The following is a 43,217-nucleotide window of genomic DNA, read 5'->3' on the forward strand; positions in this document are numbered from 1 at the left end:
GCCATCCCTGCGTCGCGCTGCACGGACAAAGACGCCAGAGGATGCTCGGTGCTCCGTGCGCACATACCCCCACGCCCCCTCGGGCCGCTCGGGCGCCTGGCAGGCCGGTGGGGGCAATCCCCCCACCCAGCCGCCCCTACTCCCGCCGTACGTCGCGGGGCAAACGGGTGGGTGGGTGGGATAACTCCGCCGCGGAGCGGCGGGGCTGTTTGTGGGCGCACGGGGGACGGGGGGAGAGAGGCGCGCAGCCTCCGGGGGAACGGCAGAAGCCCCGCCGAGGGCGGGGCTTCCGGGAGAGGTGGCTGGGGCCGGGATCGAACCGGCGACCTATCGCTTTTCAGGCGATCGCTCGTACCAACTGAGCTACCCAGCCACGCGATCCGCGAGGAATCGCAAGCGGTCCTGACGGGATTTGAACCCGCGGCCTCCACCTTGACAGGGTGGCGAGCACTCCAAACTGCTCCACAGGACCAAGCGTGGTGCGAGCACTAGTCTCGCACACGGTAATGCGTGCCCCCAACGGGATTCGAACCCGTGCTACCGCCTTGAAAGGGCGGCGTCCTGGGCCACTAGACGATGAGGGCTAAGAGGCCCGCCGTGTGCGCCTTGCAGCGCGTCGGGGACGTGAGAAGCATATGGGATGCGGGGAGCTATCGCCAAAACGGTTTACGGGGAGGGGGTGGGAGTCGTGGGCGAGGTGGGTGCCCCGGGCCGGTTCTCCTTGGGGAGGTGGCGGCTGACCTCGGCCTTCGTCAGGCCGAGGCCGCCGAGTTTGATCTCGTCCCAGGCCTGGAGCCGCTTGCTCGTACGGTCCAGGTAGAGGACCGACGCCTCGACCGGATCGGGGTACTTGCCCTCGACCGCGCGCAGCCCGCTGCCGCCCGTCGACCCCTCGATGCGCAGCCGCGTGCCGTCGTCCAGGACGTCCATCTCCTGGTGGTGGACGTGCCCCGCGAGGGCGAGCGGCACCTCGCCGTCGGTCTCCCGCGCCGCCGTGGGGTTGTGCGCGATCGCCACGTCGACGGGCGTGCCGGCCGCCCGCTCGGCGCGCAGTGCGGAGGCCAGTCGTATGCCCGCCATGTGCTCGACCGCGTCGCCCTCGGCCCGCACCGAGCGGTCGGGGGTGTACTGCGGGTCTCCGATCCCGGCGAAGCGCAGGCCCGCGACGGTCTCGGCCCTGCCGTCGTCGAGCACGTGGACGTTCTTGAAGCGCTCCAGGTAGCCCTGTGTGGTGCGCGAGTCGTGGTTGCCGCGCACCCATACGTAGGGGGCGCCCAGGTCCTCGACCGGGTCGAGGAAGCCGTTCTCGGTGGCCGAGCCGTGGTCCATGGTGTCGCCGGAGTCGACGATGACGTCGATCTCGTACTGGCTGACGAGGGAAGAGATGATCTTCCAGCTGGCCGGGTTGAGGTGGATGTCGGAGACATGCAGGACCCGCATCGTGGTGGGGTCAGGCTGGTACGCGGGGAGCGTGGACGTCACGTCGTAGAGCTTGGTCACGTTGGTGACGAGGCGCGCCAACTCCTGTTGGTAGACGTCGAATTCGCTGACGATGCTGCGCGCGTTGCCGACGACCGAGGGGGCGCTGCTGAGCAGGCCGGAGAACTTCGGCTCCAGGACGGACTTCGGGTTCCAGGTGGCGTACGCCGCCGTGCCCGAGGCCGCGAGCAGGGTGAGGGCGAGGCCGCCCGCGGCGAGTGCGCGGCGCGGGCGGCGGTAGACGGCGAGGCCGAGCGCCGTGGCGCCCGAGACGACGGCGACGCAGGAGCGTACGGCGAGGTCGAGCGTGCCGTGTCCGACGTCGCGGGCGACCTCCTCCTGCAGGCCGGCGAGCCGCTCGGGGTGGTCGACCAGGGCCTGGGAGCGCACCGGGTCGAGGCGGTCCACGTCGACGTCCAGGCGGAGGGGGGCGGTGTGCGAGCGGAGTTCCAGGGCGCCAAGCGGGGAGACGTCGATCTTCGTGCCGCCGGACACGGACGGGCGCAGCGCCATGCGGGTGTCCATCGGGCCGACCGGCGCGCGGACGCTGCCGACGATGAGGAGGCCGAGCCAGGCGCCGAGGACGACCACGGTGATCAGGCCGAGGGCGCGGGCGTACGGGTGCGGGGGGCTGATCAGCTCGGTGGTCGGGTGGGTGCGGCGAGCGCGGTAGTGGCCTACGAGGGCGGTGCCCGCCCGTCGTACGACCTTCAGGACGACGGTGAAGTCGCGGGCCATTGGTCCCGTATGCCCAGTTGGGGCGACGGCTATGCCGGGACGGGGGCGGCGACGTGGCCGACAATGGGGGAGTGCTGGAGATGACGCGCGAGGAGTTCGAGGAACTGGTCGGCGAGGCGCTCGACCGGATTCCGCCGGAATTGACGCGGCTGATGGACAACGTGGCCGTCTTCGTCGAGGACGAGCCGCCCTCCGACGATCCCGAGCTGCTCGGGTTGTACGAGGGGACTCCGCTCACCGACCGGGGTGAGTGGTACGCGGGTGTCCTGCCGGACCGCATCACCATCTACCGCGGGCCGACGCTGCGGATGTGCGGCTCGCGCGAGGAGGCCGTCGCCGAGACGGAGATCACGGTGGTGCACGAGGTGGCGCACCATTTCGGGATCGACGACGCCCGGCTGCACGCGCTCGGGTACGGGTGAGCGAGGGCGCCCGCCCTGGTGTGCGGGGCGGGGCCGGGCGGGGGTGGACCTCCGTGTCCTCTTGCGGGCCGCGGGAGTTGGGCAGGGCGTCTGGATTCTCAGCGCCTCAGGAGGTGCTCGGCCGTGCGCCAGTTGTACGTTCCCGTCCGTTGGGCCGCGGTCGCGGTGGCCGTAGCGGCGACAGCGGGCTGCATGAGCGTCAGTGACGACGGGAAGGCCCCCGGGCCCGGCCGGTCCGCGGGGCACCGCAGCGGGGCGGCGGCGCCCGACGGAGATCCCGGGCGGCGGGGCGACGACGCCGAGGACGGGGGTGAGCACGCGCAGGGCCGCGGGAAGGGCAAGGGCAAAGGCGGCGGGAAGGGGCACGGGAAGGGCGCCTCGTCGCACTCGGGCGGGTCCGGGGCGGGGGGCGACGCGGAGCCCTCGGAGTCGTCCTCGGCGTCGTCCCCGGCGAAGGAGCCGCAGCAGGGCGGGCCGGGGAAGCCCACGCCGACGCGTGCCAAGCCCACCGCGACCCGGACGAGCGCGACGCCCGCCCCGCCGAAGCCCGACCCGACCCCGACGCCGGATCCGACGACTCCGGAGCCGTCCTCGTCGGCGCACGAGGGGTCGGGTCAGGACGCGCAGCTGGAGCGGCGGAACGCCGAGGTCACGGCGCGGGAGCCCTCGCCCGAGGCGGGTCCTCGGTAGCTCCGAGGCCCCCGGCGGGCCTCCCGAAGGGGGGCGGTTTGCCATTTGGGGTGGGGGGTGCGTATGGTGGTAGATCGTTTGATCCCATTTGCCCGGCGCCGACACAGAAGAGCGCCGCGTGGCGCGTACTCTCCCTTGCCGTGGCTGACCGCATAGAGGCGGTCCATTGCGAAATCACGGAGTTGACGGGCGCGTGCCGAGACTCCGGAAGGTTTCGCATTTCGCATGTCCATTTCTCATTCTGACCACGCCGTCCTGCCCGAGAACGAGATCGTCGTCTCCGTCGAGACGGAGATCGTCGAGTCCGTCGAGGCCGAGATCGTCGAGTCCGTCGAGACGGAGGCCGTAGCGGCCGTCGTCGAGCCGGTCGAGGTCTCCGGGGCCCAGGACGTCACCGAGGTCATCCCCGACGCCGACGTCTCCGACGCCCCCGAGGCGGACGTCTCCGACGCCGAGCCCGAGATCACGTTCACCGACCTCGGTCTGCCCGAGGGCATCGTCCGCAAGCTCGCGCAGAACGGCGTCACCACGCCCTTCCCGATCCAGGCCGCGACCATCCCGGACGCCCTGGCCGGCAAGGACATCCTCGGCCGCGGCCGCACCGGCTCCGGCAAGACCCTCTCCTTCGGCCTGCCGATGCTGGCGACGCTGGCCTCCGACGGCCGCACCGAGAAGAAGAAGCCCCGCGGCGTCATCCTGACCCCGACCCGCGAGCTCGCGATGCAGGTCGCGGACGCCCTCCAGCCCTACGGCGACGTGCTCGGCCTGAAGATGAAGGTCGTCTGCGGCGGTACGTCGATGGGCAACCAGATCTACGCCCTGGAGCGCGGCGTCGACATCCTCGTCGCCACCCCGGGCCGCCTGCGCGACCTCATCAACCGCGGCGCCTGCTCGCTGGAGAACACCCAGATCGCCGTCCTCGACGAGGCCGACCAGATGTCCGACCTGGGCTTCCTGCCCGAGGTCACCGAGCTGCTCGACCAGGTTCCCGGCGGCGGCCAGCGCATGCTGTTCTCGGCCACGATGGAGAACGAGATCTCCACGCTGGTCAAGCGCTACCTGAACAACCCGGTGACGCACGAGGTCGACAGCGCCCAGGGCAACGTCACGACCATGACGCACCACATCCTCATCGTGAAGCCCCGCGACAAGGCGCCCGTCACGGCCGCCATCGCCGCGCGCAAGGGCCGCACGATCATCTTCGTCCGCACCCAGCTGGGCGCCGACCGCATCGCCGAGCAGCTCTGCGACTCCGGCGTGAAGGCCGACGCGCTGCACGGCGGCATGACGCAGGGTGCCCGCACCCGCGTCCTTGAGGACTTCAAGAAGGGCTACGTCAACGCCCTCGTCGCCACCGACGTCGCCGCCCGCGGCATCCACGTCGACGGCATCGACCTGGTCCTGAACGTGGACCCGGCCGGCGACCACAAGGACTACCTGCACCGCTCGGGCCGTACCGCTCGCGCGGGCCGCTCCGGCACGGTCGTCTCCCTCTCCCTGCCGCACCAGCGCCGCCAGATCTTCCGCCTGATGGAGGACGCGGGCGTCGACGCCACGCGCCACATCATCAACGGCGGCGGCACCTTCGACCCGGAGGTCGCCGAGATCACCGGCGCCCGCTCCATGACCGAGGTGCAGGCCGACTCCGCGGGCAACGCCGCGACCCAGGCCGAGCGCGAGGTCAAGGACCTCACCAAGGAGCTGGAGCGCGCCACCCGCCGCGCGACCGAGCTGCGCGAGGAGGCCGAGCGCCTCACCGCGCGTGCCGCCCGCGAGCGCGGTGACGACCCGGAGGCCGCGGTCGCCGAGGCCGCCGCTGCCGCCGAGGCCGTCGTCGAGGCCGCCGTGTCGGTCCCGGAGCAGCCCGTCGCCGAGCGCCCGGCCCGCGAGGAGCGCTCCTCCTCGTACGAGAACCGCCGTCCGCAGCGCGACGACCGCGGCAACTACGAGCGGGACCGTCGCGACAACCGCGGTGGCGGCTTCAACCGTGACCGTCGTGACGACAGCCGTGGTGGCGACAGCCGTGGTGGCGGCTTCCGTCGCGATGACCGTGGTGGCGACCGTGGCGGCCGTTCTTTCGAGCGTCGTGACGACCGTGGCGGTGAGCGTGGTGGCTTCCGTCGCGACGACAACCGCGGTGGCGGCTTCAACCGTGACCGCCGTGACGACAGCCGTGGTGGCGACAGCCGTGGTGGCGGCTTCCGTCGCGACGACCGTGGTGGCGACCGTGGCGGCCGTTCTTTCGAGCGTCGTGACGACCGTGGCGGTGAGCGTGGTGGCTTCCGCCGCGACGACAACCGCGGTGGCGGCTTCAACCGCGACCGTCGCGACGACAGCCGTGGTGGCGACAGCCGTGGTGGCGGCTTCCGTCGCGACGACCGCCCCTCCGGCGGCCACCGCGGCAGCGACCGTCCGTTCAACCGTGACCGCCGCGACGACCGCCCCTCGGGCGGCTTCCGCTCCGGCGGCCACGACCGCCCGGCGTACAACCGCAACTCGGGCACCTCGGGTACCGGCACCGGCACCGGCTCCTTCGGCCGCCGTGACGACAAGCCCCGCTGGAAGCGCAACGGCTGACGCCTGCTGATCAGCTGAACCGAAGGGCCCATCCCGGGTGGGGTGGGCCCTTCGGCGTACGCGGACGGCCGTACCTCGACCGAGCGTGCCGCATGTCATGTCCCTGTCGTGGGCAACGCTCGTGCATGAAACCACCACCAGGATCCGACGAGGAACGCCTCGCCCAGCTCGGCTACACCCAGGTTCTCGCGCGGCGGATGTCCGCGTTCTCGAACTACGCCGTCTCGTTCACGATCATCTCGGTGCTGTCCGGGTGTCTCACCATGTATCTGTTCGGGATGAACACCGGCGGGCCCGCCCTGATCACCTGGGGGTGGGTCGGGGTCGGGCTGATGACGTTGTTCGTGGGGCTCGCCATGGCGGAGATCTGTTCCGCCTATCCGACCTCCGCCGGGCTGTACTTCTGGGCGCATCGGCTCGCGCCGGCGCGGACCGCGGCCGCCTGGGCCTGGTTCACGGGGTGGTTCAACGTGCTCGGGCAGGTCGCCGTCACCGCGGGGATCGACTTCGGGGCGGCGTCGTTCCTGGGGGCCTATCTGAATCTGCAGTTCGACTTCCGGGTCACCGAGGGGCGGACGATTCTGTTGTTCGCCGCGATCCTCGTGCTGCACGGGCTGCTCAACACCTTCGGCGTGCGGATCGTCGGGCTGCTCAACAGCGTGAGCGTGTGGTGGCACGTGGCCGGCGTGGCCGTGATCGTCGGTGCGCTCGCCTTCTCGCCCGACTCGCACCGGTCGGCGTCCTTCGTCTTCACCGAGTTCGTCAACAACACCGGGTGGGGGAGCGGGCTCTACGTGGCGCTCATCGGGCTGCTGATGGCCCAGTACACCTTCACCGGGTACGACGCCTCCGCCCATATGACCGAGGAGACCCACGACGCGTCCACCGCCGGGCCCAAGGGCATCGTGCGGTCCATCTGGACGTCCTGGATCGCCGGGTTCGTCCTGCTGCTCGGCTTCACGTTCGCCATCCAGTCGTACGACGGGGCCCGCGAGTCGGCGACCGGGGCGCCGCCCGCGCAGATTCTGCTCGACGCCCTCGGGGCCAGTACCGGCAAGCTGCTCCTGCTCGTCGTCATCGGGGCGCAGCTCTTCTGCGGCATGGCCTCCGTGACCGCCAACTCCCGTATGATCTATGCCTTTTCGCGGGACGGCGCGCTGCCCTTCTCGCGCGTCTGGCACACGGTCGACCCGCGCACGAGGACGCCGGTCGCGGCGGTATGGCTGGCCGCGCTCGGCGCGCTCGTCCTCGGTCTGCCGTATCTGATCAACGTCACGGCGTACGCGGCGGTGACGTCCATCGCCGTCATCGGGCTCTACATCGCGTACGTCATCCCCACGCTGCTGCGGCTGCGCAGGGGCGACGCGTTCGAGCGCGGGCCCTGGCACCTGGGCCGCTGGTCGCGTCCTGTCGGCATCGTGGCGGTGGGGTGGGTCGGCGTGATCACCGTCCTGTTCATGCTGCCGCAGGTCTCGCCGGTCACGTGGGAGACCTTCAACTACGCCCCGGTCGCGGTGCTCGTCGTGCTCGGTTTCGCGGCGGTCTGGTGGCTCGTGTCGGCCCGGCACTGGTTCCTCAATCCGGACCACGCCCGTACGCGGGCGCGTGACGCGGCGCGGGCGAACGGTTCGGAGCACCTCGACCCGCCGTGAGGTCAGCGGCTGCGTGAGGTCAGCGGCTGCTCACGCTGTCGACCTCGTACGAGGGCTGGTTCACGTGGTCCGGCTCCTCGCGCTCCCGCACCGGCTCCTCGCGCTCCAGCGCCGACTTCTCGGTGGGGCGCAGGGAGAACACGAGCACCGCCGCTCCGCCGAGGGCGATGAGCATGATCCAGACAGCGCCGACGTGCATGGCGTGGATGAACGCGTCATCGGCGGCCTGCGCGAGAGTGGGCCGGTCGATCCGGGCGGCGACGTGCCGGGCCTGTTCGGCGGAGACCTGGGCCCGGTCCCGCGCCGACTCGGGCACGCCGTCGAGCGAGGGCTCGATCGCGCGCCGGTAGACGATCGACATGATCGTGCCGCCGACCGCGATGCCGATCACGCTGCCGGTCTGGCGCACGGTGTTGGTGACGGCCGATCCGGCTCCGGCCCGCTCCAGCGGCAGGGAGCTGATCAGTGCGGCGGTCACCGGGCCGAGGACCATGCCGACGGTGAGGCCCTGGATCAGCACCAGGATCTCGATCAGGACGAGGGGGGTGTCCAGGCCGAGGAACCCGTACGCGCCCATGGTCAGCGCCGCCACGACGAGCGCCGGTGCGCTGACGAGGCGGAGCGGGAAGCGCCTCACCAGACGCGCGCCGACGGGCGCTCCGAGGGTCGCGCCGACCGCGGTCGGGAGGGACGCGAGGCCCGCTTCCATCGGCGAGTAGCCGCGCGCGCCCTGGAGGTAGAACGCGTTGTAGAAGGTCACGGCGGTCACGGCGAAGAGGAGCAGGCCGAGGGCGACGTTGCCGCCGCCGAAGGTGCGCTGCGCAAGGAGCCGGGGGTCGAAGCTGGGCATCTTGGTCCGCAGCTCGACCAGGACGAAGGCGGCCAGCAGGACGACGCCGACGGCGATCGGCGCCCACACGTCCGTACGGCCCCAGGAGGCCACCTGGCCCGCCCGGATCAGCCCGTAGGCGAGGGCGGCGAGTCCGGTGATCGAAAGCAGCATTCCGGCGCCGTCCAGCGGGCGCGGGACGGGGCTGCGGAAATTCGGGACCAGTACGGCGATTCCGATGAGCGCCACGATCACGACCGGGACATTGACCAGGAAGACCGAGCCCCACCAGAAATGATCGAGAAGGAACCCGGCGAGGACCGGGCCCGCGGCCATTCCGACACCGGCGGCCGTCGAGGAAATGGCGACCGCGGTCGACCGCGCGGGGCCGGTGAAGGTCCACATGAGGATCGCCATGTTTCCGGGCATGATGAGCGCGCTGCCCACGCCCATCGCGGCCCGCGCCGCAATCAGCTGCTCCGCGTCGCCCGCATACGCCGCCCATATCGAGGACCCGGCGAATACGACCAGTCCCGCGACGAGCACCGTACGGTGACCGAAACGGTCGCCGAGGGCGCCGGCGGTGAACATCAGCGTGGCGAAGGCCAGGGTGTAAGAGCCGGTGGCCCACTGCAGCTCGGCGGGGTCGGCGTCCAGTCCGCGGGCCGGGTCCGCGAGGGTCTCCAGGGCGGTGCTCAGGACGGTGTTGTCCAGCCAGATCAGCAGAGAGCACACCATGAGAACGGCAAGGATCAACTGCTGCTTGGACTTCGGCAACGCCGGGGCTGTGGTCATGAATTCCCTTGGGTGGGGTGGTTGGTAAGAACTGTCGAATGGACCGTAGATAATCACCGCGCCTCTGTCAATCAAAAAAGGTGACCTTTTTTGGCGGGGTATCGAGGGCATGGTATTCCGCCCCTGTCAATTACTGAGTGACCTGTAATGCGAAGGTTCTGGCAGGTCATCCAGGGCATGCCATGGCGGGGCCTGTCAATTCTCTCCCCTTGAATAAATTGCCGCCTTTGCTGAGCAGCCGATGGCATGACGGAGGGCATAACGTCGCGCGACTGTCAATTGATGAATTCGTTGCTCAGGGGTGGTGCGCGGGGCCTGGCGTGTGCCTCGGCCGACCGGCGCTTGTCCGGGCCGCGCCCCGGCCCTCGGCGGAGAGGCCCGGGTCGCCCGGTCAGGGCCGGGCGCGCCCGACTCGGATAAGCCTGTGAGGGCAGTGCGACCGTACGGCTATGCTGGGCGGGCGGGCCGCTAGCTCAATTGGCAGAGCAGCAGACTTTTAATCTGTAGGTTGTGGGTTCGAGTCCCACGCGGCCCACGAATCGACCCCTGGTCAGAGCGATCTGACCAGGGGTCGAGTCGTTTTCGGTGGCTGCAAGATCTTTAGCTGGCCCCTGCTGGCCCCTGCTGGCCTGAAGGGACAGCGATCAAGGGGCGGCGCAGGGAGCCGCACCGGCGGGGAGCTTCTCACGGCGGCCGCTGCCGCAGGACCAGCGACCGCCGCCGCATGACGCATGGGCGCAGAGCTCGTGGCCTACGCCTGCGTCAGGAGCCTGCGGAGGCATGGCGCGCAGTGGACGCGGACGAGGGGCGACGCCCCGTTCACGTCCCCCCGCAGGGCGGGTAGCGGAGGAGGTCGCGTAGCCGTCGGCCGAGCTCGGCAACGCGCATCGCCAGCACCAGCGAGCCGGGGCGGTCACCGGGCTCGTCGGCCAGGGCGTCGTGGGCGGCGTCGATGTTGCGCTGGTGCGCGTGCCACTCCAGGCTCCCCTCGCCTGCCTCGTCGGAAGCCTTCGTGGCGGCCGGCAGTCGGCGCCGGATCTCGTGCCGCAGACGGCGGTACAGGTCGGTCAACTGCTCGGGAGGCGGCAGGGTGCCACACGCGGAGAATGCGGCGGCGAAGAGGATGTCCACATATCCGCCGTCGGCGCACCATCGGCACGCACGAGGGAACCAGTGCACCTTCTCTCCAGCGCGCTGCAGATCGCGGACACCTAGGTCGACGGCGGTGTCAGAGGTCAGGATGATGCCGCAGAAGACGCAGTCCCGGCCCCGCGCTTGGCCAGTGGAGAGGACGTTGACTGCGGGCAGGACGGGCGCTGAGAGGTGGTCGGTGAGCTTCATCGCCGCGCTCCCTTGAGGGTGCCGCGGGCGATGTGCACGAGCGCGGCGACGGACGGTACGGGGCACAGGTCGCCGACGATGCGGGGTCGTACCGCCCAGTGCAGGCCGGTCGGGCCGCGGAGGTCTGAGGCGGGGACGCTCAGGAAGTGGCCGCTGCCGAGCATGGGAGCCTCATCGGGGTAGTTCCATCGCGCCGTCGGTCCCTTCTCGACCAGCGCGTAGTACGTGTTCTGCGGGGCGTTGTGAATCACCGGGCCGCCGAGCAGCTCGGCCAGGGTCCGGGTCACCACGTCGAGGGCATCGGCACCGATGCCTGCATGCACGATCCGGCCGGGCAGACATACCGAGTTGAACCTTTTGCCGAGCGGCAGCAGAGCGATGCCCCGCTCCTGCCACTCCCGGTGTGCCTGGTGTGGCTCTTGCTGGGCGCGCGCGAGCCAGTCGAACGCCGCGCTCACGGGCTGCGGGAATGCGCCTCTTCCCGAGCCCAGAGCTCGGTCCGTGCCGTCGGCCATGTCGACTCCTACGTGGTCGGCCATGCCCCGGGGCCGGTCCTGTGGTCACCGGGGCGCAGTACGACTCATGAAATCGACGCGCTACACAGAGTGACAGGGACGGGGCGTCCCACTTTCTCGACGCTATTCGCTGACGCCCAGGAAGCCGGCCAACGAGCCCAGCCCGGCCGGGTGGTTGGGCAGCGCCCACAGGTCGCGAACGATGGCCACCGCCAAGGTGTGGTGCTGCATCCACGTCGGCGCGACACGGCGTAGGGACTCCAGGGCCTTCACCGCTCCCGCCGCGTCACCGAGGTCGGTGTGAGCGCGGGCCACGTCCAGCAACAGCCACGTTCGCCATGACGGAGGGACGTCCTTGCTCAGCCGCATGCCCTTCGCGAGCGCCAGGGCCTGCTCGGGGCGCCCGTACTGAACGGCTAGCCGAACGCGTTCGATCCGTACCGAAGACGGACTGAAGACGCTGACCATGCGACTGTCACCGCCCTGCGGCAGTCTGGCCACACGCGCGGCTTCGGCCTCGGCGTTCTCCATCAACTCGGCGGCCCGCGCGTAGTCGTTGCTGCGTGCGGCCGACGTGGCGGCGGACATGGTCAACGCGCCCCAGACCTTCAAGCCGTCAGCGGTCCCCGTGTGACCGCAGTCCTTGATGCCGGCGGCGGCGTGCAGGGCGATGCTCATGGCGTCGGCGAGGCGCCCTTGTCGCTGGTACGTCCACGCAACGGAGTTGGCGATCATGGGGCGCAGCAGGGGGTCCGGGGATTGCCCCGCCGCCTCTATGGCACGCTCCAGGCTGATCAGTGCGAGGTCGGTCTTCCCCATCCGTACGGCTACGTGTCCGGCAAGCTGGAGAGCTTTGCCGAGCGCCGCGAAACCGGCGCCCCGGTCGGCGTCGTGGCCGGCGACCGTGGCCGAACGCGCATCCGCGATCATGTCGGGCAGCACCTTCATCACGGGGTCGAACTCGGCGGCGTGGTACTGCGTCCAGCCGTCCGCGATCTGCTCGCGCAGGCGGTCCAGGGAGAAGCCGGGGCCCGGTGGCTTCGGCGCGGGCCCCCAGAGCGCAGGCATGACGGCGCGCCGTACCGCCACGAAGCGGGGGCCGTCGTTCTCGCCGGTAGAGCTGACCGCGGGAGGGTCGCCGAGAAGCGTCGTCAGCTCCACGCCGAGTCCGTTGGCCAGGGCGTGCAGCGTGGGCAGCCGCGCCGAATGCTTGCGCCGCTGTTCGAGCTGGCGGATCACGTCGACGCTTACGTCGGAGCGCTCCGCCAGCTCTTCCTGGGTCAGGGAGGCCAGACGGCGCAGGCGTCGGAGGGTCCGCCCCAGATCGTCGGTTGCCACGCCGCCACGGTACGCCGCCCGGTCGCCGGGACCCGTCGTACGGCCCGAAAAGTGGCCCCGTACGCCAAGCCCGACCCCACCCGCCCACGCCCATAGCAGGCTGGCCGAAGGGCCGAAGGGCCGAGGGCGGGAAGGGCGGGGCGGTCATGGACTGGCGTGGGTTCGCGTTGCAGATGGCTTCCATGGCGCGGGGAGCTGCCCCGCGCGCTTACGCGCTCGGCGTGGGCAGCAGGATGGGGTTCCTGCCCTTCACCGACCGCCACCCGGCACTCCATCGGTGAGGAGATAGGCATCCTGATGGCCCGTCACCGCATCGCCGAGGAGGAGGCGTTCGACGTACTGCGGCGCTTCTCGCAGGAGAACAACATGAAGCTGCGGGAGGTTGCGCGGCGGGTCTGTGAGCAGGGCGGCACAGTGTGAACGAAAACCTAAAGGGCCGCCGAAGCGGACCCGAACGCACGGCTCCCCCGGCTCTCTGCTGAACCGGAGGAACCTGGCCGGGCCGGCCCTCCAGAGGATCGCTGCCGTGCCCGGACCTGCCTCCCAGGTCCCCCGCCCCGCACACCTCACACATACGTTTTTGTGCGAGAAGGGGGGGGATCAGGGCTGCCGGACCGCCGCGACCTCGAACTCGACCGTCACCTTCGAGCTGACGATCAGCGTGTCCACGGCGTTCGCGCTCGCGCCCCAGTCCTTGCGGTTGATCGTGACGCTGCCCCGGAAGCCGACCCGGAGGCGGCCCTGCGGGTCGTGCTCGCCGCCGGTCGTCTCGACGTCGAGGGTGAGCGGCTTCGTCGTACCCCTCAGGGTCAGGTCGCCTGTGACCCTGAAGCGGCTGCCGTCCACGTGCTCCACCTCGGTCGAGGTGAAGGTGATGACGGGGTGGCTGGCCGCGTCGAGGAACTTGGTGCGCAGCGGGTCGTCGCGGAACCGGTTGCGGGTCTGGAGGCTCTGTGACCGGAGCGTGAGCTGGATGCCGGACTTCGACGGGGTGTCGCCGTCGAGGTGCGCGCTGCCCTCGAACTCCTCGAATTCCCCGCGCACTTGGGGGCCCACGGAGTGCTTGCCGATGAACCCGATCCGGGTCCCTTCGGGGTCGAGGACGTACTCGCCGCTGAGCTCGCTGAGCTCGGTGATGGTTGGCATGCTTGGTCACTCCTGGTGGGAAGACGGGGTAAGCGTTCGGTGCAACCGGTCACTGAATGAGGCGTCTTGGGGAATGAGGCGTCCTGGGCTGAGTGTGCCGGGCTGAGCGTGCTGGGCCCTTCGCGTACGTGGTCCTTCGCGTACGTGCCGCGTCGGCGGACGGGGGCGACGATACCGCCGGTGACCATGCCCGTACGGGCTGCTCCAGCGCCAGACCACCCCGAGTCAAGTGGAGCCAATCCAGACGCACGGCGTACGCCCGTTGCGCACACCGTGCGCAGTGCGTACAGTGTTCGCAACGAGAGCACGCCGTACTCAGCGAGCGTGCCGCCTACGTTCCTGGGGGTCCCACGATGGAAGTACGCCGCGATCCGCGCCGCTGGCTCATCCTGATCGTGCTCTGCCTGAGCACGCTCGTCCTGGTCGTCGACAATATGGTCCTGACCGTCTCGGTCCCGCCCATCGCCGAGGATCTGGGCGCGGACGCCCAGGACATCCAGTGGATCATCGAGTCGTACATCCTTGTCTTCGCCGGACTGCTCCTCACCGCGGGCAGCCTCTCCGACCGGTTCGGACGGCGGCGCGTGATGATCGTGGGGCTCGCCCTCTTCGGTGCGGCGTCCCTCCTGGCCACCGTCGCCCAGAACCCCGAACAGCTCATCGCGGGGCGGGTGTTGATGGGCGTCGGCGGCGCCCTGATCATGCCGAGCACCCTGTCGATCCTCATCACCGTCTTCGACGACGAGGAGCGCCGCAAGGCCATCGGCGCCTGGAGCGCGGTGGCCGTGGTCGGCCTGGTCGGCGGGCCCGTGCTCGGCGGCGTCCTGATCGCCCACTTCTGGTGGGGCGCGGTCTTCCTGATGAACGTCCCGATCGCCGGCCTCGCCATCGTCGCCGCCCTCGTCCTGATGCCCGAGTCCAAGGGCCCCGCCCGCAAGGCCGACCCGCTCGGCATGGTCCTCTCGATGGCCGGCATGACCGCGCTCGTCTGGACGATCATCGAGTCCGCCAAGACCGGCCTGGACGACACGGGTACGCAGCTCTCGCTCGGCGTCGCGGTCGTCGCCCTGGTCGCCTTCGGGATCTGGGAGACCCGCACCGACGCGCCGATGGTGCCGCTCTCGCTCTTCCGTGATCGCGTCTTCAGCGGCGCCAGCTTCTCCCTCGTCCTGCTGACCTTCGCCAACGGCGGCCTGATGCTGGTGCTCACCCAGTACCTGCAGTTCGTCCTCGGCTACTCGCCCGCGAAGACCGGCATCGCCTTCGCCCCGATGGCCGTCGCCACGCTCCTCTTCAACGGCGTCGGCGCCACCCTCGGCAACAAGGTCGGCAACCGCCCCATGACCGCCGCGGGCCTCACCGTCATCGCCGCGGGCTTCGGCGCCCTCGCCTCCCTCCCCTCGGACGCCGGGTTCGGGATGCTCGCCGCGGCCATGGTCCTGATCGGCATCGGCGGCGGGCTCGCGATGCCCGCCGCGACCGCCGCCCTGATGAGCGCCGTGCCCGCCGAGCACGCCGGGGTCGGCTCGGCCCTCAACGACACCGTCCAGCAGGCGGGCGCGGCCCTCGGCGTCGCCGTCCTCGGCACGGTCCTCTCGAGCACCTACACCGGCGCCCTGCCCGCCGACGCATCGGCGCAGGCCGGCCACTCGGTGCAGGACGCGCTCGCCCTGGCCGCCACCACCGGCGACAACGCCCTCGCCACGGCCGCCCGCGAGGCCTTCACCGAGGCGATGTCCGCCAGCTTCTGGGCCGGCGCCGCGGGCGTCCTGGCCGCCGCCGTCCTCGCTCTCGTCCTCATCCGGGACGACAAGACCACCGCGCAGGAGCAGGCCCCCGCCGACGACGAGGCCGCCCGCGGCAGCGAGTTGACCCCGGCCGCCTGAGCCAAGGCGCCTGAGCCCCGGGCCTGACCCCCGTCCCCCCGCCCCGGCCCGCCCCCGCAACAACCCCGTACGCCCCCACGGCGCCCCGCCCGGCTTCGGCCCCGCGGGGCGCCGTGGTGTTGACTGGCCGACTTCCGCCGCACCTCGCACTTCGCACCTCGCGCCTCGCACCTTGCACCTCGTACCTCTGGAGGGACCGCCGTGCCTCAGCCACCGCTGCCGCGCCTGGGCGTCGCCGTCATCACGATGGGCAACCGCCCCCGAGAGCTCGACGCGCTGCTCGCGTCCGTCGCCATGCAGGACGTGCCCGCGGACCGCGTCGTCCTCGTCGGCAACGGCTCGCCCCTCCCCGAACTCCCGCCCCTGCCCGGCAAGGTGACCGCCGTCGAGCTGGACGAGAACCTCGGCTGCCCGGGCGGCCGCAACGTGGCCATCGAGCGCCTCGCGGACTTCGGCGACGTGGACGTCGTCATCGAGCTCGACGACGACGGGCTGCTCGTCGCCGACGACGTCTTCCGCAGGATCCGCGACCTGTTCGCCGCCGACCCGCACCTGGGCATCGTCGGCTTCCGCATCGCCGACGAGACGGGCGAGACCCAGCGCCGCCACATCCCACGCCTGCGCGCCACCGACCCGATGCGCCGCGGCCCGGTCACCGCCTTCCTCGGCGGCGGGCACGCCCTGTCCATGCCCATGCTGGCCCGGACCGGGACCTGGCCCGCCCAGTTCTTCTTCGGGCACGAGGAGACCGACCTGGCCTGGCGGGCCGTCGACGACGGCTGGCAGATCCTCTACGAGCCTGCCCTGCTGCTCCAGCACCCCAAGACCTCCCCGGCCCGGCACGCCGTCTACTACCGCAACACCGCCCGCAACCGCGTCTGGCTGGTCCGCCGCGGCCTCCCGCTCCCGCTGATCCCCGTCCACCTGGGCATCTGGACCCTTCTCACCCTCGCCCGGACCCGCTCGCTGCCGGGCCTGCGCGCCTGGGCCGGCGGCTTCGTCGAGGGGGTGCGGACGCCGTGCGGCGAGCGCAGGCCCATGCGCTGGCGCACGGTGTGGAGGCTGACGCGCCTCGGCCGCCCGCCGGTGATCTGAGGGGCGTGGGGCGTGGGGCGTGGGGCGTACGGGAGGGCGCACGCCACCGGCGCCGGGCCGCGCACCACCAGCCCCGGCCCGCGCACCACCCGTGCCGCGCACCACCCGTGCCGCGCGCCGCCCGAACGGAGCAGTCCGGCGGTGCGCCCGCCCGCGCCCCGGGCGACGCTGTACTGCCGGGGCAGCGGGCCCGAACCGGAGGTGCAGCATGGCAGCAGCCGTACGTGGCAGAGGGCGGCGCGGGCGGCGCGTCGTCGTGCTCCTCCTCTCGCCCCTCCTCGTCGCCCTCGCCGCGGCCTGCGGTGGCGGCGGCGGCTCCGGCGGCCCGGACACCCGTACGGCCGCCGCCCGCCCCCTGGACCTGGCGTTCAAGCACCCCGGCGTGCTGGTCGGCAAGGAGCAGTTCGACCGGGTCCGTGCGCACGTCAGGGCGCGGGAGCAGCCCTGGCTGAAGGCGTACGAGCAGATGCGGGGCAGCAAGTACGCGGCGGACGACTACCGGGCCACCCCGTACCCCGTCGTGGAGTGCCCGCCCGACACCCGCCCCGGCAAGGGGTGTGTCGAGGAGCGCCAGGACGCTCTGGCCGCGTACACCCAGGCGCTGCTCTGGAACATCACCGGTGAGCGCGCGCACGCCGAGAAGGCCGTGCAGATCATGGACGCCTGGGCGAAGGTGATCACCAAGCACACCGAGGCCAACGCCGGGCTCCAGACCGCCTGGGCCGCGTCCTCCTGGGCCCGCGCCGCCGAGGCGGTGCGCTACACCTACGACGGCTGGAACGACGGCTCGCTGCTGCGCTTCGAGCGGATGCTCCGCACCGCCTACCTGCCGCAGGTCGAGAACGGCTCCGCCGACTTCAACGGCAACTGGGACCTGGTGATGGCCGACGCCACCATGGCGATGGCCGTCTTCCTCGACGACCACGCCACGTTCGAGAAGTCCGTGCACCACTTCCGCACGCGCGTGCCCGCCTACTTCTATCTGGAGTCGGACGGCAAGCTGCCGGTCTCGCCGGAGGGCAGCGGCATCGACACCGCTGCCGAGCTGAAGAGGTACTGGTTCGGGCAGGACACCTTCGCCGACGGGCTCTCCCAGGAGACCTGCCGCAACTTCAAGCACGCCAGCTACTCGCTCGCCGCCACCGCGCACATGGCGGAGACCGCCCACCACCAGGGCGTCGACCTGTACGGCGAGGTCAAGGACCGGCTGCGGGCCGCCTTCGAGTTCCACTCCAAGTACCAGCTGGGCGCGCCGGTGCCGGGCTGGCTGTGCGGCGGCAGGGTGCGGCGCGACATGGGCCCCGACACGGAGGTCGGCCTGAACCACCTGCGGGGGCGGCTGCACCTGGAGATGCCGGAGACCGAGAGGTACACGGAGCGCGGGCGGCCGGAGGGGACGGACGGCCTCTTCGTGGCCTGGGAGACGCTCACGCACGCGGGCAACGCCTGAAGTGGTTCGACGCACCCCTCCCAATGGCGTAGAGTTGCATTCAACGGCGCGGGGTGGAGCAGCTCGGTAGCTCGCTGGGCTCATAACCCAGAGGTCGCAGGTTCAAATCCTGTCCCCGCTACTCAAGGCCTAGGGCCCGGAACCAAGCAATTGGTTCCGGGCCCTAGGTGTTTTCCCGTACGCCCTTCCCGTAACCCGGTCGGACCGCACCAGGTCGCACCCGCTCCCCGTCGGGGGAACCCTGAGTGGAGCGCGTGATGGGCGCGGAGTCGGCGGGAGACAAGCGGTGGGGCAGCGAGCGGGATCCGGGGACAGGGGTGCCACCGCGCACGAGCGGACCTTCGTCCGGTCCCTGCCCCTCCTGCTCCTGATCGTCGGCGTCGTGTACGACGTGACGACCCCGCCGGAATTCACCGCGGCCCCCCTCTACACGGCCGCCCCGCTGATCGCCGCCCCCTTCTACTCGCAGCTCAGCACCGTCCTGACCGGCGCCGCCGCCACGGCCGCCGTCCTCTTCCTGCACTTCGGCAACCCGGTCAGCGGCCATGTCGAGGCCGTCACCGAGGTGCTCACCGTGGTCACCGTCGCGGCCCTCGCGATCGTCATCAACCGCGTCGTGCGCCGGGGCAACGACCGGCTCGCCAACGCCCGCTCCATCGCCGAGACCACCCAGCGCGCCGTGCTGCCCGAACCCGATCCGCGGATCGGCGGGCTCGACATCGCGGCGCGGTACGAGGCCGCGCAGGCCGACGCGTTCATCGGGGGCGACCTCTACGCGGTGCAGGACACCCCGCACGGCGTGCGGCTCATCGTCGGCGACGTCCGGGGCAAGGGTATGGGCGCGGTCGCCGCGGTCGCCGTCGTCATCGGCGCCTTCCGGGAGGCCGCCGAGCAGGAGACGACGCTTGAGGCGGTGGCGCAGCGCCTGGAGCGGGCGCTCGCGCGCGAGGGCACCCGGCGCGACGGGCTCGACCAGTTCGAGGGGTTCACCACCGCCGTACTCGCCGAGATCCACCACGCCGGCGGCGCCGTACGGCTGATCAACCGGGGGCACCCGTCGCCGCTGCTGCTGCGCGGGGACGGCCGGCTGTGCGTCCTGTCGGCGAGCGAGCCCGCGCTGCCGCTCGGCATGGGCGAGCTGGGGGTCTGGCCGGACCGGGCGGACGAGTCGGAGTTCCCGCCCGGCGCGATGCTGCTCTTCTACACGGACGGCCTGTCGGAGGCGCGCGATCCTGCGGGGGAGTTCTACGATCCCGCGACCCGGCTCGGCGGGCGCATCTTCCCGGGCCGCGGCGGCCCGCGCGCGCTGCTCGCCGCGCTGGCGGAGGAGGTGCGGCGGCACACCGGGGGGCGGATGACCGACGACATGGCGCTGCTCGCGGTGCGGCGGCCCGTCGCCGGGGATCCGGACATCACGGCCCGTGACTGAAGGGCATCCCTCCGCATGACAACTGACGTACTGTCAAGGGAATGTGAAGCTCCGGTGCGTGCCGCGGGGGCGTGAGAGGGCGTCAACTCGCCCCGTTCCGAACCTCCGTGTCCCGGTACGTACACCCGGTCGGCGTTAACGATCAACCGGAACAGCTTGGAATACGGACCCGCTGTCTATTAACGTTCGATAACGCAGCGCGGTCGTCCCAGCCGTCACTAGAGGCGGCTCCGCGCGCACACGCCTAATCCCGAAAGGGAGCCGGGGAACCACCAACTTGGGGTGAATCAGGCAGCTGAGCACCGTGCATCCGTGTACCGGCGCCAGGTGTCCGTAGGAGACCTTCCTGCTCCGAACCCGTCAGCTAACCCGGTAGGCGAGAAGGAAGGAAAGGAGTGCGCCCCAGTGGCGTCCAACCGGCCTGCCCCCCAAGCCGTGTACATACCGAATGACGATGACTTCGGTACGTACGACGACTCCTTCGAGGAGTGGAACCCCACCGAGGATTCCGTCCGTCCCGTCCGTGGCAGGCACCGTGTGCACAAGAAGGGCGGCGGGCTCGCCCGCAGCTCCACCGTCCTCGGCGTGGGCGTCATCGCCGCCGTCGGCGCGGGCGGCATCGCCACCGCGCAGGACGGCAAGCCGCCGGTCTCCCTCTCGATGCCCGACCTGCCGGGCATGGACACCGTCGCGGACTCGCTGCCGGAGGCCAAGTCGCTGCCCGGCGTGGGCTCGCTGATATCTGACGACGCGGCGGACTCCACGGTGTCCGCCGCCGCGGCGGCCCCCCTCACCGCGGCCGGCGTCAGCACCGCCGACGCCGAGCAGGGCACCACCGACGCGGGCGAGGCGCTGCGCGCCCGCATCATGCAGCAGGCCGAGAACCAGCAGGACCAGGCGGACACCGTCGTACGGACCGCGGCCGAGGACGCGGCCGTCAAGAAGGCCGCCGAAGAGGCCGCCACCCAGCAGCAGGCGGCCCAGCGGGACGCGAAGGCCGAGGCCGCCGCCAAGAAGAAGAAGGAGGCGGAGGCCCGCAAGGCCAAGGCAGAGGCCGAGCGCCTGGCCAAGCTCGCCAAGAGCTACGCCATCCCCACCTCCTCGTACACCCTCACCTCGCACTTCGGCGACGCCGGTGCCATGTGGTCCTCCGGCCACCACACCGGTCTGGACTTCGCCGCACCCACGGGTACCCCCCTCAAGGCCGTGCACACCGGCACCGTCAAGGAGGCCGGCTGGGCGGGCGCGTACGGCTACCGCACCGTGCTCGAACTGGAGGACGGCACGGAGGTCTGGTACTGCCACCAGTCCTCGCTCAATGTCAGCGCGGGGCAGAAGGTCACCACGGGCGAGGTCATCGGCCGCGTCGGCGCGACCGGCAACGTCACCGGGCCGCACCTCCACATGGAGGTCCACACGCCCGACGGCACCGGCATCGACCCGCTCGGCTGGCTGCAGGGCAAGGGCCTCAACCCCTGAGCACCCCCGCAACCACCCCCTGAACCCTCCTGCCCCCCTGAACCACCCCTGAGGGCCCCCTCGACTCCGGCGGCCCTGGCGCCCACCCCCCCCCGACGCCAGGGCCGCCGGTCCCGTCCCGGCGAGACGGAATTCCGCTTCCACCGCGGACGTTGCGGAACGTATGACTTCTCTTCGCCAGCTCGGCTCTTCCGACCTCGAGGTCTTCCCGCTCTCCCTGGGCGGCAACGTCTTCGGCTGGACCGCCGACCGCGCCGCGTCCTTCGCCGTCCTCGACGCCTACACCGCCGCGGGCGGCAACTTCATCGACACCGCCGACGCGTACTCGGCCTGGGTGGAGGGCAACGAGGGCGGCGAGTCCGAGACCCTCATCGGCGAGTGGCTCGCCGAGCGCGGCAACCGCTCCGATGTCGTCATCGCCACGAAGGCCGGCGCGCACCCCGCGTACAAGGGCCTCTCCCCGGCCACCATCAAGGGCGCCGCCGAGCAGTCCCTGCGCCGTCTCGGCACCGACTACATCGACCTCTATTACACGCACTACGACGACCCCTCGGTCCCCGTCGAGGAGATCATCGGCACGCTCGACGAGCTGGTGCGGGACGGCAAGGTGCGCGCCATCGCCGCCTCCAACATCACGCCCGAGCGGCTCCAGGAGTCCCTCGACTTCTCCGACCGCGAGGGCCTCGCGCGCTACGTCGCGCTGCAGCCGCACTACAACCTCGTCTCCCGCGACACCTACGAGGGCCCGCTCCAGGAGCTCGCCTCGCGCTCCGGCCTCGCGGCCGTCCCCTACTACGCGCTCGCGTCCGGCTTCCTGACCGGCAAGTACCGCCCCGGTGCGCGGGTGGAGAGCGCGCGCAGCGGACGGGTCGAGTCGTACGTGGGCAGCGAGCGCGGCGACCGTGTCCTCGCCGCGCTCGACGAGATCGCCGCCGACCGCGGCGCCGAGGTCGCGACCGTGGCGCTCGCCTGGCTGGCGGCGCAGCCCACCGTCGCGGCGCCGATCGCCTCCGCGCGCACGGTCGGGCAGCTGCCCGCGCTGCTCGCGGTGGCGGACCTGGAACTGACGCAGGCGGAGCTCGCGCGCCTGACGGAGGCTTCCGCGTAGGGCCTAAGAGCGGTAGGGGTTGTCGTACGTCGTCGGGTAGCCGTACGCGGGATAGGGCTGCGGGTACGCGGGGCGGGGCTGCGGGTACCCGTACGGGGGGTGCCCGTACCCCGCGTACGGCACGGGGAGCAGGACCGGTGCCGTCGCCCGCGCCGCGTACGCGAGGGCGGGGCGGGCCGGTTCGCGGCGCTCCCACAGCCTTTCGAGTAGCTCCCGCTCGCGTACGACGAAGTCGGCCCCGGCCCGGCCGCGGCGGCCCCGGTGGCGCAGGAGCGCGAGGGACGTCGCGTACGTCTGGTACTCCGCGACCGTGCGGGCAGCCGCCTTGCCCCAGGTGTACGAGGCGTAGTCGCGGGCCAGCGAGCGGGCGCGCATCGAGCCCAGCGCGTACGGCTCGGGCGGCGTCAGCCAGCCGGCCGCCGCGTACGCGGGCAGCTCCGCGCGGATCGTGCGCAGCTCGCGCTGCCGGGTCCAGACGGCCAGCCAGGTGAGCAGGCCGAACACCGGGAGCATGAACACCGCGTACACGGTGAAGAAGCCGAACTGGCCGAAGACCGCCGAGCCGTTCCACAGCGCGTGCATGCCCATCGCGAGCAGCAGTCCGGCGAGCGGAAGCAGCAGCCGCCGCAGCCGCTGGCGGTCGGCGGCGAACGCGGCGAGGCCGAAGCCGATGCCGGTCAGGACGGTGAAGAGCGGATGCGCGAACGGTGACATGACCACGCGCACGAAGAAGGTCGCCGCCGTCACCGAGGCGAGGCCGCTCTCGCGGCTGAGCTGGTCGGTGACGAAGGCGTTGCCCAGATAGAGGATGTTCTCGGTGAACGCGAACCCCGTCGCGGTCACCCCCGCTATGACGACGCCGTCGACGATTCCCGTGAAGTCGCGTCTGCGGAAGAGGAAGACGAGCAGGACGGCCGCCGCCTTCGCGCTCTCCTCGACGATCGGGGCGATCACGGTCGCGCCGAGGTTGTCCGCGCTGGTGGGGTCGGCGGTGGCGGTGGCTATCCAGCGGATCGCGAAGCTGTTCGCGACGATCGCGATGAGGGCGGCCGCGCAGGCGCCCCAGGAGAAGGAGAAGAGGAGGTTCCGCCACGGTCCCGGCTGCACCCGGTCCAGCCAGCGGAACGCGGCGACGAGCAGCGGCACGGGCACGATCGCGAGGCCGAGCCCGACCAGGAAGCCCTCGGTGCCGGTCTGCTCCCTGACCAGGGCGAGGATCACCAGGCCCGAGAGGGCGAGCAGCGTGACGAGCGCGGCCACGCGTATCGCGCGCCGCTGCCACCAGCGCACGCGGCGCAGTGCCCCCGGGGCGGGCGCCTCGGGGGGTATGGGATACGGAGAACTGGTGGCCACGCCGTTGACCCTAACGAGGGACGGGACGGGCCGCGACGGTGCCTCAGCCCTGGGGAGGGGCAACTCGGCGGAACAGCAGGTCCTGGACGACGTGGCCCTTGCCGAGGCCCTGGCCCTCGAAGCGGGTGAGGGGGCGGAAGTCGGGGCGCGGGGCGTACCCGCCGTCCGCCTGGGTGTTCTCGAAGTCGGGGTGCGCGGTGAGCACCTCCAGCATCTGCTCGGCGTACGGCTCCCAGTCGGTCGCGCAGTGCAGCAGCGCGCCGGGCTTGAGGGAGGGCGCGGCCAGCGTCAGGAACTCCGGCTGGATCAGGCGGCGCTTGTGGTGCCGGGCCTTGGGCCAGGGGTCGGGGAAGTAGACGCGCAGGCCGTCGAGGGACTCGGGCGCGAGCATCTCGCGGAGCAGGATGATCGCGTCGCCGTTGGCCACGCGGACGTTGCTCAGACCGTTCCGCTCGGCGAGGCCGAGGAGGTTGCCCTGGCCGGGGGTGTGCACGTCGACGGCGAGGATGCCGGTGTCCGGGTCGGCGGCGGCCATCTGGGCGGTGGCCTCGCCCATGCCGAAGCCGATCTCCAGGACGACGGGCTTGTCGTCCCCGAACAGCTCGGCGAGGTCGAGCCGGCGCAGCCCGTCGATGTCCATGCCCCACTGGGGCCAGAGCCGACGCAGAGCGTCCCCCTGGCTGGCGGTCACCCGACTGCGCCGGGGCTGAAAGCTACGGATCCGCCGCTCATGGTGCGACCCAGCGGGATCGGGCGAGGGCCCCCCGGGAAACCGGGGCGCGGCGACCTCGCGGGGCGACGGGGCGTCGGGGCTATGGAATGAGTCAGACACAGTGCCCCCAATTTTACGACCAGGGACGGAGGGAACCGCGCACCTGGCCGGGCGGGGGCAACGGATCGCCGCTAAGGGGCGCGGGGAACTGCGCACCTAGTGGGGTCGGGGCCCGCGATGACGGTGGGGGCGAGGGATCGCCGCCAAGGGGCGCGGGGAACTGCGCACGTAGTGGGGTCGGGGCCCGCCATGACGCTGAGGGCAACGGATCGCCGCCAAGGGGCGCGGGGAACTGCGCACCTAGCCGGGTCGTGGCCCGCGATGAAGATGGGGGCGAGAGGGTCGCGGCCAGGGCCGCAGCAACCGCGCGCTCAGCCACACACGCCCCGCAGGGACCCCAACGCCCTCCGAGCAACCTCCCTCCCAATAGGGAGGGAAGCCGTAGCCGCAGGAGACGGCGCGTTCAGGACGTGGACCGCGCGCGCCCCCTCCCGTATCAGAAAGTCGTCGACCAGCGTCCCATCCCGCAGCACCGCCTGCGCCCGCACCCCCGCAGGGGCCGGCACCAGATCATCCGCCCGCACCGCCGGCAGCAGCCTCCGCACCGCCGAGGTGAACGCCGCCTTCGACGCGGAGCGCCGCAGCTCACCCGCCCCGTACCGCCAGTGCCGGCGGGCCATGTGCCAGGAACCGGGCCAGCCGATCGTCCCGGCGAGCTCACGGGGCCGGACGACCGACCAGTCATACCCCTCGCGGGCCAGCGCCGGCACCGCGTTCGGCCCCACGTGGACCCCGCCGCCGACCCCTCGCGTCAGGTGGACGCCGAGGAACGGAAAGGCCGGGTCCGGCACGGGATAGACGAGACCGCGCACCAGCTCGGGCCGGACCAGGTCGAAGTACTCCCCCCGGAACGGCACGATCCGCATGCCCGGATCGTCCCCGGTGAGCCGCGCGACCGCGTCGCAGTGCAGCCCCGCGCAGTTCACCAGGACCTTGCCGCGGACGACCGAGCCGTCCGCCGTGGCGACCGCGACGCCGAGGTCGGGGCGGCGGTCGATACGGACGACGGCGCCCCGCGCCCCGTAGCGGATGTCGGCCCCGGACGCCTCGGCCAGGCGCGCCGCCACCGCGCCGTAGTCGCAGATCCCGGTCGTCCCCACGTGGATCGCGGCCAGGCCGCGGACCTCCGGCTCGTACTCCGTGATCTGCGCGGGGCCCAGCTCGCGGACCGGAATGCCGTTCTCCCTGCCGCGCTGGACCAGTGCGTGCAGCCGGGGGAGCTCCTCGCGTTCGGTGGCGACGATCAGCTTGCCGGTGACCTCGTGCGCGATGTCGTACTCCGCGCAGAACTTGATCATCTCCGCGGCGCCACGGACCGCGAACCTCGCCTTGAGCGAGCCGGGGCGGTAGTAGATCCCGCTGTGGATCACACCGCTGTTGCGCCCCGTCTGGTGGCGGGCGGGCCCGGGCTCCTTCTCGAGCACCGTCACCCGGGTGCCGGGAGCGCTGCGCGTCAGGGCATACGCCGTCGCAAGACCGACGATGCCGCCGCCGATCACCAGCACGTCGCAGTCGTACGCGACCTTCTTCACCGCGCCTCACCTCCCACCACAGATACTGCCCTGCGCCACTGACAACGCCGCCAAACCCCGGGCGCCGGATCCTTCCCCACCGATCCGTACCGGTTCACCCGGCCTCACCCACGCGTTCACCCGGGCACCGGGAGGCACCGCCCGGGCAGCCCGCCGCCTACGCCGGAGCCACTACGCCGGAGCCACGAGGAGCGGCCGCGCCCGCTCGCGGAGCTCCACCACCCGCGGCTCGTCGCCGTACGGCTCCAGGCGGTGCAGCAGGTCCTTCACGTACTCCGTCGTCCGCGCGGAGGAGATCCGCCCGGCGACCTCAAGGGCCCGCGTCCCCTGCTCGCACGCCGCGTCGAGGTTCCCGGACTCCAGCTCGGCGACCGCCGACACCACGAGGCGCAATCCGTGCGAGCGCACGAACTCCTCGGTGGGACGGGACAGTGCCTGCTCGGTGAAGCGCCGCACCTGTCGCGGCGCCTTCAGGTCCCGGTAGCACTCGGCGGCGTCGGCGGCGAAGCGGTCGTAGGAGTAGAAGCCGAGCCAGGTCGGGTCGTGGTCGCCGTCCCTGGCCCGCTCGAGCCACCCCTCGGCGGCCCGCAGCGCCGCCCCCGCCGCCAGTGCGTCGTTGGCACGCGCGTGGGCCCGTGCCTCGACGAGCCGGAAGAAGCTCATGGTGCGGGCGGTGGCCAGGCCCCTGTTGCGCTCAAGGGCGGCCTGCGCGAGGTCGACCCCCTCGTCCCCGAAGCCCCGGTACGTCGCCTGGAGGGACATGGACGCCAGGACGTACCCCCCAAGGGGCACGTCCGCCGCCGCGCGCGCGAGCCGCAGCGCCTGGATGTAGTAGCGCTGTGCGGCCTCCTGCTGGCCCGTGTCGAAGGCCATCCAGCCGGCCAGGCGCGTCAGCTCGGCGGACGCCCCGAAGAGGGCGCGGCCGACCTCGTCGGAGTACGAGCCGAGCAGCAGCGGCGCCGCCTCGACCCGCAGGCACTCCGGGACCATCGAGGAACGCCAGTCGCCGCCCCCGTACTTGGAGTCCCAGCGGCGCGCGTCCTCGGCGGCCTCCCGCAGCTTCAGCACGTCGCTGTGGCCGACCTTCATGGGCGCGCCGTCGTCGGCGTGCGCGAGGTCGCGGGACGCCTCGCGCGAGACGTCGCGTGCGACGGAGCTGTCGGCCGGGGTTATCAGCCAGCGCGAGGCGGGCGTCGCGTAGGCGCTCACCGCGAACGAGCCGGCCAGGGACTGCCAGATGCCGCCGCCCGCGCGGCGGCCCGCCAGGTCGAGGCGGTAGAGCTCGGTCGCGGACTTCACCGCGGCCCCCACGTCGCGCGGGAAGGCGAGGCCCACCTCGGGCGCGGGGTCGGCGTCGGCGAGGCCGATCTCGTGCAGCGGCACCGGGCGGCCGAGCTTCTGCCCGATGGCCGCCGCGATCAGATGGGGCGCGGCGCCCTGGGGCACCATGCCCTTGGAGACCCAGCGGGCCACCGATGTCTTGTCGTAACGGAGCGTCAACCCGCGCTGTGCGCCGAGGTCGTTGACCCGGCGGGCGAGTCCCGCATTGCTGATTCCCGCGAGGGCGAGAACGGTGCCGAGTTTTTCGTTCGGCCCGCGTTGCTCCCTGGACATGCGCCACCCCTCGACACAGACGGCTGCCGGGCAGTGGCTGGACCGCACGGCATTCGTGCTGGGTCCCCCCGGGGGCAGTGGCACCCCTGGCCGTGCGCGCCGTGACGTGAGCCACGGGCACCCCGGTCGAGCCCCCGCACACCGCGGTCCGGGCGTCGCGCCCCGGGCCACCCCGCGCAGTGGCCGGAATAGCGGCCGCAAGAGCGTTTGGCCGATCCTCCAGGTATATGCCTCCGCGAAAACATCAGCACACACAGCGTAGTTCGCCGCATCCCAAGCGTTAAGAGGCGCAGTTCCGGATGGCGAGATTGTTGCCCGTACGGAAGTGCGTCCATGCCGCGGCGTGCTCCCGTTGTGTGGCCGTGCGCCCGTGCGTGCGCTCTTCTCCGGCCATGACGGGAGCGCTTCCATTGACGGTGCGTGGGTCGGCCCGCTGCGCTGGAGTCAGTGGGCTGGGGGACACCGCCGCCTCCATCCCCGCGGGCGGCGGACCGGTCCGGGAGGCGAACACCGCCTCCCGGGCTGTGTGTTGCCTTCGAACGGTTCCGTTCTGGGCCCATCCCAGGCCGATTTGGCCGAAAAGCGCCTGCGCGCGGGAAGCGACATTCCGCCCACAGGTCACTCCGGGGTCGCCCGCGGGGCATCCCACGGGCCGTTTCCGAGCCACCCCCGAGACACCCCCGAAGCGTTCCCGAGGCGATCCCGAAGCGTTCCTGTGGGGGAGCGCCTTGGTTCTTTCCTTCAACCAATCCTTCAACCACCCTTCCCCCGAGGCGCATTCACTGGCGTGCAAGCGCTCCCGTAGCCCTTCCCGCACGCCTCCTTCGTGGCAGCATGGGTCCCCAGTTCTTCGGTGCACCGGTCGGCCGCGCCCGACGGCGCTTCGCCGACGGTTCGTCCACAGCCTGTGGAGGCAGCGATGCGGTGGTTGGTGGGGTGGAGCAGTACCACCGCGAGATCCTCCGTCGTGGGCTCGGCCGGAGCCACCGGCGAGAACGGCGAGACCGTGCACCCGGTGGGCTCCCAACTCCTGTGGGGCGACCCCGATCCGCTCTGGGCGGTGGGCGACTGGCGCGCCGACGAAGTACGGACGGTGACCGCCGGTGAGCAGGCGCGCGTCGCGGTGCTCGGCACCTGCGGGGCCTCCGACGAGGAGCTGCGGGTCGGCCTCCTCGCCGCACGCGGCGGCGCCCTGCGCCATCTGACCGCCTGGTCCGGCAGTTACACGGCGGTCGTCCAGGTCGGCCGCCGCGTCATGATCGCCGGGGACCTCGCGGGCGCCCGCCCCGTCTTCTACACCCCCTGGTCCGGCGGCACGGCCTACGCGACGGCCGCGCTGCCCCTGGCCGACCTCATCGAGGCCCACCTGGACATCGGCCACCTCGCGGCGCTGCTCGCCGCCCCCGACGTCCCGGAGGCGCTGCACGACTCGACTCCGTACCAGGGCGTGCGGCGCGTGCCCCCGGGGCACGCGCTGATCCTGCGCGCGGGCGCACGGGAGATCGCCGGGTACGAACCGGTGGCCTCGCTGGCCGTCGCGGCGCCCCCGGGGGATGCCGACAGCGCGGTGGACGGCGTCCGCGACGCCCTCGTCGAGGCGGTACGCGCCCGCCTCACCGCCCCGCGCCACGTGCCCGGCACGGACGTCGACCCGGGCCCGGTTCCCGGGATGGGGCCCGCCGAACGGCGCGCGGCCCGCGGCATGCCGGTGCCCGGCATCGGAGCCGACCTCTCCGGAGGACCCGCTTCGGGAACCCTCGCCCTCCTTGCGGCCGGTCTGCCCGGGATGCCCGGCACCGTCCTCGGGCACGGCACGGGCGCGGGCGAGCGGCTCCTCGCCGTCACCTTCAACGACCTGGCAGTCGACGGCCGTGAGGCCGAACTGGAGCGGGCCGGCGCCATCGCGGCCAACCCGCGCCTGCACCACGTGGTCGTCGCCGGCGGCGAGGACGCCCTGCCCTACGCCGACCTGGAGGGCCCGCTCACGGACGAGCCGAGCGCCGTCCTGGTCTCCGCCCAGCGCCACCGCGCCCGGCTCTCCTCGGGCAGCGCCGACCACTTCACGGGCTACGGCGCCCGGCAGGTCCTCGACGCCCACCCGGCCCGCCTCGCCGACCTCCTGATGGACCGCAAGCGGCGCCACCTGGTGCGCCCCGTGGCGGCCCTGGCGAAGGCCGACGGCTCGGTCCTCGTCCCCGCGCGCGTGTACGGCGCCGCGCGCAAACTGGCCCGCATGCCGCACCGCGCGGGCGTCGAATCGCTCGCCGACCGGCTGCTGCACCGCCGCTTCGAGGAGCCGGGCGGCGCGGTGGGGGCGTCGCTCGCCGCCCTCGCGTGGGCCAGACCGGGGCCCGCCGCGCGCTGGCTGACCGGCGAGGCCCTCGCTGAAGTATCGGTTCGCCTCCAGGACACGACGATGCGCGCGGGCGGCCCGGGCCAACGTCCCGGCGAGTTCCGGGCGCGGGCGGCCCTCGCCCGGCACGCGGCGGACCTGCGCGTCCTGGAACAGGCCGCCGAGGTGCGCTTCCAGCGCCTGCACGCGCCCTTCCTGGACAACCAGGTCGTCCGCGCCTGCCGGGCCCTCCCCGAGGCCCTGCGCGTGCAGCCAGGGGCGCGCGCCGCGATCCTGCGCACCGTCCTCGAAGGCGCCGGGGTCGCCGAGCTGCCACCCGGCTGGGGCGCGCCGTCCCACGCCTCGAACGCGGCCGCCGCGCGCACCGGCATCCGCGTGGCCGTGGACGACCTGATCGCCCTCTTCGACACCCCCCTGCTCGCCCAGGCGGGCCTGGTGGAGGCCCGCGTCGTCCGCAAGGCCCTGCGCTCGGCCGCCGAGGGGGAACCTCTTCCGCTGGACGGCTTGGCCGACCTGGTCTCCACCGAGCTGTGGCTGCGCCGGCTCCTGTCGCGAAGAGGAACGTGCTGGACGGGAACTCCAGCACGACAGCGAGCCGTTCCTACGGGGAGTGTGGTTCCGCAGAGGGGCGCCCTAGGGGTGGGGCGCCGCCCGTCGAGCGGGGCGTCGGCGGTCTGAGAGCCTGTCTCCGGACTCCCGTCGTCCGCGCGAAGCGCGGGCGCAGCGCCGAGCGTGCGTGTGTGCCGGGCGTGCGTGCGTGCCGGGCGTCAGGGTGCAGGTCGAGGTGCAGGTCGGGGTGCAGGCGGGGGTCCGAAGACAGACTCTGAGGCGGGTCCGCGCGGGTCCGCGCCGGGGCGGGAGCTACTGGTGCGGGCGTAGCCGGGTACCGGAGCGGGCGTACTGCTGCGGCCGCAGTGGACGTACAGGGCGGCAGAGTCGGGCCCAGTAGGCGTCCTGGCCGGGCCGGATCCGGTAGGCGGCCGGGTCGGACCCGGTAGCGGCAGAGCCGGGCCCGGTAGGCGGCCGGGCCGGACCCAGTAGGTGTGCTCCGGGCCGGACCCGGAGCACACCGCGGAACGCGGCACTCCGAGAGCTGACGGCGCCCCGCCAACGCGCACCCGGAAGAAACCATGCGCCTCAGCGCACTCGACCGGGGAGAATGACGTGGTGCGGTACAAAATCCTGGGCGCCACCGAGGCGTACGACAGTCACGGCGCCACCCTGCCCGTAGGCGGCCAGCGGCTGCGTGCCCTGCTCGCCGCCCTCGTGCTGCGCGCCAACCGCACGGCCACCGTCGGCACCCTCATCGACGAGGTCTGGGCGGACGACCCGCCGGCCGACGCCCCCGCCGCCCTGCAGGCCCTGGTCGGCCGCCTGCGCCGCGCCCTGGGCAGGGACGCCGTCGTATCGGCCCCCGGCGGGTACCGCCTGGCCGTCGCCCCCGAGGACGTCGACCTGTACCGCTTCGAGCGGCTCGTGCGCGAGGCCAGGGCGGCCCTTGACCGCACCGACCCGGCGGCCGCCGCCCGCACCCTGCGCGACGCGCTCGCCCTGTGGCGCGGCCCCGCCCTCGCCGACCTGCCCGACCGCAGCGCGGCGGCACGGCCCGAGGCGCTGCGCGCCGAGGCCGTCCGCGCGCGGATCGAGGCGGACCTGCTTCTTGGCCGCGCGTCCGACGTCGTACCGGAACTGCGCGAACTGACCGCACTCCAGCCGTACGACGAGACGCTGCGCGCCCTCCTGATCCGCGCCCTGCGCGACGCCGGGCGCGGGGCCGCCGCGCTCGCCGCCTACGAGGAGGCGCGCCGCGCCCTCGCCGAGGGCCTCGGCACCGGCCCCGGGCCCGAACTGCGGGCGCTGCACGCGCAGTTGCTGGACGGGTCGGACGCGCCACCACCACGGCGGGCGCCGCACGCAGCCCCCACGGAACGGCCCGCTTCGGCGGAACGCTCAGCTCCGACGGAACACGCAGCCCCCGTGGAACACCCGGCTCCTGCGGAACGCTCGGCCCCCGCCGAGCGGAAGGGGAACATCCGCACCCGCTTGACCTCCTTCGTCGGCCGGGAACCAGAACTCGCCGCCATCCGTTCCGACTTGCACAGGGCCCGCCTCGTCACCCTCACCGGACCGGGCGGCTCCGGCAAGACCCGCCTCGCCGAGGAAGCCGCCGCCGGGCATCCGCAGGCATGGCTGGCCGAGCTCGCCCCGCTCGACCACCCCAAGGCGGTGCCCGGCGCTGTCGTCAGCGCGCTCGACCTGCGCGAGACCGTCCTGATGACCAGCGAACTGACCGCTCCGCAGGACGACCCGGTCGCCCAGCTCGTCGAGTACTGCGCCCCGCGCAGCCTGCTCCTGCTCCTCGACAACTGCGAACACGTCATCGGCGCCGCCGCCGAGCTCGCCGAGACCCTCCTCACGCACTGCCCGGGCCTCACCATCCTCGCCACCAGCCGCGAACCCCTGGGCGTGCCGGGCGAGTCGGTGCGCCCCGTCGAGCCGCTCCCGCCCGACCCCGCGCACCGCCTGTTCGCCGAGCGGGCCGCGGCGGTGCGGGCCGGGTTCGACCCCGAGGAGGACGCGGCGGCCGTCGCGGAGATCTGCCGCCGCCTCGACGGTCTGCCGCTCGCCATCGAACTGGCCGCCGCCCGCCTGCGTCTTCTCACCCCGCGCCAGATCGCCGACCGCCTCGACGACCGCTTCCGCCTCCTGACCAGCGGAAGCCGCACGGTCCTGCCCCGCCAGCAGACCCTGCGGGCCGTCGTCGACTGGTCCTGGGAACTGCTCGACGAGGCCGAGCGGTCCGTGCTGCGCGAGGTGTCCGTCTTCGCCGGCGGCTGGGACCTCCCGGCGGCGGAGGCCGTCTGCACGGCGCCCGCCACGGACCTGATCGGCGCCCTCGTCGACAAGTCCCTGGTCGTGACCGTTCCCGCCGCGGCCGGGGACGGCGGCATGCGCTACCGCCTCCTGGAGACCATCCACGAGTACGCGAGCGAGCGCGCCGCCGAGACCCCGGAGCTGCTCGCCGCGGCCGGCGCCCGCCACTCGGCGTACTTCGCGGACCTCGTCGCCCGCGCCGACCCCCTGATCCGCTCGGCGGAGCAACTGCCGTGGATCACCTGCCTGGAGGTCGAGCTCGACAACATCCGCGCGGCCCTGCAGCGCTTCATCGAGGCCCGCGACGCGGCCGCGGCGATCGCGATGGTGCTGCACACCGGCTGGTTCTGGTGGCTGCGCAACTACCGCAGCGAGGGCGCCGACTGGATGGGCCGCGTCGTGGGACTCGCCCCGGAGGGCCTGCCCGCCGAGGACGACCCGCTGTACTGGCCGTGGATGAACCTGCGGATACTGCACCTCTTCTTGGTCGCGGAGTCCAGGCCCGTGGAGGGTGAGGACCGCCCCGGCGGCCTTGCCGATGTGGAGTACGTCGAGGCGCTGCGCGCCGCGTTCATGCGCCCGGGCCCCGAGTCCGCCCGTTTCCCCGGGCTGATCTGGCCGTTCACCATCTTCTTCACCGGCGGCACCCACGAGGAGGCGGTGGGTCCGCTGAACCGTGCGGTCGAGAACTGCCGCAGGTACGGCGGCGAATGGGACTTGGGCGTCATCCTCATGTTCCGCGCCCACATGGCCGTCGACATGCCCGGACACCTCTCGGGCGTCGACGAGGACCTGGCGGAGCTGCGGGCGCTGAGCCGCCGCGTGGGCGACCGCTGGATGCGCGCCCAGGTGTGCAGCGCGGCGGGCGAGGCGGCCATGGCCCGCAGCCATCACGAGGAGGCCCGCGCCGAGTACGAGGAGGCGCTCCGCCTCGCCTACGAGGTGAGCGCGTACGCCGAGGCGCCGTTCCTGCTCGCCCGGCTCGCCGAGATCGCCTACCGCGAGGGCGACAGGGACGTCGCGTCCAAGGTCCTCGACGAGGCGACCCAGGAGGCCGACCGGTCCGGAGTGACGGACTCGCGCGCCTTCGTGCGGCTGCTGCGGGCGCTGATGTTGCTGGACGACGGGGACATCGCCACAGCCCGCGGGCTGTGGGAGGAAGCGCGGAACGAGTCCGCGTACGGCACCCCGCCCCCGCAGTTCGAAGCCGCCCTCGGCGGCCTGGAGGCACGCATCGTCGCGGCCGAGTCGGGACCGGCCGAGGGGCTGCCGATCGTCGTCGCCGCACTGGGCGCGGCCCTGACGTCCCAGTGCTCCGAGATCATCCTGGCCTCCCTGGTGGACAGCACCGCCGTGCTCCTGAGCGACCTCGGCGACCACGCGCGTGCGGCCCGGGTGCTCGCCGCCGCCACCTCCCTGCGCAACGGATACCCGCGCCCGATGCCGGAGTCGGCACAGGCCGAGCGCACGGAGCGCGCGGCCGTCGCCGCGCTCGGCCCGGACGGGTACGAGCGGGAGCGCGCGGCGGGCAGCGCGCTGACGACCGAGCAGGTGCTCGCCGAGCTGGCCGTACCCGCCGACCCGGGACAGGACCAGGGCCGGGCCCGGACGCGGGACTAGTTGCAGGTCATCCGCGACTGCGCCCAGTCCGCCAGGGCCGTCGTGTCGAACGGCGAGTGCGGTTCGACGACGAGCCTGACCGTCTTGCGGCCGGTCAGGCCCACGTGCAGGGGCACGGCCGGATCGCCGCCCTTGACCAGCGGGGACCGCCAGAGCCGCGCCCCGTCCCCGTACACGGAGAAGCGCACCTTGCCGAGCCCCATCGTCATGTCGTCGACACCGACGACCGCGTCGTACGTCGAGCAGCTGCGGTTCAGGTCGATCGTCACGGAGGACCTGCCGTGCACGGTCACGCCGTGGGCGTACCGCTTGCCGGCGACCGACAGGCCCCAGCGCTGCCACACCCAGCTGGACTCGGTGAGCCGCATCTCGGGCTTGGTGCCGTCGCCCGTGAGGCCGTAGTCCAGCTCGTTCCACTGGTAGACCCGGGGGGCCGGGGGCGGTGGGGGCGGCGGCTTCGGCTTCGGCGCGGGCGGCTTCGGCCTGGGCTTCGGGGCCGGCGGGGGCGGCTTCGGTTTCGGCTTCTCCTGCGCGGGAGGCTTCGGCTTCGGCGTGGGGGTGGGGGTGGGCTTGGGGGTCGGCTTCGGCTTCGGCGCGGGCGGTGGCGGGGTCGGCTTGGGCCTCGGCTTCGGGGGCGGCGGCTTCTGCGGCACGATCGACTCGGAGACCGCGGGCTCCTTGGCCTTCGGCGGCGGGTCCGCCTTGGGCTTGCCGCCGCCTCCGGTGAGGGCGATCGCCGCGGCGATCCCGGCCGCCACCACGACGCTCGCCGCGATACCGGCCTTCGCCGGAGCGCCGAGCCCCTCGGACGCGGCGGCTCCGCCCCCCGCGGCCGATCCGCCGGAGGAACCGCCCGCGGCGGCCGCACCGGCGGCACCCGCCGCGCCCGCGCCCGCCGTACCGCCGCCGATGAGCGCGGCCGCCTTCGCGTACCCGGCGGCACCGAACCAGCCGATGACGGCGACCGGCACGACGGCGGGGATGCCACTGGCGACGTCCTTGATCTGGCCCGCGGCCAGCCGGCACTTGGCGCACTCCTCCAGGTGCTTGCGCAGGCCGCGCTCGGCGCGGGTGCGCAGGCCGCCGCGCGCATAGGCGCCGAGCCGGTCGGCGTAGCGCGCGCACTCCTCGCTCTCGGTGAGGGTCGCGCTCACATGCGCTTGCAGATAGGCCTGTTTCAGTCCCTCGCGGGCGCGGCTCGCGAGGACGCGCGTGCCGTTCGCGTCGAGACCGAAGAGCGTGGCGACATCGCTCGGGGACTCCTCCTCGACCTCCGTGTGCCACAGCACGGCCTGCCAGCGCTCCGGCAGACTCCTGAAGGCCTGCATGGCCATCGACTGCTCGGCCTCGTGCATCGCGCGGACATCCGCGCCGAGGTCCAGCGTGTCGTCGTCGCCCGCCTCCGCGCCGCGCACGGCCTGCGCCGCGAACACCGCGAAGTCGTCGACCAGGTGCTCCCGCTTCGCGGACTTCGTCCACCCCGCGGCGACCCGGCGCACGGTGGTCAGCAGATAGGCGCGCACGGCGTGCTCGGGCCCGCTGCCGCCGCGCACCGCCTGCAGCATGCGGGCGAAGACCTCGGCCGTGAGGTCGTCGGCCGTGTGGGCGTCGCGACAGCACGTACGGGCATAGCGGCGCACGGCCTCGGCATGCCGGCGGTACAGCGCTTCGTACGCGGAGTCGTCGCCGCCGCGCATCCGGGTGATCAGGTCGGCGTCGGACACCGGGCCTTCGCCGCCCACCGGCAGCGGGGCCCCCGTACCGGCGGCGCGCTGCGAGGGCACGCTGGGCTCGGCCGCGGAGTCCGCCGGGGCCGGGATCGCACCCGCCCCGGCTTGAGCTCCCGTACCGGAAGGAGCTCCCGCACCGCCACCGGGGCGGCCCTGGGGCGGCACCTGCCGGGAGGGCGCCTCGCCCGGTTCCGCGCCGGCGCTGCCCGAGGGGGCCTCCTCGCCGAAAGCACCGGGCGACTCGTCCCGACCGTCAACACTCATCGCGGAACGCCCCCGGTTGCACACTCAGACCCGACCACCGGCAAAGCGTGCCACACGGTCGCGCCGCAGCCGATGGAGACGACGGTCAACCACCCGTCCGGGGCGACTTCCCGTAACAGAGCACTACCGTTCACCCATTCGGGGAAGGCTCAACGGCCGCGCTTGTGCGCGGAGTTGAACCTCCCACCGGACGGGAGCACCGAGAAGGCGAGCTCGACCGGGGCCGCGGGAGCGACCCGACCGGTTACGCGGGCCGCGACCGCAGCCCTTCCAGCAGGATGTCGAGCAGCCGCGAAGAGGCCGCCGCCTGCTGCGCCGCATCCGGCAGCGAGGGCGCCGCCGTCGCTATCACCAGCAGGACGTCCGCCACCGTCACGTCCGTCCGCAGCGCGCCCGCCGCACGGGCCCGCTCCACCAGGCGGCCGACGACGTCGAGCAGCGTCGCCGCCCCCGCGTCGTCACCCAGCGAGGTCGACTCCTCGACCGGCGCCTGACGCTGTTCCACGAGCCGCAGCTCGGGAGCGTCCGGAACCGACTGCCGCTGCTGCGGCACCCGCGCCTCGTCCGCGGCGGCGCCCTCCTCGACGCCCACCCGCAGCACCTGCGGCGGCAACAGCCGGCCCGCACCCGACGCCACGGACGTCCGCAGGAAGCGCGAGAGCGCCGACCACGGCTCGTCCTCCTGCCCGAGCGCCGCACGCGCCTGGTCGGTCAGCCGGGAGGTCTCCTCCTCCGCTATCCGCCTGACCAGCACATCCTTGCTCGGGAAACGTCGGTAGACGGTGCCGACGCCAACTCGTGCGCGGCGCGCCACGTCCTCCATCGGAGCGCCGTACCCCAGCTCGCCGAAGACTTCGCGCGCCGCCCTCAGCACATGTTCGAGATTGCGCTGTGCGTCGACACGCAGCGGTGTCGTGCGCGCTCCTTCCCCCATGTCTCGTCCGTTTCCACCAGGGCCGACGGCTGATGCCGTCATGCCGGCGGAAGTCCAGTGAGTCTCCTGAATGTGCATACACGTTCCCCCGGTAATGACGTCTCCCCCCGGAGACACTCCCCGTCATTGACTACCGACGTGTGAGGAGCGAGCCCTTCCGCGAACCGGAATCTCGGCTCGACGAGCGCATCCCCCGACACCCCGACGTCACACGAACATAGTTGAGCGGGGGTCAATTCAGAAGAGGCGGGTTCCGCACAGCGTGCCCCCCGATCGGAGTACGCGCCCTTTCCGGCCTACTTGCACCCCGCCCCCGAACCCCCCTCGGCCCCGCTGACCTGCACGGCTTTCATGCCCGGCGACAGGTCTGCGAGCCCTTCGCACACACCGTGCCCGGTCACACAAATTGCCGGGCCTGTGGACAAACGCCGAAGCCGGGTGCGTCATGGGATGGTGAAGGCTGCGATCTCCCGGGGGACATCCCCCGCGTCCCCGGACTGTGTACGCATTCTCGTCGTCGGCGGCGGCTACGTCGGCATGTACACCGCACTGAGACTCCAGCGAAAGCTGAAACAGGAGCTCAGGCGGGGCGAGGTCGAGATCGTCGTGATCACGCCCGACCCGTACATGACGTACCAGCCGTTCCTGCCCGAAGCCGCGGCCGGCTCCATCTCGCCGCGGCACGTCGTCGTCCCGCTGCGCCGCGTCCTCGACAAGTGCCACATCCTCATCGGCGAGGTCGAGTCCATCGAGCACGCCAAGCGCACCGCCTCCTTCACCACCCTCGCCACCGAGGAGGAGGGCACCGGCGCCGCCCGGATCACCTACGACGAACTCGTCCTGGCCCCCGGCTCCATCGCGCGCACGCTGCCCGTACCGGGCCTCGCCGAGTACGCCATCGGCTTCAAGACCGTCGAAGAGGCCATCGGCCTGCGCAACCACGTCATCGAACAGATGGACATCGCCTCCTCGACCCGAGACCCCGCGATCCGCGACGCCGCCCTGACCTACGTCTTCGTAGGAGGCGGGTACGCGGGAGTCGAGGCACTCGGCGAGCTGGAGGACATGGCGCGCTACGCCACCCGCTACTACCACAACATCAAGGCCGAGGACATGAAGTGGATCCTCGTCGAGGCGGCGGGCCGCATCCTGCCCGAGGTCGGCGAGGAAATGGGCAAGTACACGGTGCGCCAGCTGCGAAGGCGCAATATCGACGTACGCCTGGAGACCCGCCTTGACTCCTGCGAGGACCGGGTCGCCGTCCTCAGCGACGGCTCCCGCTTCCCCACCCGCACCGTCGTGTGGACCGCGGGCGTCAAACCCCACCCCGTCCTCGCCGCGTCGGACCTGCCGCTGAACGAACGCGGCCGCCTCAAGTGCACCGCCCAGCTGACCATCGAAGGCACCACGCACGCGTGGGCGGCGGGCGACGCGGCCGCCGTCCCCGACGTCACCTCCCCCAGCGCCGAAAACCCGGGGGGACCCCCGGAGCCGGGCAAGGAGTGCGCGCCCAACGCCCAGCACGCGGTACGCCAGGCCAAGGTCCTCGGCGACAACATCGTCGCGTCCCTGCGCGACAAGCCCCTCCAGGAGTACAGGCACAAGTACGTGGGCTCCGTGGCCTCCCTGGGACTGCACAAAGGTGTCGCGCACGTCTACGGACGCAAGCTGAAGGGCTACCCTGCCTGGTTCATGCACCGCGTCTACCACTTGAGCAGAGTGCCGACCATCAACCGCAAGTTCCGTGTGCTCGCCGAATGGACCCTGGCCGGCCTGTTCAAACGCGAGATCGTCTCCCTCGGATCGCTCGAACACCCCCGTGCGGAGTTCGAACTCGCGGCCGGTGGCGAGCGCCCGAAGGAGTCCCCCTGACCGGACTCAGGAACTCCCCGCACAGGACCGGCGTCTGACGGATGTCAGTCCGTTCGGTCAGACTGTTCGTGTGACCATGGGCCGGCCCTCGGGCCGACACCAGGGCCGTCCGCTCCCGACAGGCTGTGTTTCCGATCCAGAAGCGTTCCCGACCCAGAAGCGACATCACGAGGCCTACCGCAGTGAACTTCACGCGCTGGAGCGCCCGGCTCCCCGGAACGCAGCGCCGCGCAGCAGCGCGGACCGAACAGGCGGTCGTCGCCGCGCCGCGCGGGGACGGCTCCGTCCCCGCCGCCCGCGCCGAACGGCCCACCGACGGAGCCGAGACCGGCCCGCCGGACGGCGCCGTCGGCCTCGCAGGCCTCGACGAACTGCCCGCCCGCGAGGTGCTCGACCGCATCCCGGCCCTCGTCGCCCTCGTGCACGGCGCCGACCACCGCATCGCGTACGTCAACGACGCGTACGTCGCCGCCTTCGGCCCCCGCCCCGTCGGCGAACCCGCGCGCGTGGCCCTGCCCGAACTGGACGAGCTGAGCCTGCTGCCGCTCCTCGACCAGGTGCTGCGCAGCGCGAAGCCGCGCACCGTCAAGTCCCGCAAGGCACCCTCCGGCCGCTCGTACACCTTCACGTGCACCCCCGTGACGCTGCCGCTCGGCGGTTCCGCCGCGGGCCCCGAAGAGGGCGGTGGCGTCCTGGTGTTCGCCGCCGACGTCACCGACCACGCGGAGGCCGCCGAGCGGCTGCGCACCAGCGAGCGGGCCCAGCGCGAGACGGCCGTCACCCTCCAGAAGTCCCTCCTGCCCCAGGAACTGGAGCAGCCCGACGACCTGCGCATCGCCGCCACCTACCAGCCGGGCGGCACCGAGGCCGCGGTCGGCGGCGACTGGTACGACGTGATCACCCTCGGCGGCGGCCGCACCGCCCTCGTCATCGGCGACGTGATGGGCCGCGGCGTGCGCGCGGCGGCCGTCATGGGCCAGCTCCGCACGGCCGTGCGCGCGTACGCCCGCCTCGACCTGCCCCCGCACGAGGTCCTGCAGCTCCTGGACGGCCTGGCCGCCGAGATCGACGCCAGCCAGATCGCCACCTGTGTCTACGCGGTGCACGACCCGAACGAAGGAAGCCTGGTCTACGCCTCGGCCGGACACCTGCCCATCCTCGTACGCGACGAGAACGGCACGATCCACCGCGCCGAGGAACCCACGGGCCCCCCGCTCGGCACCGGCGGCTGGCTGCACACCTCGGGCTCCGTCCCGCTCGGCCCCGGCTCCACCGCCGTCCTCTACACGGACGGCCTGGTCGAGCGGCGCAGCGAGGACATCGACGAAGGAGTGGCCTCCCTGGAGCGCGCCCTGGCCGGCGCCACCGGCACGCCCCAGGTGGTGTGCGACCGGCTGATCCGCGCCCTGGGAGTGGCCGCCGACCACGACGACGACGTGGCCGTCATGGTCGTCCAGCACCCCGCCCGCACCGGCACGGACGCCGAGCTCTTCAGGAACGCCGCCCTGGAGCTGCTCGGCGGCGTCGAAGCGGCACCACGCGCGCGTGCCTTCGCCACCGGCGTCCTTGCCAGCTGGCGCTTCTCACCGGAACTGCACGATCTGGGCGTCCTCGCGGCCAGCGAACTGGTCGCCAACTCCCTCCAGCACGGCACCCCGCCGATGCGGCTGCGCCTGCGCCGCACCGACAGCCGGCTGATCATCGAGGTCACCGACGGCGACGACCACCTGCCGCGCCGCCGCCGCGCCGAACCTGCGGACGAGGCGGGACGCGGCATCGCCATCGTCGCCACGATCGCGTCGAACTGGGGCTCGCGCCGCACACCGGGCGGGGGCAAGGCCGTCTGGTGCGAGTTCGCGCTCCCGAAGTAGCCGCCCGCCTCGGGGCGCCCGCGCGGCGCCCCGGGCTTCAGGCGTCGGCCGTCGCCTGCTTCGCGGCGCTCGGGCCGCCCTGCGCCACCACCGGGCTCTTGGCCAGCGAGGGCTGGTTCTGCAGCGGGGTGAGACGGCGGCCGAGCCGCACCGCGAGCACCGTCATGCCCAGCGAGAACAGCACGAACGTCACGATGTACGGCATGTGCAGCGCGGCGCCCATCGGCCCGCCCACGGCCGGACCGACCGCGAGGGCCAACTGCTTCACCAGGGCGAAGGCCGAGTTGTACTGACCGACCATGCCGCCCGGCGCCAGGTCCGCGACCAGCGGCGCGACGGTCGGCGACAGCATTGCCTCACCGAGCCCGAAGAGCGCGTACGTCGAGATGAACGCGGCGGTCGCCATCTCCTGGCTGCCGTGGCCGACACCCGCGTACCCCGCGAGCAGCCACGCGAAGGCCCAGATCAGACCGACCGAGGCGATCACCCGGGACCGCTTGCGGCGCTCGACGAACTTCAGGACGGCGAACTGCGCGATCACGATCATCGCCGTGTTGGCGGCGAGCGCGATGCCGAGCGTGGAGGCCGAGATGCCCGCGGCCTCCACGCCGTACGCGGAGAGCCCCGACTCGAACTGCCCGTAGCAGGCGAAGAAGATCACGAAGCCGAGCACGCACAGCTGCACCATGGCTTTGTGCCTCAGGAGCGCGCGCATGCCGCCCTGCGGGGCGGAGGCGTCCTTCGGCATCGCGTCCTGGATGGACGGCGCGTGCGGAAGCCGTACGGTCAGCGCGATGGCCGCGAGGACCAGGAACATCACGGACTCGATGGAGAACAGCAGCGTGAAGCTGCCGGGACGGCTCTCGTCGACGATCTGGCCGCCGATGAGACCACCGATGCCGAGGCCCAGGTTCTGCAGGAAGAACTGCGTCGCGAAGGACCGCGTACGGGTGGCGGGCGTCGACGACCAGACGATCATCGTCGCCAGCGCCGGCTGCATGACCGCCGTACCCGCGCCGAGCAACGACGCGGCCAGGATGGCCGTCGGCTCGCTGTTCGCGAGGCCGAGCGCGACCGCGCCCACGGAGGCGACGACCGCCGCCCCCACGAGGACCGGAAGAGGGCCGCGACGGTCGATGACGCGGCCGGTGACGGGCAGGACGATCAGAGCGGCCATGGCAAAGGCGGCAAGGACGATCCCCGCCGCACTGGCCCCCAGATCCCGCACCTGCGCCACATAGACGTAGAGGAACGGAACCGTGAACCCGATGCCGAACGCGCTCAGCGCGCTGCCTGCCTGAATACGACGCATCGCTGCGCCCATCGCCCTGGTCACTTTCACCTGCCTTGAGTGAGTCGTTAGAAGTGAAGACTTCGAAGCTAAAGTTCGAGCCTAAACTGTACACACTGAAGGACTTCAATGCCAAGTGGGGGCGTGCCATACTGCGGCCATGGGTGACACCCCCGGCCCGAGCGAGCCGACACTTGAAGAACAGATCGCCGCGTACCAGCGGGAGTTCCAGGACCTCGACCCCCAGGTCGAGCAGATCGTCTCGGCCCTCGGCCGCCTGAACCGCCGCATGAACGTCGCCTACGGGCGCCAGACCGCGAACCTCGGCATCAGCAACGCCGAGTGGGAGGTCCTCAAGGCCCTCGTCCTCTCCGGAGCCCCCTACCAAATGGGCCCCGGCGAACTGGCCAAGCGCCTCGGCCTCACCCCGGCCGCCATGACCCACCGCATCGACCGCATGGTGGCGGAGGGCCTCGTCACGCGGGACCGCGACGAGTCCAACCGCGTCCGCGTGATCGTCGAGCTCACCGCGGAGGGTCGCGAGAAGTGGCTGGAGGCGATGCGCCTGGCCACGGTCTTCGAGGAGGACCTCCTCCAGGACCTGTCGCAGGACGAGCGAGGCGCCCTGGGCGAAGTGCTGACCCGTCTCCTCCGCCGCGTGGAGCACGCCCAGCCGGACGCCGGCGGCCGCCTCAACGACCTGGACTGAGGATCTGGCCGACGCACGCACGGTGGGGGTTGACAGCCACCTGTCCGATCCGTAGAGTTCTTCGGGTTGCCACGGAGCCGTAACGGTTCTGCGACAGCACCTCCCGCCGCCATCGTGCGGCAAATCAAACTCTGCACCACCTCCCAACGGAATCCATTCGGCATGCCCGAATTCAATTCCGGACTCGATTATGAGTCGCCGGGAAAACCCGCTAGAGTTTGAGACGTCGGAACGGCCCAACAGCCGCGAAGACAACCCCACTTCGACTGGGAGTCAGGCCCGAAAGGATCTGATAGAGTCGGAACCGCCGGAAAGGGAAACGCGAAAGCCGAAAGGCCGGAGCGGGAACCGGAAAGGCACCGAGGAAGTCGGACACGAAAGAGTCTGATAGAGTCGGAA

29 protein-coding genes, 5 tRNA genes and 1 riboswitch are annotated in these 43,217 nt (G+C 72.3%); of the genes, 18 read left to right on the forward strand and 16 right to left on the reverse strand.

What is annotated here, in order from left to right; translation table 11 throughout:
* Positions 1–299 precede the first annotated feature (299 nt).
* The 4 genes from ACFVYL_RS36240 to ACFVYL_RS36255 form a co-directional block, all read right to left on the reverse strand.
* Positions 300–373 (reverse strand) — tRNA-Phe (locus ACFVYL_RS36240).
* A 24-nt stretch (positions 374–397) separates the two neighbouring features.
* Positions 398–472: transfer RNA gene (locus ACFVYL_RS36245), tRNA-Asp, on the reverse strand.
* Between the two features lie 39 nt (positions 473–511).
* A tRNA-Glu gene (locus tag ACFVYL_RS36250) sits at positions 512–584 on the reverse strand.
* 82 nt (positions 585–666) lie between these two features.
* Positions 667–2,217 (reverse strand): metallophosphoesterase, encoded by a 1,551-nt coding sequence (locus ACFVYL_RS36255; protein ID WP_389724037.1) that lies wholly within the window; start codon positions 2,215–2,217, stop codon positions 667–669.
* Between the two features lie 71 nt (positions 2,218–2,288).
* On the opposite strand from ACFVYL_RS36255, the gene ACFVYL_RS36260 reads away from it, so the two are divergent.
* From ACFVYL_RS36260 to ACFVYL_RS36275, 4 genes are all read left to right on the forward strand, one after another.
* Positions 2,289–2,639 (forward strand): metallopeptidase family protein, encoded by a 351-nt coding sequence (locus ACFVYL_RS36260; RefSeq protein WP_361718370.1) that lies wholly within the window; start codon positions 2,289–2,291, stop codon positions 2,637–2,639.
* 192 nt (positions 2,640–2,831) lie between these two features.
* Positions 2,832–3,329, forward strand: coding sequence for a hypothetical protein (locus ACFVYL_RS36265; protein WP_389724040.1), 498 nt, complete (start codon positions 2,832–2,834; stop codon positions 3,327–3,329).
* Positions 3,330–3,554: 225 nt separating this feature from the next.
* Complete coding sequence (locus ACFVYL_RS36270) at positions 3,555–5,906, forward strand: DEAD/DEAH box helicase (RefSeq protein WP_389724043.1); 2,352 nt, start codon at positions 3,555–3,557, stop codon at positions 5,904–5,906.
* 125 nt (positions 5,907–6,031) lie between these two features.
* Positions 6,032–7,558, forward strand: coding sequence for an amino acid permease (locus ACFVYL_RS36275; protein ID WP_389724045.1), 1,527 nt, complete (start codon positions 6,032–6,034; stop codon positions 7,556–7,558).
* Between the two features lie 19 nt (positions 7,559–7,577).
* On the opposite strand, the gene ACFVYL_RS36280 is transcribed toward ACFVYL_RS36275, so the two are convergent.
* The gene (locus tag ACFVYL_RS36280; RefSeq protein ID WP_389724048.1) at positions 7,578–9,182 is read right to left on the reverse strand and encodes an MFS transporter; all 1,605 of its coding nucleotides are present in this window, start codon (positions 9,180–9,182) and stop codon (positions 7,578–7,580) included.
* A 462-nt stretch (positions 9,183–9,644) separates the two neighbouring features.
* Here ACFVYL_RS36280 and ACFVYL_RS36285 point away from each other — a divergent pair.
* A tRNA-Lys gene (locus ACFVYL_RS36285) sits at positions 9,645–9,717 on the forward strand.
* 284 nt (positions 9,718–10,001) lie between these two features.
* On the opposite strand, the gene ACFVYL_RS36290 is transcribed toward ACFVYL_RS36285, so the two are convergent.
* The 3 genes from ACFVYL_RS36290 to ACFVYL_RS36300 form a co-directional block, all read right to left on the reverse strand.
* A complete protein-coding gene (locus ACFVYL_RS36290; RefSeq protein ID WP_389724050.1) occupies positions 10,002–10,523 on the reverse strand; it encodes a DUF6415 family natural product biosynthesis protein in 522 nt (173 codons plus the stop codon).
* Positions 10,520–11,062: a hypothetical protein gene (locus ACFVYL_RS36295; protein WP_389724053.1), complete on the reverse strand. Its 543-nt coding sequence runs from the start codon at positions 11,060–11,062 to the stop codon at positions 10,520–10,522. The genes ACFVYL_RS36290 and ACFVYL_RS36295 overlap by 4 nt, the downstream gene beginning before the upstream one ends.
* A 99-nt stretch (positions 11,063–11,161) precedes the next feature.
* Positions 11,162–12,376, reverse strand: a complete 1,215-nt coding sequence (locus tag ACFVYL_RS36300; protein ID WP_389724056.1) for a helix-turn-helix domain-containing protein — start codon at positions 12,374–12,376, stop codon at positions 11,162–11,164.
* 156 nt (positions 12,377–12,532) lie between these two features.
* On the opposite strand from ACFVYL_RS36300, the gene ACFVYL_RS36305 reads away from it, so the two are divergent.
* The gene (locus ACFVYL_RS36305; protein ID WP_389724059.1) at positions 12,533–12,796 is read left to right on the forward strand and encodes an ANTAR domain-containing protein; all 264 of its coding nucleotides are present in this window, start codon (positions 12,533–12,535) and stop codon (positions 12,794–12,796) included.
* Between the two features lie 180 nt (positions 12,797–12,976).
* Here ACFVYL_RS36305 and ACFVYL_RS36310 read toward each other — a convergent pair whose 3' ends face one another.
* Positions 12,977–13,522: a YceI family protein gene (locus ACFVYL_RS36310; RefSeq protein ID WP_389724062.1), complete on the reverse strand. Its 546-nt coding sequence runs from the start codon at positions 13,520–13,522 to the stop codon at positions 12,977–12,979.
* 353 nt (positions 13,523–13,875) lie between these two features.
* Between ACFVYL_RS36310 and ACFVYL_RS36315 the strand changes: the two genes are divergently transcribed.
* From ACFVYL_RS36315 to ACFVYL_RS36345, 7 genes are all read left to right on the forward strand, one after another.
* The gene (locus ACFVYL_RS36315) at positions 13,876–15,408 is read left to right on the forward strand and encodes an MFS transporter (RefSeq protein ID WP_389724065.1); all 1,533 of its coding nucleotides are present in this window, start codon (positions 13,876–13,878) and stop codon (positions 15,406–15,408) included.
* 246 nt (positions 15,409–15,654) lie between these two features.
* Positions 15,655–16,503: a glycosyltransferase family 2 protein gene (locus ACFVYL_RS36320; RefSeq protein ID WP_389724106.1), complete on the forward strand. Its 849-nt coding sequence runs from the start codon at positions 15,655–15,657 to the stop codon at positions 16,501–16,503.
* A gap of 208 nt (positions 16,504–16,711) precedes the next feature.
* Entirely contained in the window at positions 16,712–17,953 is a 1,242-nt protein-coding gene (locus tag ACFVYL_RS36325) for an alginate lyase family protein (protein WP_389724068.1), read from the forward strand.
* 47 nt (positions 17,954–18,000) lie between these two features.
* Positions 18,001–18,074, forward strand: a tRNA-Met gene (locus tag ACFVYL_RS36330).
* A 165-nt stretch (positions 18,075–18,239) separates the two neighbouring features.
* Positions 18,240–19,382 (forward strand): PP2C family protein-serine/threonine phosphatase, encoded by a 1,143-nt coding sequence (locus ACFVYL_RS36335; RefSeq protein WP_389724071.1) that lies wholly within the window; start codon positions 18,240–18,242, stop codon positions 19,380–19,382.
* A gap of 231 nt (positions 19,383–19,613) precedes the next feature.
* Positions 19,614–19,776, forward strand: a riboswitch (cyclic di-AMP (ydaO/yuaA leader).
* Positions 19,777–19,787: 11 nt separating this feature from the next.
* Positions 19,788–20,861, forward strand: coding sequence for a M23 family metallopeptidase (locus tag ACFVYL_RS36340; RefSeq protein WP_389724074.1), 1,074 nt, complete (start codon positions 19,788–19,790; stop codon positions 20,859–20,861).
* Between the two features lie 163 nt (positions 20,862–21,024).
* The gene (locus ACFVYL_RS36345; protein ID WP_389724077.1) at positions 21,025–21,969 is read left to right on the forward strand and encodes an aldo/keto reductase; all 945 of its coding nucleotides are present in this window, start codon (positions 21,025–21,027) and stop codon (positions 21,967–21,969) included.
* A 3-nt stretch (positions 21,970–21,972) separates the two neighbouring features.
* On the opposite strand, the gene ACFVYL_RS36350 is transcribed toward ACFVYL_RS36345, so the two are convergent.
* The 4 genes from ACFVYL_RS36350 to ACFVYL_RS36365 form a co-directional block, all read right to left on the reverse strand.
* A complete protein-coding gene (locus ACFVYL_RS36350) occupies positions 21,973–23,322 on the reverse strand; it encodes a PrsW family intramembrane metalloprotease (protein WP_389724080.1) in 1,350 nt (449 codons plus the stop codon).
* Positions 23,323–23,365: 43 nt separating this feature from the next.
* On the reverse strand, positions 23,366–24,154 hold the full coding sequence (gene trmB / locus ACFVYL_RS36355; protein WP_389724082.1) for a tRNA (guanosine(46)-N7)-methyltransferase TrmB: 789 nt from the start codon (positions 24,152–24,154) through the stop codon (positions 23,366–23,368).
* 311 nt (positions 24,155–24,465) lie between these two features.
* Entirely contained in the window at positions 24,466–25,686 is a 1,221-nt protein-coding gene (gene lhgO, locus ACFVYL_RS36360) for an L-2-hydroxyglutarate oxidase (RefSeq protein WP_389724085.1), read from the reverse strand.
* Between the two features lie 171 nt (positions 25,687–25,857).
* Positions 25,858–27,300: an MFS transporter gene (locus tag ACFVYL_RS36365; protein ID WP_389724087.1), complete on the reverse strand. Its 1,443-nt coding sequence runs from the start codon at positions 27,298–27,300 to the stop codon at positions 25,858–25,860.
* A 919-nt stretch (positions 27,301–28,219) separates the two neighbouring features.
* Here ACFVYL_RS36365 and ACFVYL_RS36370 point away from each other — a divergent pair.
* Positions 28,220–30,331, forward strand: a complete 2,112-nt coding sequence (locus ACFVYL_RS36370; RefSeq protein WP_389724089.1) for an asparagine synthase-related protein — start codon at positions 28,220–28,222, stop codon at positions 30,329–30,331.
* A gap of 489 nt (positions 30,332–30,820) precedes the next feature.
* Positions 30,821–34,147 (forward strand): BTAD domain-containing putative transcriptional regulator, encoded by a 3,327-nt coding sequence (locus ACFVYL_RS36375; protein WP_389724109.1) that lies wholly within the window; start codon positions 30,821–30,823, stop codon positions 34,145–34,147.
* Here ACFVYL_RS36375 and ACFVYL_RS36380 read toward each other — a convergent pair.
* Positions 34,144–36,141, reverse strand: a complete 1,998-nt coding sequence (locus tag ACFVYL_RS36380; RefSeq protein WP_389724091.1) for a sigma-70 family RNA polymerase sigma factor — start codon at positions 36,139–36,141, stop codon at positions 34,144–34,146. The two genes, ACFVYL_RS36375 and ACFVYL_RS36380, sit on opposite strands and share 4 nt — an antisense overlap.
* A gap of 244 nt (positions 36,142–36,385) precedes the next feature.
* Positions 36,386–37,153: a TetR/AcrR family transcriptional regulator gene (locus ACFVYL_RS36385; RefSeq protein WP_389724094.1), complete on the reverse strand. Its 768-nt coding sequence runs from the start codon at positions 37,151–37,153 to the stop codon at positions 36,386–36,388.
* 372 nt (positions 37,154–37,525) lie between these two features.
* On the opposite strand from ACFVYL_RS36385, the gene ACFVYL_RS36390 reads away from it, so the two are divergent.
* Positions 37,526–38,947 (forward strand): NAD(P)/FAD-dependent oxidoreductase, encoded by a 1,422-nt coding sequence (locus ACFVYL_RS36390; protein WP_389724097.1) that lies wholly within the window; start codon positions 37,526–37,528, stop codon positions 38,945–38,947.
* A 182-nt stretch (positions 38,948–39,129) separates the two neighbouring features.
* Complete coding sequence (locus ACFVYL_RS36395) at positions 39,130–40,818, forward strand: SpoIIE family protein phosphatase (protein ID WP_389724099.1); 1,689 nt, start codon at positions 39,130–39,132, stop codon at positions 40,816–40,818.
* Positions 40,819–40,855: 37 nt separating this feature from the next.
* On the opposite strand, the gene ACFVYL_RS36400 is transcribed toward ACFVYL_RS36395, so the two are convergent.
* Positions 40,856–42,154, reverse strand: coding sequence for an MFS transporter (locus tag ACFVYL_RS36400; RefSeq protein WP_389724101.1), 1,299 nt, complete (start codon positions 42,152–42,154; stop codon positions 40,856–40,858).
* 115 nt (positions 42,155–42,269) lie between these two features.
* Here ACFVYL_RS36400 and ACFVYL_RS36405 point away from each other — a divergent pair, with 115 nt between their 5' ends.
* Complete coding sequence (locus ACFVYL_RS36405) at positions 42,270–42,818, forward strand: MarR family winged helix-turn-helix transcriptional regulator (protein ID WP_389724103.1); 549 nt, start codon at positions 42,270–42,272, stop codon at positions 42,816–42,818.
* The last annotated feature ends 399 nt before the right edge of the window (positions 42,819–43,217 follow it).

Origin of the sequence: Streptomyces sp. NPDC058308 (assembly GCF_042880275.1) — a bacterium.
GTDB lineage: Bacteria > Actinomycetota > Actinomycetes > Streptomycetales > Streptomycetaceae > Streptomyces.

Excerpts from the sequence above, each read along its gene's own strand:
- ACFVYL_RS36255 (WP_389724037.1), bottom strand. The coding sequence starts at position 2,217 with ATGGCCCGCGACTTCACCGTCGTCCTGAAGGTCGTACGACGGGCGGGC.
- ACFVYL_RS36265 (WP_389724040.1), top strand. The coding sequence starts at position 2,832 with ATGAGCGTCAGTGACGACGGGAAGGCCCCCGGGCCCGGCCGGTCCGCG.
- ACFVYL_RS36270 (WP_389724043.1), top strand. The coding sequence starts at position 3,555 with ATGTCCATTTCTCATTCTGACCACGCCGTCCTGCCCGAGAACGAGATC.
- ACFVYL_RS36275 (WP_389724045.1), top strand. The coding sequence starts at position 6,032 with ATGAAACCACCACCAGGATCCGACGAGGAACGCCTCGCCCAGCTCGGC.
- ACFVYL_RS36280 (WP_389724048.1), bottom strand. The coding sequence starts at position 9,182 with ATGACCACAGCCCCGGCGTTGCCGAAGTCCAAGCAGCAGTTGATCCTT.
- ACFVYL_RS36290 (WP_389724050.1), bottom strand. The coding sequence starts at position 10,523 with ATGAAGCTCACCGACCACCTCTCAGCGCCCGTCCTGCCCGCAGTCAAC.
- ACFVYL_RS36295 (WP_389724053.1), bottom strand. The coding sequence starts at position 11,062 with ATGGCCGACCACGTAGGAGTCGACATGGCCGACGGCACGGACCGAGCT.
- ACFVYL_RS36310 (WP_389724062.1), bottom strand. The coding sequence starts at position 13,522 with ATGCCAACCATCACCGAGCTCAGCGAGCTCAGCGGCGAGTACGTCCTC.
- ACFVYL_RS36315 (WP_389724065.1), top strand. The coding sequence starts at position 13,876 with ATGGAAGTACGCCGCGATCCGCGCCGCTGGCTCATCCTGATCGTGCTC.
- ACFVYL_RS36320 (WP_389724106.1), top strand. The coding sequence starts at position 15,655 with ATGGGCAACCGCCCCCGAGAGCTCGACGCGCTGCTCGCGTCCGTCGCC.
- ACFVYL_RS36325 (WP_389724068.1), top strand. The coding sequence starts at position 16,712 with ATGGCAGCAGCCGTACGTGGCAGAGGGCGGCGCGGGCGGCGCGTCGTC.
- ACFVYL_RS36345 (WP_389724077.1), top strand. The coding sequence starts at position 21,025 with ATGACTTCTCTTCGCCAGCTCGGCTCTTCCGACCTCGAGGTCTTCCCG.
- ACFVYL_RS36365 (WP_389724087.1), bottom strand. The coding sequence starts at position 27,300 with ATGTCCAGGGAGCAACGCGGGCCGAACGAAAAACTCGGCACCGTTCTC.
- ACFVYL_RS36370 (WP_389724089.1), top strand. The coding sequence starts at position 28,220 with ATGCGGTGGTTGGTGGGGTGGAGCAGTACCACCGCGAGATCCTCCGTC.
- ACFVYL_RS36380 (WP_389724091.1), bottom strand. The coding sequence starts at position 36,141 with ATGAGTGTTGACGGTCGGGACGAGTCGCCCGGTGCTTTCGGCGAGGAG.
- ACFVYL_RS36385 (WP_389724094.1), bottom strand. The coding sequence starts at position 37,153 with ATGCACATTCAGGAGACTCACTGGACTTCCGCCGGCATGACGGCATCA.
- ACFVYL_RS36390 (WP_389724097.1), top strand. The coding sequence starts at position 37,526 with ATGGTGAAGGCTGCGATCTCCCGGGGGACATCCCCCGCGTCCCCGGAC.
- ACFVYL_RS36405 (WP_389724103.1), top strand. The coding sequence starts at position 42,270 with ATGGGTGACACCCCCGGCCCGAGCGAGCCGACACTTGAAGAACAGATC.